Here is a 55,694-nt window from a genome sequence, read left to right as displayed (position 1 = left end):
GATCCTTGATCTGCGCCTGGGCCATGGGGTACTGCTGCACGCTTGGCTGGACACCGGGCGCAAGGCGCAGGGGCAAGCCTCGAACTTTGCTCAGGCCCTGCATCTGGCGACCCTCGATGGCGCAGCCGGCGAAGCGTTGCCCCAGGCCACCGACGAGTTGATCGGCAAGCGCGTGCTGAACATCTACAGTCAGCAGACGGCGGTGGAACATGTCTACCTCAACAGCCGTTGGTACGCCTATCACATCCATGGCGGAGTGCGGCACGGTGATTGCGATTGCGATGAGGCCAGCTACTTCAAGCTGCGGGACCAGTTGTACCTGGTGACCTTTCGCGAGAAAGCGGTGGATGTAGCGATCATCTTTGTCCTCGACACCCAGGCTTGGCGCAATACCGGCATCGCCATTGGCGAAGTGGATGCCGCCAGCGGCTGGTTCAGCGTGCCCATTGGCGCGCGCGTGCAACTGCTCAGCGAAACCCGTTATCCACAAGGATTTATCCCTCTCTAGGGGAGGGTCACTAGAACAGGAACTGCCTGCGATAACGCAGTGGCGACAACCCTGTCCAGCGTTTGAAGGCCTTGGAAAAGGCTGCGCTGTCGGCGTAGCCCAGGCTGTCGGCGAGGTTGTCGATGCGGGTTCCGGGTTGGCGCATGCGCTCCAGCGCCAGGGCGTGCCGGACCTGCTCCAGGAGGTCGGAAAACACTACCTGTTCTTGCGCCAGCCTGCGTTGCACGCTACGTGGTGACAGGTACAGGCGGCTGGCCACCAACTCCAGGGAAGGCGCTTGCTCGCCCATGTGCTGTTCCAGCAGACGCCGGACCTTGTCATGGAAGCTGCTGGCACCCTGGTCCGTGCAGAGTGCATGGATGTGCTCGCGGAAAAAGCTCAGCACATCTTCGCTGCAGCCCTGCAGGGCACAGGCATGGCTCAGCCAATGAGCGGCAAAGACAATGCAGTTGCTTTCAGCAGCGTCCACCAGCGGGCTGTCCAGCAGCCGGGCCAGGGCCAGGCGGTCGGTTTCGTCCAGGGCGTGGCACAGGCGGATTTCCTGCGGACGCCAGTGCTCGCCCAGGCGCAATTGCAGTATCCGGATCAGCATGCACAGGCTGAACTCCACGTCCTGGCGGTTATCCGTGCCAGGGCAGCGTGGTAGCTGGTAGGAGATGTACACCCGGTCGTGGTCGATGCGCAGTTGGGTTTGGGTCCCTCCTTGCAGGGCGCTGGTGCTGCGGTTGAGCTCCAGTAGTGCGTCATGCAGTGTCTGGCCGCTGAGAAACAGCTCGCGCAACGGCGAGAGCAGCGACGAACGACTGTTCAGGCCAAGCCGCGCACCCAGCTGCGGATCTCCCAGCTCGGCGGCGACGTCTTCAAAGAATGCCAGGTAGTGGCCCAGGGTAATGCTCTCGTTCGGTTTGAGCCGTTGCCAATCGGCATGCCGTACTTGGCAGCGCAGGGGCAACATTGCCTGGCGGTCCTGCAGGTGCTCGAGCAAGGGTCCGAGTTTGAGGCGGCGTACATAGGCGCCGGCGAGGCTTGATGCAGAGAGGGCCGTCATGGATTTCTTATTATTTTTCAAGGTAAGTGCCCCATTTACAGCCACTGTCCGCCGACCATACTAGACGAGCGGAAAACCTCCAGCAATGCACGTTATTAATATGTTATCGATCGTCTGCAAGCCTAGGTTTTACGCCATGCCTGCCTCCCTGCGCAGCTCGGTAACAGGCGGTGCGGTCGGTATCGCTCAGCCACCTGTTCAGTCGCGCTCGACGGTCGTCGCGAGTGGCTGGCTGGCGATCTTTCGGGGGCTCGGCAACGCCACCATGGCCAACAAACTGGTCCCAGTAACATCGCCAGACCAAAACCATTGCTCATGGCGGCACTGTAAAGCTCGCCGAACAACGGGTTGTCCAGAGGCAGGCGTTGATCACCCACTGCAGGCCGGCGAGGTCAGTGTCCAGCGCCTGTTGCAGGGTCGGCATGGCGACATTGACGATGCTGATCTCCAGTGACGCTAGGAAGTCCTCAGGTAGGCAGCGGCCACCAGGGCCGGACGGCGATAAGGTTGCATCAAGCGACTCCCTCGCAAGGTTGGAAAAGCAGTAGGCAGCGTCAGGTAAATATTTCGACTGACCATCGGTCAATTGAGGTGGGCAAGGATTCTCAACTCTCTTTTTCCGGACAATTTCCCTAGAATGGCGGCCTTTGTCGATCAGCCGGATTGGTTCTTGAGCGTGAAACCCTCCCAGGCCCCGAAGCGCGTAGCAGGCCAGCCGCGACCGCGGAGCAAGCCCGCCGAAGTGCGCCTGGAAGAGTTGATGGCCGCCGCGCAAAGCCTGTTTCTCAGCCAGGGCGTGGAGGCCACCACTATCAGTGAAATCGTCTCCCGCGCCGAGGTGGCCAAGGGCCTTTCTATCACTACTTCGACTCCAGGAACGACATGCTGGTGGCCCTCGGCGAGCGCTATACCCGGCACTTCCTCGAACGCCTGGAGCAGGCAGTGAACGCCTGCGCCGAGGAGGACTGGGTGGCATGGATCAGCAACTGGATCCGCACCAGCGTGCAGGCCTACCTCGACACCTATCGCCTGCACGACATCGTCTACCCCAGCCACCATCACCATGACCGCGGCAACCCGGAGAAGAGCGCGGTCCTTCAGCAATTGCAGGGCATCCTCGAAGGCGGCCGGCAGGCGGGCGTCTGGTCCCTGGCCCAGCCGGGTGTTATCGCCTCGCTGATCTATGCCGGGGTGCATGGCGCCACCGACGATGTGATCGCCGCCGGTGAACAAGATCGCCAGCCCCTGGCCGAAGCAATTGTCCAGGCCTGCCTGCGCAGGCTGGATGTGCCGCACCCCTGAAGCTCCCCCTACGGATAAAAGGAAAGATCCCCCGATGAAAACCACCAAGCGCATTCTCGGCGCCGCACTGGCCGTGTTCCTGGTGTACCAGGGTCATGCCTGGTTCTACTACGGCACGCCCTACGAGGAGCGCAACTACAGCCCCAACCAGGCCTTCTACTACCAGAAGTATCGGATGTTCAGCTGGCGCGCCTGGATTCCGACCATGACCATGCCCGGTGATGGTGACAGTTCACGCTATGCCATCGGTGGCTACCTGCGGGTATTCAACGCCGACGGCACGCTGCAGGGGCAGTCCTATGACCGCTGCATTGCGGTGGTTGATGTGTTCTGGAGCGTTGACGGGGTGGTGGGTTTTGGTTGCACCGACCACCTGATTGCAGTGTCCGGGAGAACCAAGCAGGACTAATCCGCTGCAGCCCCTGGCTAGATCCCTGCGCGGGTGTAGCCAAGGGGCTGGCGCTTCAGGTGCTACTGTCCGGACGGGCCGGCGGTCGCCCGGGGCCGCGGCTCAAAAACCGTTGGCCTTGGCGAAATCCAGTTTGGGATCACGCACGTTGGTGAGGTTGACCGCAGCCCCTGACCAGCCACCCTCCATGTCGTCGCTGATGTGGTACTTGAGCAAGTTGTACTGGATGGCCGTGCCCCCCAGTTGCTGGTAGCCGATCCGTGAGGTGACGGTTTCCAGCAGGCTGGAAATCAGGTACTGCAAGGGTGCCTCGAAGGCCTTGATGGCGATCCCGTAGTCGAAGCCCGCTGCAGGGCTGTCGCGGAAATAGCTGAAGAAATCATGCTTGTTCAGCTCCCGGCCCATGGTGCTGTTGTAGGCCTGGCGGCAGGCTTCGAGGTCGTCGCCGGCGGCCCGTGGCAACTTGAGAAAGTTGTTGAGGTTCTTCAGGGTCACGCAGCCCTGGGTGGCGATCACTTCCGGCATCAGGGTGACGTCCAGTTCGCCGGCACTGTTGGGAATGTTATGCCAGGCGTTGAGGCTGGCCCGCAGTTGCTCGACGCTGTTGCCGGTATAGCCGCGGTAGCTGTAGATGTAGGCCGGAGGCAGCACCAGGCCCATGATCGAGTTCATCTGCGGCACGCTGAGTTGCTGGAAAGGGTGCTCATAGATCCGGCTGCTGTATTCATCGAGGGAGGCCTTGAGCAGGGAGGGGCGCAGGTTGCGCACCGACTTGCCGTTCTCCAGGGCCTCGAACAACTGCACCTCGTTGAGCTGCGACTTGACCTCCACCGTGGCGACTACCCCCTCGATCAGGTACACGTCGGCCGAGCCGAAGGTGCGCAGGGTGGGGAAGTCGTTGCGGTAGATGATCAAGTCGATCTGCTTGGAAATCCCGCCTTCGCTGTCGATGATCTGCCCCGAGCCGATGCTGATGTTGGTCGGCAGGAAACGCTTGAGAACGTCACGGATGAAACTCTCCCGGGCATCGCCGAGCACCGTCGAATGGCTGGCGATGCTGCTGCTGACGCTGCTTTCCAGGACCTTGGCGATGGACTTCGCCCACTTGCTGATGATTGCCACGGGAGTTTCCTTAAATAGGGGCAGGCTTGTTGGGTGGACGGGCGCGGCGCGGGCGCCCGGTGTTCAGGGCAGCAACAGATCGAAATGACTGCTGGCCAGGCGCTCGCCGTTGACCAGCAGGTGCACGGCGTGACGTCCCGGGTAATGCCGGCGGGTGGTGAATTCGCGGATCGGCTGCTGGCGTGCCAGGGTTTGCCGGCCATGCCCCGGCAGGGTGAAGGTCTTGAGCTTGAACACCTTGCTTGCCGTGGCGCCCGAGGCCTTGACGTAGTCGATGGCGTAATCCACCACCAGGCGCTGGGGCTCGGGGTGGGTGGAGAGCAACTGCAGCGACAGGCTCAGGGTCTGGCCGAGATGCAGCGCGCTCGGGGCCACGGCGAAGCCATGGACCTCGACCTCGGCCCGGGCACCGGCGCCGATCAACGTCAGGGCCTGCCGGTCGCCCTGCTTGATCAGGCTGCGCAAGGCATGGCGGGCGATCCAGGCACTGTGGGGCTGCTCCAGCGGCCAGCCCTGCAGGCGCTCCAGCACCCACTGCGGGTGATCCTTGGTGATGTCGTTGAGGTGGTTGGCCACCGATTTGCGCACATACAGGCTGGGGTCGTTCTTCAGCCGTTCGAGGATCGGTGCTGCCAGTTGCGGATCGGCTTGCAACTGTTCCAGGCGGAATGACCAGGGCAGGCGCGGGCGGCTGCCTTCGCTGGCCAGGCGGCGCACATGTTCGTCCGGGTCCAGGGCCCAGTCCTGCATATGCTCCAGGGTCGCGTGCTGATGGCTGACGAGGAACGGGCGCACGGCAAACTCCGAGGAGCCGAAGCCGGTAAAGAACTTCAGTGCGGCCATGGAACGGGCAAAGTCATGGGCGCCGTGGCTGGCGACGAAATGTGGCAGGAAGATGCACACAAAGCGGCTGTTCAGCCGTGGAGCCAGGGCGTAGAGCAGCTCCAGGCTGTGCTCGTAGGAGCCCGGCAATACCTGGTGCAGGCTGTCGCTGACCTGGGCCAGGCGCTGCATCAGCGAGCGTTCTGCAAGGTGGTGACTGGCGCGTTGCAGGAAGCCTCGGTGGTCGAAGGCCGGGTACACCGCGAGCATGGCGTCGGCGATATGGGCCAGGCGTTCGGCGTTGAAGATTTCCTTGAGGGCAGGGGCGGCGTCGGTCATCGGCGGTTCCGGTCGGGAAGAAGGAGCCGCCCAATCTAGATCAGGCGGCTGACAGAATCTGTCAGTAGGCTGCGACCTCAGCGCATCGGCGGCAACGGGCTCTCGGTCTGTTCATCCAGCTCATCGGCTTCGAACAGCCGGGCCAGTTCGGCGCGGGCTTCCTGGGCGGTCTGCAGGACCTTGGCCGCATCGTCGTACACCGCGTGCTGGGCCACCAGCAACTGTTCGTCATGCTGTGTGAAGCGCTGGATGCGCGAGTCGGCCTGGGCCTGGCTGAGCCCCAGGCCGACCAGGGTCCGGCGGCCCATTTCCAGGCTCGAGTAGTAGGTTTCGCGGATCGCCTGGGCGTCCAGGTCCACCAGCCGGTGCACGTGTTGGCGGTTGCGCGCCCGGGCGATGATCTTCAGGTGCGGGTAGAGCTTGCGCACCTGCTCGGCGGTCTTGATGTTGGTCTCCGGGTCATCGGTGGCGATGACGAAGTACTCCGCCTGGCCGACCTTGGCCGCCTTGAGGATCTCCGGGCGCATCGGGTCGCCATAGAACACCGGCATGCCGCCGAAGCTGCGGATCAGCTCGATGGTGTCCACCGAGGTGTCCAGGGCCACGAAGGGGATCTTCTGCGCCCGCAGGATCCGCGCCACGATCTGGCCCATGCGGCCCATCCCGGCAATCACCACCCGTGGGCTGTCGGCGTCGATCTGGCGGTACTCGGGGGGCATTTCCAGCGGCTTGGCCTTGGGCTTGAGCAGCCGCGAGCAGGCCAGCAACAGCAGCGGGGTCAGGGCCATGGACAGGGTGATGGTAAGCACCAGCAAGTCATGCAGGCCGGCTTCGAACAGGCCCTGGTCGCGGCCGATCTTGAACACCACGAAGGCGAACTCACCGCCCGCCGCCAGCACCACGCCCAGGCGCAACGCACTCTCGCGATTCAAACTGCCGGCCAGGCGCCCGACCACGTACAGCAGCGGCAGCTTGAGGCCAATCAGCAGCAGGGTCAGCCCCAGCACCGCCACCGGCATGCTGAACAGCAGGCCGATATTGGCGCCCATGCCGACGCTGATGAAGAACAGCCCCAGCAGCAGGCCCTTGAACGGTTCGATCTGCGCTTCCAGTTCATGCCGGTATTCGGAATCTGCCAGCAGCAGCCCGGCGAGGAAGGCCCCCAGGGCCATGGACACCCCGGCCAGGTCCATCAGCCAGGCGGTGCCGATCACCACCAGCAGGGCGGTGGCGGTGGACACTTCCGGCAGCCGGGTCTTGGCCACGATGCGAAACACCGGGCGCAGCAGGTAGCGTCCACCGACCACCACCACCGCGATGCTGCCCAGCACCTGCAGGCCATGGCTCAAATCCTGGGCGGTACTGGTGTCGTGGTTGCCACCGGCGAGCACTGGCACCATGGCGATCAGCGGGATCGCCGCGATGTCCTGGAACAGCAGGATGGCGAAGGCCAGGCGTCCGTGGGGGCTGTTCAGCTCCTTGCGTTCGGCCAGGCTCTGCAAGCCGAAGGCGGTGGACGACAGCGCCAGCCCAAGGCCGAGGACGATGGCGCTGTTGAGGCGCTGACCGAACAGGAACAGGGCCACGGTGCCGATCACCATGCCGGTCAGCAGTACCTGGGCCAGGCCGACGCCGAACACCGCTTTGCGCATGACCCATAGACGCCGGGGCGAGAGCTCCAGGCCGATGATGAACAGCAACAGCACCACCCCCAGCTCGGAGATATGGCTGACGCTCTGCGGGTTGCCGATCAGCCCCAGCACCGACGGGCCGATCAGTACCCCGGCCAGCAGGTAGCCGAGCACAGCCCCCAGTTGCAGGCGCTTGGCCAGGGGCACGATCAGCACCGCGGCACAGAGAAACACGACGGCGGCTTGTAGCAGGTTGCCTTCATGGGGCATGGGCAGGACTCCAGGTAAAACGCAGTGCGGATTGCTCGATGGCTGATGATAGACAGCCATCGGTGAAGCTTTCACCGTCGGCCAATCGCCGCGGTGCATAGCGCAATAATGAATGCAGGATAAATCGTGTAGCCGGGTTTACGGTCCTTCAGCGCAGGTCACGCCAAAGGCTGTGGGCCCCCTTGATGCTCGGCGGCAACTGGTTGAACAGGGCAACGGCCTCATCGCCCTGATTGTAGAAAACCACAAAGTCGCCGCTGTCGAAGCAGATCCGAAAACCGCAGAGAAAGGTTCTGCCCAGCTCTTGCCAGTCATCGAACAGACCCTGCACCTGGACAATCATCGCGCCGCGCAGGTGGCTGGCCGCCAAGCGCTGCAGCAGGTCTCGAGCCTCCCACGCGCAGCGCACACCGGCCTCAAGCTCGAATCCTGCGGGCAGGTGCATGGGCATTTGCGCGGCGCCGACGCTTTCCCCGTCAGCGAGCAGGAACAGGCTGACCTGGCTGCCGTCCTGGCCATCGAATTGCAGATCGCCGCACTCATCGGTCAGCACCTGTCCGTTGTACAGGTACTGGGCGTGGGTCAGTGCCTGCAGGCGCTGGCCCCGCAAGCTGGCGGCGGCCCGGAGGTGTTCGGGTTGTGCGGCCGGAGTCGGGCGCTGAGCGTCGGGCATGGGGTACTCCTATAGAACGGCAAAGCGTCCATCCCACTGTGGGTCCAGGCGCTGTATGCGCGTGGCCAGCAGGCGACCCAGGCGCCGCTTCAGCCCCTGGTGGAAGAACATATGGCTGTATTGCGTGGCGCTGAAGACCTCCAGGCGTGAGCCTGCGCTGCAGCCGCCGATCTTTTTCAAGGCGCCGCTGATGCCCAGTGGGGTGCGGGTGAACTGCACCGCCGAGGCATCGGCGAGGAACTCCCGCTGGCGGCAGATCGCCGCCTTGATCAGGTTGCCCAGCAGGGTGCCGAGCGAGCCGAGGATCAGCAGGGCCAGGCCCAGCAACGCGAAGACGATCTGCCAGATGAAGCGATTGCGATCGCTGGACAGGTGCTGCTGCTCGGCCTGGCGCAGCAGCGCCATGCCCGCCAGGCTGAACACCAGTAGCCCGTGGATCACCGACAGCAGTCGGGTATTGAGGCGCATGTCGCCGTTGTGAATGTGGCTGAACTCATGGGCGATCATGCCCTGCAACTCTTCGCGATTGAGGTGGGTGATGGCGCCGCGGGTGACCCCGAGCACTGCATGCTCGGGGTCGAGGCCGGCGGCGAAGGCATTGATCGAGGCGTCCGGCAGCACGTATACCCCGGGCATCACGGAGCCTGAGGCCAGGGCCATTTCCTCGACGATATTCAACAGCCGCTGTTCATCGTGGTCCCTGGGGGCTGCGTTGATCAGGCGCCCGCCGAAGAACTCGGCGATCACCTTGCCGCCGGCCCTGAGCCGCCAGGTCTTGTAGCCACTGCCCAGCAGCACCACCAGCAGCATGAGCAGCGCCACGACCGCGACTATGGTCCAGCTGAGCTCCTTGGGCTGGCTGGATTCATGGAGCAGCTCGCGCAACAGCAGGCCGATGCCCAGGCTGCTGACGCTGATCAGGCAGCTTACGGCCAGGGCCATCAGCAGCAGTAGTTTGAGGGTGCGATGCTTGGCGCGGGCCTGGTGCTGGAAAAACTTCATGCAGGTTTCCGAGGTTAGAGCGAATTGTCGGGAGCGGTGTCATGGGGCAGGTTTACTGAAAAGGACACCTTGGATGGGGTGTGAATCACGGCGCTGGCCGAAGAGCCCGGTGAGCCGTGGTGTCGTCAACGCTCGACGGCAGCGCTGTTGCGGATGGTCGCCTCCTTGGGCTGGGGCATCGAATCGCCGCCAAGCAGCGGAGGCATCGGGCAGTCCAGCAGGTCAGCGACCGCGCGCATCAGCTCTGCCTCGGCCACCGTGACGTGGCCGTCATAGGTGATGCACCGGGCCATTGTACTGAGCAGGGTGTGACGCTCTTGCGGGAGTAACTGGCGCAGAAGAGCGATGGCGCTGTCCAGCTGTTCGAGAGTTCCCTCGACGGCCGCTGGTTGCGCAAAGGGCAGCCCGCTCCAGGCGTGATTCCTCGCGCTGGCGCTTTGTTGCGGGGTTGAATGGCCCGCGTTCGCCAGGGCGCTCAGCAGGACCGCCACTTCGTTACTGCGCTGGGCCAGGGTGTACTTGGCGTAGGTCGCGGGCTGGCTGCGGATGTTGCGTTCGATGATGCGCAGCAGCGTCCACTCCATCAACTCTACCTGCTGGTCCGCATTCACCAACTGATTGAGGTTATCGATGAAATCTCGCGCGCTGGTTATAGGCAGTTGCTTGAGTGCGGCAAGGCTCAAGTCGATCAACGGCAGGCGCAGGTCCGGGCTCAAGGCGCGCAACAGGTTCTGCAAGGCCAGCAGGTGCTTGAAGGTGCGGGTTTCGAGGTTGTTGCGTAACAGTTCGAGCTGACGGGCAAGTACCTGGGCATCGGACGACAGCAGCAGGCCATAGATCAGTGCCTGTGCCTGGTCACTGTTACGGGCGCTGTCGAGAAGCAGCTTTGGCAGTCGTCGCAGAATGCTTCGGGCCTGTTGCAGGTGACCCTCCTGCGGTGCTCCGATGCTGTCGATCGAGTGCCGGATGGTGCCCAGGTCAAACCGCGCTTCGACACTTACAGGGGCTTCTGAACTGGGTGTGAACAGCTCGAGTGCGCGGGTGGACATATTGCCGGGCTTCGCTGCTGTCAGGGCTGTTTCTGAGGCTGGTTCATACCGGCCACCGAAACCTGCGGGCTGGGGTGATGACGGGGTCAGTTGCGGTGCAACGGAGCTGAACTGGCCATCCCACTCAGACTCAAGGCGGCGGATACGCTCAGGCAGCGGAGGGTGGGTGGCAAACAGGCCAAATAATGAAAACCCACCGCTGTTGCCAAAAAACATGTGGCGGTATTGCGCCGCATTGTCCGCGCTGATGTGCGAACCGACCGCGCTTTCGGCAATTTTTTTCAGCGCATTGGCAATGCCTTTGGGGTTGCGAGTGAACTGTACGGCGGATGCGTCGGCGAGAAACTCTCGCTGGCGACTGACCGCCGACTGGATCAGCCAGCCAAACAAAGTGCCAATCGAGCCGAGGACTACCAGTACCACCCCGAGAAACATCAGGATCATTGCCAGGCCAAAGGAGAAGCGGCTGTTGCCCTTGATCTTGGTCAGCGCATACAAGAACCCGACGCCCAGAATGCTCAGCATCATGATGCCGAAAACAGCGGAGACCAATCGGGTATTCAGTCGCATGTCGCCGTTGTGGATGTGGCTGAACTCGTGAGCGATCACCCCTTGCAACTCGTCGCGATTGAGCGCCTGCAAGGCGCCCCTGGTGACGCCGATGGCCGCATCCTGAGGCGTCAGGCCCGCTGCGAAGGCGTTGATGCCCTCTTCTGGTAGCACATAGATCGCCGGTGCCGCACAACCCGAAGCCAAGGCGATTTCCTCGACGATGTTCAGCAGGCGATGCTCCTGGGCATCCATTTGCGTGGTGTCGATGGCCAGGCCACCGAGTTCCTGCGCGACCACTTTTCCGCCGGTACTGAGTTTCAGGCTTTCCCACAGGCTACCGAGCACTATCACCAGCAGGGTGATACCGGCCACGATCAGCATCAGTTTCCAATCCAGTGCCGCAGACGCTCCTGCAGTGCCATGGGAATCCTTCATGAGCAGGCCCGCGCCCAGCCCGGCCAAGGAAACCAGGCCAGTGATCGCCAATGTCATCAGCAGCACCAGGGTGCTGGTACGGCGCTTGGCGCGCTCCTGGTGTTGAAAGAAATTCATGCTGCCTTCCATGGACGCTGGACAGTGGAGGGGCTGGGCCAGCCCCGGCCATTAAGTGAACGATACGACTGGGGCGTCCTGGGTCGCGGCGCTGTTGGCGAACTGCAGCAGGGTGGCGTCGCTGCTGTGGCCGAACCATTTGACCAGCATCAGCGCTGGAAAACTCTGCTTGTAGGAGTTGTAGGCGGTCACTGCATCGTTGAAGGCCTGGCGGGCGAAGGACACTTTATTTTCAGTGCTGGTGATCTCTTCCGTCAGTTGGATCATGGCGTGCGAGGCTTTGAGATCAGGGTAGGCCTCGACGATGACCTTCATCCGTTCCATGGCGCTGGCCAGTACGCCTTCGGCCTCGCCCAATTGTGCGATGGTCCGAGCGTTGCCTGGCTGTGCAACAGCGGCTTGCAAGCTGACCTGGGCCGAGTTGCGGGCATTGATCACGGCTTCGAGAGTGTCTCGCTCATGCTTGAGGTAACCCCGGGCGGTTTCCACCAGGTTGGGGATGAGGTCGTAGCGGCGTTGCAGCTGGACTTCGATTTGCGCAAACGCATTCTGGAAGGCGTTTCGCAGCCTGACCAATGTGTTGTAGATACCGATGATGAATAGCACCAGCAGGGCGATAACAACCAGGGTAATGATGTCGGGGGTTGTCACGGGATGTCCTTATCAGCCGGTTTGAGAGGGCGGCAATGGTAACTGAATATCCTCAGGCATCAACCAGCGTGGCCAGCGTTGTTGCCACTCTTGTGCTGCCGGCTTGCTCTAGCCGCGTCGATCAACTCCCTGGGGCTGCGGTCAGGCGACAGTGGAGGATTGCCAAATCCCGGCAATTCTGCGAAAAAGCGCTCCGCGTTGCGCGGCCCGAATCGTGGCCGGGAACAGGTTTTTGCAGCTCCAGGGACAGGTAATGGACAAGATCATACTCAGGTTGTCGGTCGTCGACGACTACCCGCCGGCAGCCACTGAAGGGGTCTGGGCCGAGCGCCAGCCTTCGGGTTTCTACCGTATCGCCAATATTCCGTTCTACTCCCAGGACGTCTGCCTGGACGACGAAGTAGAGGTGCGAGTCGAGGCTGACGGTCTGAAGTGGTTTCAGCAGGTCGGCATAAGCAGTGGCAATAGCACTTTGCGCCTGGTGTTCATGACCTCGGAGGACCAGCGGGTGCCCGAGGTGCTGGAGCGGATCAACGCTCTGGGGTGCAGTTGGGAAGGGTTCAGCTCACGCTTCTACTCGGTGAATGTGCCCGCCACGGTGCTGCTCGACAGCGTGCTGGAGTACTTGCAGGAACGCTTCGAGCAGGGCTGGCTGGACTACGAGTCCGGGCTGCTGCGGCAGTGACGGCGCTAGCCGCCAGGCGAGCGTTCCCGGGCGCAATGGGCCATAACAGGAGTAAGCCTTGATGCGTTGGACCTTTGATGCAACGACCTACAGCGCCTATGTCGAGGACGAGGTGCGGTTCTTCGGGTTGGCCGATGACCCGGTCGAGCCCGAGCACTACCTGCTGTTGCAGCGCGCCGAAGCCTTTGATGAGCAGGACCGGGCGCTGGGTATGGCGACCTACTACGTTGAACTGGCTGGGCCAGGTGCGGCCGGCTACGGCGGTATTGAACGGGTGCAACTGGCAGAGGGGCAATTGACCCTGCATTTTTCGCCGGCGCTGTCCTGGTGCCAGGCCCTGCCCAGCCTGCAGGTGCGCTGGAATGCCGAACTGGCGACTCTCGCGCAGGTTGAGATGGCACTTGAGGGGATCTTCATCGATACGGACACCCTGATCCAGACGCCGAGCCGATGATTGCCAAATACCGGCAATTCTGCGAAAAAGCGCCCCGCAGTCCCGAGACGGGGCGATGCTTGAGCGAGAGTGAATGATGAACGACGAGTTACAGGTGATCGATATCCAGTTGGGCGAGGGCAAGGCGGTGGTCAAGGGCGCCCTGATCACCACCCAGTACCGGGGTTTCCTGGAGGACGGCACAAGCTTCGATTCCTCCTACGATCGCGGCAAGCCGTTCCAGTGCGTGATCGGCAGCGGGCGGGTGATCAAGGGTTGGGACCAGGGCCTGATGGGCATGCAGGTTGGCGGCAAGCGCAAGCTGCTGGTGCCGGCGCACCTGGGTTATGGCGAGCGCTGCGTGGGCGCAATCCCGCCTAATTCCAACCTGACGTTCGAGATCGAGTTGCTCGAAGTCCTGACCCGCGACGACTGAGGCAGCCCCCCGTAGTGACTTTGAAAAGGCAAACCGATGCTGGCCAATAAAGCGTGCCCGGTGGTTCTGCGTCGCCAGGGCGCACTGGAAATCCTCGCGTTCCGACACCCCTTGGCGGGGCTGCAACTGGTCAAGGGCACACTGGAGCCAGGCGAGGCTACGTCTGTCGCGGCTGTCCGTGAACTGGCGGAGGAGGCGGGCATCCAGGGGCAGGCGCTCCGCCCACTGGGGATCTGGCAGTGCGCGGTGAGCGGCCAGGTCTGGGCCTTCCATGAGTGTTCCGTGGCCGCCGCGCTGCCGCAGGCCTGGAGTCATTTCTGCGAGGATGACGGAGGGCACGAGTTCCGGTTTTTCTGGCATCCCCTGGCCTGTGAGCCCTCGGATCAATGGCACCCGTTGTTCCAGGGCGCCCTGGCCTTTTTGCGCGAGCGGCTGCTCGCAGCGGCCAGTGACACCTGAGTCCGGCTCAGGCTGGCCAGGGCCTTATTGCCCCAATCGGTACTGGTTGTTGCCACTGCGCTTGGCCTCATACATCGCCAGGTCGGCAACGTGCAGTAGTTGGTCCATGTGCCCGGCGTGATCGGGAAACATCGCCACGCCCAGGCTGCTGCCGATGCTGTGCCGGTGGCTGTCGACTTCCACCGGCGGTGATAGCAGGCTGAAAATCTGCTCGCCGATGCGCCGGGCCTCCTCCGCCAGGTCGAGCCCTGGGGCCAGGCCCTCGAGAATCACCACGAATTCATCGCCGCCAATGCGCGCCACCGTGTCGCTGGCCCGCAGGATGCCTTGCAGGCGCTGGGCGGTGGCACTGAGTACGCGGTCTCCGGCGGCATGGCCGAACTGATCGTTGATCGCCTTGAAGCCATTCAGGTCGACGAACACCAGGGCCACCCGGGTCTGTTCGTGACGCGCCTGCTCCAGGGCCCGGGACAGGCGCTGCTCGAGCATCAAGCGGTTGGGCAGGCCGGTCAGCGGGTCGAAATGCGCCAGTTGCTGCAGGTGGTGGGTGGAGACCTTTTCATCGGTGATGTCACGCACCACGCCCATCATCTTCAGGGTGGTGCCATGCACATTCTTCACCACGTTGCCGGTTTCCCGCAGCCAGTGGATGCTGCCGTCGGGCCACACCACGCGGTATTCCTCATCATGGTTCTCGCCGGTTTCCAGGCAACGCAACTCGCCAGCGCGGATCCGCGCCCGATCCTCCGGGTGCACGCAGGAACAGAAGAGCTCGTAGGACGGCAGCACTTCGCCGACCTTGAACCCGAACATGCCGTAGATCGCTTCCGACCAGTACAGGCGCTGGGTGTCGACCTCCCAATCCCAGGTGCCGATTTGCGCGAAGTACTGGCTGCGCTTGAAGCGCTCGGCGTCGTCGGGCAAGCCTTCGGCGAGTTCTCGATAGACCTTCAGCAGCGCCTGGGCACGGCGTTCGCGGCGCAGCAGCCACAACGCCAGTGCGGCCAGCAGCAAGGTCAGGCAGAGCAGGGACCAGACAGCAATCATAGGATTCTGGACAACATGGAAAGAGAGGGGATGGGCGCGGATGGCCCTTGGCTATGTTAATCCACGACGTGGGCCGGGCAGCAGTTTTTTCTGCAGCGCGGTGTTGCTCATCGACGGTGCGAGTGGCAGCCCCGTTCGTGGGATTTTTTGTTCGCCGGGTGGCTTGCGCAGGATGGGCCACGGGAGCATGATGCTTCGCACATAGGTATAGGGGGTATGGGTATGTCGCACACACACGCACAGAAGGATGAGCTGCTCAAGCGGGTCCGGCGCATTCTCGGCCAGGTCCAGGCCGTGGAGCGGGCGCTGGAGACCGGTGCCGACTGTGGCAAGACCCTGCATCTGGTGGCGGCTACCCGTGGCGCCATCAGCGGGCTGATGGGCGAGATCATTGAAGCCCATGCCCTGGAACACGTGGCCAACCCCGAGCTCAGCGACGCCGAGCGGGCCCAGGGCGTTGACGAGTTGCTGCAAGCCATTCGCCGTTATTCCAAGTAGGAGCATCCCGATGAATCTGTCTCAGCGCGCTGCCCACTTGGCCCACGACCACCAGTTTCTCGGGGCCGACCACGATGACAATGCCCGGCGCACCCTGTGGGTGGTGGTGTTGACGGTGGTGATGATGACGGTGGAAATCGTCGCCGGTTATCTCACCGGTTCCATGGCCCTGCTGGCTGATGGGTTGCACATGGCCACCCACGCCGGGGCCCTGGGCATCGCCGCGGCGGCCTATGGTTTTGCTCGGCGCAATGCTGGCAATACACGCTTCAGTTTCGGTACCGGCAAGGTTGGCGACCTGGCGGGTTTCGCCTCGGCGATCATCCTCGGCCTGGTGGCCCTGGGAATTGCCGGCGAATCCCTGGTGCGACTGTTGCAACCTACCCGCGTGGCCTTTGGCGAGGCCACGCTGATCGCCGTGGTGGGGCTGCTGGTGAATATCCTCAGCGCCTGGCTGCTGGGCGGCGGTCACGGGCATCACGCCCACGCCCACGGGCATCCTCATGATCACGAGCATCACGAGCATCACGAGCATCACGGGCATCATCAGGCGCACGGCGACAACAACCTGCGTTCGGCCTATGTGCATGTGCTGGCCGATGCCCTGACTTCAGTGCTGGCCATTGCCGCGCTGCTCGCCGGGCGCTATCTGGGCTGGGTCTGGCTCGACCCGGTGATGGGCATCGTCGGCGCGCTGGTGATCGCTCGTTGGTCCTATGCGCTGATCAAGTCCAGTGCCGCAGTGCTGCTGGACGCCAGTGACGAGCGGGTCGCGGCGCAGATCCGCGCTTCGGTGGAAGGACCGGGGGACGCCAGCATCGTCGACCTGCATGTGTGGCAAGTAGGGCCTGACGCGCGTGCGGCGATTGTCAGCGTGGTGGCCCAGGCTTCCCTCAGCGTCGAGGCGCTGCGTGGGCGCCTGGCAGTGCTGCCCGGTTTGTCACACCTGACTCTGGAACTGCGCAGCGTTTGAACGCTGCCGGCCGGGCGCTTCACATGGCGCCCGGGCGGCACAGTTCAAGCACCGAGTAGGTCATCCCCACCAGCGCCACCGCCAGCAGTACCAGGCTTGAAACTGCGGTCACCAGGCGTTTGTACTTCAGCGAGAAACCCTGGCGAGCCACCAGGATATAAGCCCCCAGTACGGCAAAGTCGATCAGGACCCAGACCAGCGTCAGCAGCAGCGCGCTGTGCTGCAGGGAGCGGCTGACCTGGATGAACTGGGGAAAGAACGAGACAAAGAAGATGATGTCTTTGGGGTTGCCGATTCCCACCAGGAACCCAGTCAGCAGCCCTTGGCCACGACGTCGTTCAGCTCCTGCGACAGGTTCCCCGGTTGCAGCGCCCAACACCTCCCGCAACCCCTGCAGCGCCAGCCAGGCAATGAAGCCGCAGCCCAGCAGGCTCACCCAACTGATCAGCCTCGGGTCCAGCGCCAGGCCGCTGGTCAGCATCAGCACCGCCAGCAATGCCAGCAGCAATGAGGCCGCATTGGTGCCCAGGGCGGTCAACAGGGCCTGGCGTGGTCCGGCGTTCATGCTGGTGTTGACGATCAGCGCCACCACCGGCCCCGGGGTCGCCACCAGCATCAGCACACTGAGCATGTAGACCAACAATAACGACAGATTCAACTCCACGTAAAAACTCCTCGGCAATGGCACAAGGGGCCAGCTTGGGGGCTTTTAGCCGCGTTGAAAAACGTAAAAAGCTGTGACCTACTATGAGTATTAATCACAGTGAGTGCTTGTCGATGGTTGAGTCACTGCCACCGCTTTATGCCTTGCGGGCCTTCGAAGTGGCCGCCCGTTCCAGCTCCTTCACCCGGGCCGCCGAGGAACTGTCCCTGACCCAAAGCGCCATCAGCCGGCATATCCGTACCCTGGAAAGCCAGTTCGGTTGCCGCCTGTTCGAGCGCCACGGGCCGCGCCTGGTGCTGACTGACGCTGGGCAGCGCCTGGCCCGGGAACTCAAGGCCGGTTTCCGGATCATCGAGGATGCTTGTCTGCCGCTGCGCAGCGGCAGCGCTCAGTTGCGCCTGAAAGCACCTTCGACCCTGACCATGCGCTGGCTGCTGCGGGCCCTGGAAAAACTCAAGTGCGACAGCCCGGAGCTGGCGGTACAACTGGCCAGTGTGTGGATGGACTTCGACCACGTGGACTTCTACGCCGAGCCCTACGATTGCGCGATTCTCCTGGGCAACGGTCACTTCGGCGCCGGGGTCGAAGCCTGCAAGCTGTTCGATGAGTGGCTGATCCCGATTGGCCCGGCCGAAGCGGCGGACGCGCAGCCTTGGACCCTGGAGCGGCTCAGGGATGCGCCGCTGATCCACCCCTCGGCGGACCGTCGGGATTGGCGCCGCTGGCTGCAGGCCCACGGGGCGTTGGACCGGGTGCGGCTGGATCGGGGCACGGTCTTCGACACCCTGGACCAGGCAATCTCCGCAGCCGTGGCTGGGCATGGCCTGTCCATTGGCGACCTGCACCTGGTGGCCGAGGACATTCGCCGTGGCCAGGTCGGCTTGCCGTTCCCCAGCGCGGTAGCTTCAGGGGACGGCTATTACCTGGTATGGCTGCGGGACAGCCCGCGCCAGGAGCGCCTGGTCCGGCTGCGGGCATTTCTGTTGAGCCAGGTAACACCGATCGACGACCTCGACCTCGACTATCTTCAGGCCGGTGCCCCGGCGACACCGGCCTGAGTGGCGCTCAGGGGCGCAGCATGACCCAGTCGCGATGCAGGTCGGCGCCACAGTGAAAGGTGGTTTCACCGACGATGGCAAAGCCATTGCGCTGATAGAAACGGATGGCCCGGGCATTGGCTTCGTTGACTGTCAGGCGCAGCGGCCCGGGCTGTTGCGCCAGGGTATGGCTCAGCAGGTACTGGGCAGCGCCACTGCCATGGTGTTCGGCGTCCAGGTAGCAGCGGGTCAGTTCGGCGATGCCGTCCGCGGCGCTTACCCCGAGCGCTTCGGGCTGTTGGCTGATCAGGCTGTAGCCGATGACCTGCGGCCCCTGCAACAGCACCCGCAGCTGCTTGTCGGGTTGCTGCAGCAGTGCGGCAAAATGTTCCGGTAACAGGTGCTCTTCAATGAATGCCTCGATTTCCTTCGCCGGGGTATCTGGCGGGCAGGCGAGGGCGAAGGTCTGGCGGGCGATCTGGCTCAGGCGCCGGCTGTCCGTGGGCTGTCCGTGGGCTGTGCTGGGCGAACCTGCAAAGGCATCGATTTCTCTCCTTGAACGATCATTGGCTTGGGCTCGCCGAGCATACCGTTAACTTCCGGGCGCTGGCGTGCCGGCGAAGGGGCCGGCAGCCGGGTGCTAAAGCTCAGCCCAGGATGATGTAGTCGTTGTGCTGGACGATGCCGTTGTGCGGCCCTGGCACGAGGTGCACATAACGCCCTTGCAACAGATCGATCGGCAGGCAGTCGTCGACATCCAGCAACGCATCGGTGTGGGACTTGTGCCAGTGGGCGAGCATCTGCTGCTTGCCCTTGGCCTTGGCTTCGAGCTTGTCCCGGGCCACTGCCAGCAGGTAGCGGTGGGCCTCGCCGAAGGTCGCCGTCTCGTAGCCGCCCAGGTTCAGGAAATACAGGCGTGGAGCACCTGGGGCCGGGGCCAGGTTGCTCAGTTCGACTTTGTAGTCCTCGACCCCGTCGACCTTCATCCAGGAGTCGATATGCAGGCCTGTCGGGCTGCCGAACCAGACGTCACGCAGTTGCGGATGGGCCGCTTCAAGGCTCTCGGCGACCACGAACTGGACATCGTGGACTTCGATTTTCGCTCTGGGGTGTTTTCCTCCCAGCATCACCACGAACAACATGCTTGTTCCTTTTTTCGATAGGGGGTTGCGCAGCTGGCTGCAGGGTGCACGTTTTACCGCAAGCGTGGTGCTGATGCACTTGCTGGCTGTCCAGCGGCGCTTGCTGGCGCGCCTGCAAGCCGTAGTCGCGCAGCACGCTGGCGACTCGCAGGCGGTAGTCGGCGAACAGCGAGTCGCGCCCCAGGGCTTGGGCCTGGCGGTGGCATTCCAGATTGCGCCACTGGGCCACCGCCTGCTCATCGCGCCAGAACGACAGGGACAGCAGTTTGTCCGGTTGGTTGAGGCTCTGGAAACGCTCGATGGAGATGAAACCATCGATTTCACCGAGGCGCTCCCTCAGCTCGGCCGCCAGCGCCAGGTAGCGTTCGCGGTGCGCCGGGTGCGGTATCAGTTCAAAGATCAGCGCAATCATGGCCGGGCCTGCGCGCTGTCGCTGAACCGCGGGATGCGGCCGTTGACCGAGGCCTGGTACTGCCAGTCCAGTGACAGGCTGCTCAGGTCCGTTGACTGCAGCAAGCCGTGCAGCAGCGTCTGGACGATGTTCAGTGCCAGCTCGCGGCCGGGGCACTGGTGCGCCCCGGCGCCGAAACTGAAACCCTGGCGCGCTGGGTCGGTGCCAGTGACCGCGGCAATTGCCGGGTCATGATTGGCCGCTGCCAGCAGCACCAGCACCGCATCGCCAGCTTGCAGCGATACACCGTTGAGGGTGCAGTCCTGGATGACGAAGCGCCGAGTGTTTTGTACGGGCGGGTCCAGGCGCTGCTTTTCCAGCAGCCAGCCGCTGAGCTGGCTCGGGTCGTGCCGCAGGCGCTGGCACAAGGCCGGGTTGGCCAGGAGGGTGACCAGGCTGTTGCCGATGAGCCCGGCGCAGGCGTCGTGGGTCTGCGCCAGCAGGCCCACCAGGTTGGCCCGCAGGTCCTGTTGGTCGAGGTCGCCGCGCCGCTGCAGGATCGCCCGCAGCAATGGGCTGGGTTGCGGCGCGTCGAGCAGTGCCTGCATCTGCTGGCTGAGGTCGTGGGCCGCCAAATCGGCGGTATGTAAATGGGCTTGATCGCTCAGGGGCGAGAAGCAGGCGACGAACTCGCCGGTCCGCCGGGCCAGGTCCTCTCGTTGCTCGGCAGGCACCCCGAGCAAGGCCGCCACCAGCGCCACCGGCAGGCGCAATTGCCAGCGCTGCAGGTCGGCGGCGTCAACCGGCGCCGTAAGGGCCGGTTGCCACTGGTACAGGTAGGGTTGCAGATCGCAATCGGCCAGGGCTTGCAGGGCTGGCTCCAGGGTGGCCCGCGGGCAGCTGTGGCGCGGGCCGTCGTTCATCCGCAGCAGACGGCCGAACAGCGCACCGGCGGGGCTGCCGGCGATGGCTTTGGGTACTGCTTCATGGGGTGGCCGCACGTGGCAGGCGGGGTGGTTGAGCACTGCGGCCACGGCCGCCGCGCTGCTGGCGACCCACAGCCCAAGCCGGGATTCGTAGGTCAGGCCACCCCGGGCACGCAGGCGGGCATAGTAGAAGTCGTATGGGTCGAAATGGGTAGCAGCGCTGATCGGGTCCATGATTTATCTCTTTGTTCGGCAGATATCCAGGTTGCTACTATCCTGATCATTTCGAAGGCATGATTCGTCAGGGAGCGAAATATGAATGCAGTGCAAAACGACCTGGGGGTCTCCCAGGTAGCGGCCGCCATCGCCGAGCCGGCGCGTACCCGGATGCTCTGTGCGCTGATGGATGGCCACGCGCGTACCAGCACCGAGCTGGCAGCCATCGCCGAGGTCAGTGCCTCTACCGCCAGTGCCCATCTGGCCAAGCTCAAGGAGGCGGGATTGTTGCGGGTCCAGGTGCAAGGGCGGCACCGTTATTACTGCCTCGGTGATCCGCTGGTGGCCCAGGCACTGGAGGCGTTGATGGTGATCGGCCAGGGCAGTGCCCGCACGTTTGTCCCGCGCACCCCGGATCGCCTGCAATTCGCCCGCACCTGCTACGACCACCTGGCAGGCACCCTGGGGGTGCAGTTGCACGACCGGATGTTCGAGGCCGGCTGGTTGTTGGCGGCCGAGGAGGGTGAGGCCTACCGGGTCAGTGACAGCGGTATCGAGTTCTTCCGTGGTCTGGGTATCGAAGTCGCCGAGCTCAGTGTCTTGCGCCGACGCTTTGCCTGCCCATGCCTGGATTGGAGCATGCGTCGCCCGCACCTGGGAGGCGCCTTGGGGGCGGCGTTGTTGCGCACCCTGCTGGAGCGCAAATGGCTGACCCAGGACCTGGACAGCCGAGCCCTGACCCTGACGGCGACGGGTGGCCGCTATATCAGCAAGCGCTTCGGCATGGCCTTGATCCAGCCGTCCAGGCCGTTGTCGGCTTCGGCCCATCTCGAACTGCAGAGCCTGGGCAACTGAGACCCAAGGTGACTTGCGGCGCCCGGTCTTCGACCGCTGTGCGGCCGGGCGGGGCACACGCCTGGGTTGTGGCTCAGTCGTCGACGATGGACTCCAGCAAGTCACGGTCGAGCCTGACCATGGCCTGTTCCAGCCGCGTCAGTACCGCCTTGATCCGAGGGGCGTCCGCGCCCTCGCGACAGGCCTTTTCCAGGTAATCGCACTCCTCGATCAGCACCTGGGCCTTGATGATCCGCGCGGCACCGCAAATGCGGTGAGCCAGGTCGGCCACCCCCTGGATGCTGTCACTGGCCAGGTGTTCGCGGATCTGTTTCAGGTCCTGCTGGTTACTCTGATGCAAGCCCTTGAGCACCCGCTGGATGGTCTTGGGGTCGCCGCCGGTAAGATGGTCCAGTTGCTGGATGTCATAGCGCTCGCTGCTGGCCGGGAGCGGTCCCCGTGGCAGGGCAGGCAACTGGCGCAGGCGGCGGTCGAGTTCCTGCAGGGCGATGGGCTTGAAGATGCAGCCATTCATGCCGGCGTCCTGGCAGCGTTGTTCCTCTTCGGGTTGGACATTGGCGGTAAAGCCGAAAATCTGCATCGGGGGGCGTCCCTGGGATTGCTCGGCGGCACGGATCTGTCGGGTCAGTTCGTAGCCGTTCATCTGTGGCATGTTGCAGTCGGTGATCACTACGTCGAAGGTTTCCCGCTGCCAGACCTTGAGCGCCTCGACACCGTTGCGCGCCTGGCTCATCGAATAGTCGAGGAACCGCAACTGCTCGCAGAGCAGTTGGCGATTGGCCTGGCTGTCGTCCACCACCAGAATGTGCAGGGGCGACCGGGCGTTGACGGGCAGCACGAGCTGCGGTGCGCTTGGCGGGGTCTCCAGTAATGGCGCGAGGCGCCTCAGCTGCAGCTGTACCCGAGCCAGGGTGCCCTGGCCAGGCTCGCTCTCCAGGCTTAGCTGGCCGCCCATCATTTCACACAGGGTGCGACAGATCACCAGCCCCAGGCCGGTGCCCGAGCGCGCGTTCTGATGTTGCCCGGGCACCTGGCTGAAGGGTTGGAACAGGCGTTGCTGGTCGTCGTGCTCGATGCCGATGCCGCTGTCCTTGACGGTCAGCAGCAAGGGCAGAAGCTCTGGGTCGTCATGCTCGGCCAGCACACGGATCTGCACCCCGCCGTGGTCCGTGAACTTGATCGCATTGCTGACCAGGTTCGACAAGATCTGTTTGAAGCGCAGCGGGTCTACCAGCACATCGCCGTTGGCGCTGCTGTCCAGGTCCAGGTCCAGGCGCAGGCCTTTCTGCCGCGCCAGGCCATCGAATACGCGAAACACCGACTCCACCAGGTCCCGCAGGTTGGCGCGCTCGGGGCTCAGGCTCAAGCGCCCGCTCTCGATCCGGGCGATGTCGAGGATGTCCCCGATCAGCTCCAGCAAGCCCAGGGCCGAGCTGTAGGCGACTTCGATCGAGGGCCGGTCGAGCTGGCCCTGGTCGGCGCGCTTGAGGGCCAGTTCGAGCATGCCGATCACTGCACTCATGGGGGTGCGGATTTCATGACTCATGGTGGCCAGGAAGATGGTCTTGGCACGATTGGCCTTGTCGGCATCGTTCTTGGCCTGGGTGACTTCCTCCAGTAGTTGCTGGCGTTCGCTGATGTCCAGCCAACCGCCGATGATGCCGAGGATTTCGCCCTGGACATTTCGATAGGGCAGCATCCAGTGGTAGATCTGCAGGCGCTGGCCGCGGATATGCACTTCGCGGTCGATCAGCAAGGGTTGGCCGCTGGCGAGGATGGCCTGGAAGTCTTCGGCGAACTGCATGGCCTCAGGCACCGCCAGTTGCTCGAAGCGGGTGCCGAGCATGCTTTGGCGATCGATGCCCAGGGTCTTGAGGTAGCTGTCGTTGCAGATCACCAGGCGCCGCTCCAGGTCGCGCACGTAGATCGGGTTCGGTGTGCCGTTGATCAGTGCATCCATGAAGCGCATCTGGTCGTTGAGGGCTTGCTCGGCGCGCTCGCGCTGGCTGACCTGGCGCCGCATGGCATAGCCCCAGGCCAGGGCGATCAGCAGCAACAGCGCCGAGCCGGCGGCGGCCAGGTACAGGGTAGTGCGGTAGTCACGCCAGGAGGGCGGGGCGATCGCCGCCTTGGAGCGCCAGCGGTTGTTGAGCTCGGTGATGGCGTCAGGGGCAATGCTGCGCAGGGATTTGTCGATGATGCTGAACAGCTCCAACTGATCGCGACGGATGCCGAAGGACTCGTTGAGCAGGGGCAGGTTGAGCGCCGAATTGACCTTGAGCTGGTCTTCCTTGATTCGCGGCAGGTTGTAGCTGACGGAGATCTCCGCCTGCACGGCGCCGTCACCCTTGCGCTCGCGCAGCAGGGTCATGGCTTCGAAGTTGGTCTGCACTTCAGCAATCTTGATCTGCGGGTAGCGCTGGCGCAGCAGCGGCAGCAGGGCGTGGCCGCTGCCAATCAGCAGGGTCTTGCCGGCCATGTCTTCCAGGGTTTTCGGCGCTTCGGGTTCGTTGCGAGTGATCAGCATGTATGGCCCCACGAGGTAGGGGCGGGTGAAGTGCAGATAGGCTTCGCGGTCATGATTGCGAGCCAGGTCGGCAACCATTTGCACCCGGCCCTCGTGCGCCGCATCGCTGAGGTCCTCGAGGCTGGGCTGGGAGTCGATTTCGAAGGTCAGGCCGGTCTTGGTCTCCAGCATCGCCAGCAGGTCGGCGGTGATCCCCAGGTAATTGCCATCGGTGTCGAAATAGGACAGCGGCGGCAGGTAGCGGTGGATGCCGATGCGCACCACCGGGTTCTTTTCGATCCAGCGTTGCTCATCGGCGCTGAGGTTGGTTTTGTCCAGGCTCAGTAGCAGGCGGTCACCCCAACGATTGCGGATGCTGATGTCCTGTTCTTTATGGATGGCTTGCAAGGCGCTATCGAGCAAGTGTTGCAGTCGTTGATTGTCCGGGTTCACCGCGAAGGTGAACCCCGAGGCACTGGCCAGGCCGCTGTAGATGATCCGCAGATAGTCGCTGTAGTTGCGGGAGATCAGAAACTGCGCCGAGACCGCATCGCTGAGCAGCACATCGGCCTCGCCGAAAGCCACGGCGGCCATCGCTGCATCGGCCGTGGCGAAACTCTCGATCCGTGCCTTGGGGTACATGGCCTGGGCGACCTGGGAGGTGAGGGCATCCTGGGAGATGGCCAGGCTGCGGCCCTCGAGGCCGTTCTTCAACGGCGGCGAATCCCCCAGGCGGGCCACCAGGGTCGGGCGGTTGATGATGTAGCTCTGACTCTGCAGCAGATGATGCTGTTGCGCTTCGCTGGAGGTGACACTGCCCATGAAGTCGATTTCACCCCGGGCCAGGGCGGCGAAGACCTGCTCGCGGGTGTCATAGGCGCGGATACTGATCTTCACCCCCAGGGAGTCTGCCAGCAGGCCGATGTAGTCGGCGGTGAGGCCTTCGTACTCATTGGCCTCGTTAACCATTTCCAGCGGCGGCAGGTTGTGCTGCGAGGTGCCCAGCACCAGCTCGCGCTTGCTGCGCAGCCATTGCCAGTCGTCGTTGGTCAGCGTCAGTTCATGGTGATGGGGAGACTCATAGTTGAGCAGTTGCAAGGGGGTCGCGGTATCGCCCAAGGCCGGGAGGCATGCCAGCCACATCAATGCGGGCAGCAGGAAAAGACGAGGCATCGGGGCTCCTGATCGAATAACGGCACAAGGATGAATCGAGGGGGCAACAGGGCTGGCCGCATAAGCCGCCGTACAAGGTTGAGCCGCCAATGCTGGAGGTAAATATAGATCAAGGGCGTGGGCAAAAGTGGCTTATTTTTCCGGGCCGCAATGCCTCGGGCAAGCGCCCTGAGGCTGACGGACCGAAGGTCAGGTCGGTGCCTTGACCTGCTTCAGGTTAGCGATACGCTTGTTTTTATCCGCCCCCTCGCAATGGTTGTGCCGATGGCCGCCACTGGCGGCATGGCCACCGCCCATTGGGTGCATATCGGCAGTCGCCGCTCATCCTGGAGCCGCGCTTGAAGACCCTGAAGATACTGGTTCTGGAAGACCATCCGGTGCCGCAGATGCTGGCCCTGGAGCAGTTGCGGCGCCTGGGTGTGGTCGAGCCGCTGGCCGCCTCCGACGGGGTCAGTGCCCTGAGCCTGCTGCGCCAGCACGGTGGCGCGGACATCGTGCTCTGTGACCTGCAGATGCCCGGCATGGACGGCCTGGAGTTCCTGCGCCTGGCCAGTGCCGAGCGGCTGGTGCGGGCGGTGATTCTCTACAGCGTGATCGAGCCCGATCTGCGTCGCGCGGTCCTGCAGATGATCAGCCTGCTGGGGCTGATCGTCCTCGGGGATGTGGGCAAGCCGGCGCAGTTGACGGCCTTGCGCGAGATGCTCGATCGCTACCAGCAGCGCCATCAGCAGGTGCTTCCGGAGGTGCCCCGGCATTTCGCCAGGGCCAGTCGTGAGGAACTGCTGCGCGGCGTCGAGCAGGGTCAGTTCGTACCTTACTACCAGCCCAAGTTCGACCTGCTGCAGGCCACCTGCAGTGGCGCCGAGGTATTGATGCGCTGGTGCCATCCGGAGCGCGGGGTCCTGGCCCCGGCGGTGTTTCTCGACGAGCTGGACGCAGCGGGCCTGCTGGATCAGGTATTCCTCCAGCAGCTTGAGCAGGGCATGGCCCTGCAACGGCGCTTGCTCGACCTTGGAGAGAAACTGGAGCTGGCCTTCAACCTGTTGCCCCGGCAATTGGCGTGCAGCGACATCGTCGGGCACATCCGCCGGGCCAGCCAACGGCACCAGGTTCCGCCACGGCTGCTGACGTTCGAAATCACCGAGGTCGGCCTGGTACAAGCCCCCGCCATCAGCCTGGAAAACCTGGTGCGCCTGCGCATGATGGATTGCAACCTGGCCATCGACGACTTCGGCGCCGGATATTCCTCCTTGCAACGCCTGTGCGAATTGCCCTTCAACCAGATCAAGCTCGACGCTCACTTCGTCCGTGAACTGATGCACCAGCCGCGCTGCCGAGCGGTGGTCGGCGCCTCCCTGGCCCTGGCCCGCAACCTGGAAATGTGCCTGGTGGTAGAAGGCGTGGAAACCCAGTCGGAACGCCGCCTGCTGCTGGAAATGGGCTGCGAGCTGGCCCAGGGTTACTGGTACGCCCGCCCGATGCCGGAAGCTGCACTGTTGTCCTGGCCGCGTGCGCCCCCGGCGGCGTCCTAGGCATTGGCACTGCCTGGACAAGGCTGACAAGTGCTGGACGCGGGGCGTGATTGTGTCGAAGCTGGACGCCCATCGACCCAGGCAGGGACTTGCATGCTCATCGTTCTCAGCGGATTGCCAGGCACCGGCAAAACCACCATCGCCCGTACCCTGGTCCCGCACCTGGGGGCTACTTATCTGCGCATCGACAGTATCGAGCAGGGACTGCGCGACGGCGGGTTGGCCGAGGTCGGCAAGGCCGGCTACCAGATTGCCCTGCAATTGGCCGAGGCCAACCTGGCACTGGGCAACCGGGTGCTGGCCGATTGCGTCAATCCCGTGGCCGAAAGCCGTGAGGCCTGGCAGGCCCTGGCGCGCAAGCTGGGGGTGGGGTTGCTGGAGGTCGAGGTGGTCTGTTCCGACCGCGAAGAACATCGGCGCCGGGTCGAGACCCGACAGTTGGATGTACCGGGGCTGCAGGCGCCCAGTTGGCAGTCGGTGCTCGAGCATGACTACCAGCCCTGGGCGCGGCCGCCCTTGCGCCTCGACAGCGCACGCCTGTCACCGCAGCAAGCGACGCAACAGATCCTCGCGCGCTTGCCGGCAGAGTCTTTTCGACAGCGCCCTGAACCTGGCGCCTGAACCGCAATGGTGCGCCCCCGGCCAGGGATCGGCCGCCGTCGAGCGAGGCCGAACGCAACCGGTGATGGGGCGCTGGGTAGAAAACTCCCGATAACGGGGCAAAAAGCCCAAGGGCGTGGTTTTGTGCACCGATTCTGCCCGCACCCGCCGGACGCGCAAGGCTCCGGCAGCCTGGATACCCGCTCCAAGCCGGCATCTTTTGTCCTTGTCGTGTCACTTTGCTGAATCAAATTGTCGCTAAACGGTCATTTCTGTCGCGAACTGCTGCGCTGGCGGCGCGTCGTGCATTTGCGGCATAGCGATTGCTATCGCTCTAGCAGGGGGCGGCACGGGCCGTCCCGGCTCACGCGCTCAGGAGGTGCTCAGAGACACCGGGATCGATGATCCCCACCAAGGTTAAAGCCGGGTTCCGTACACAGGGTTCAAATAAAAAGCCGTTGACCGCACGGCAAGGAGTGGCTATGTCCCGCGCTTTTTTCGATGAAATGTATGCTGCCAGCGGCGCCTGCCGACCTCACTACGAAGCGTTCGCCCGTTGGCTGGCGGACACCCCCCTGGAGCTGCTGGACCAGCGCCGGCGCGAAGCCGACCTGTTGTTCCACCGCGCCGGCATCACCTTCACCCTGTATGGCGACGAGCAGGGCACCGAACGCCTGATTCCCTTCGACATCATTCCCCGCAGTATCAAGGCCAGCGAGTGGCGCACAGTGGAGCGCGGCTGCATCCAGCGGGTGCAGGCGCTGAACCTGTTTCTCGCCGACATCTATCACGACCGGCGAATTCTCAAGGAAGGCATCATCCCCGCCGAGCAGGTGCTGGCCAACGAGGGCTACCAGGTGGCCATGCAGGGCCTGGACTTGCACCGGGGCATTTATGCCCACATCGCCGGGGTCGACCTGGTACGCGATGGCGACGGCCGTTACTACGTGCTCGAAGACAACCTGCGCACCCCCAGCGGCGTCAGCTACATGCTCGAAGACCGCAAGATGATGATGCGCCTGTTTCCCGAGCTGTTTGCCGCCCAGCGGGTGGCGCCCATCGACCATTACCCGAATCTGTTGCTGGACACCCTGAAGAGCTCCAGCCCGCTGGATAACCCGACGGTGGTAGTGCTGACCCCGGGACGTTTCAACAGCGCCTATTTCGAACATGCGTTCCTCGCCCGGGAGATGGGCGTGGAGCTGGTGGAAGGCGCCGACCTGTTCGTCCGTGATGACCGGGTGTTCATGCGCACCACGGCCGGGGCCCAGGCGGTGGACGTGATTTATCGACGCCTGGACGATGCCTTCCTCGATCCGCTGTCGTTCAACCCCGACTCCATGCTTGGCGTACCGGGGCTGATCGCTGCCTACCGCTGCGGCAACGTGGTACTGGCCAATGCGGTGGGCACCGGGGTTGCCGACGACAAGTCGATCTATCCCTATGTGGACGAGATGATCCGCTTCTACCTGAGCGAGGAGCCGATCCTCAATAACGTACCGACCTGGCAGTGTCGCAAGCCTGCCGAACTGTCCCATGTGCTGGCCAACCTGCCGGACCTGGTGGTCAAGGAAACCCAAGGCTCCGGTGGCTACGGCATGCTGGTGGGGCCGGCGGCCACCGCGGCGGAGATCGAGGAATTCCGTGCCCGCCTCAAGGCCCGCCCCGAGGCCTATATCGCCCAACCGACGCTGTCGCTGTCCACGTGCCCGACCTTTGTCGAAAGTGGCATCGCGCCACGGCATATCGACTTGCGGCCGTTCGTGCTGTCTGGCCGGGAAACCCGCCTGGTGCCCGGCGGTCTGACCCGCGTGGCCCTGCGTGAAGGCTCGCTGGTGGTGAACTCATCCCAGGGCGGCGGCACCAAAGACACCTGGGTAGTGGAGGACTGAACCATGCTCTCAAGAACCGCTGCGGACCTGTACTGGATGTCCCGCTACCTGGAGCGCGCCGAGAACCTGGCGCGCATGCTCGAAGTCAGTTATTCGCTGTCGCTGATGCCCCAGGCCGGGCGCGGTGATGGCCATGCCGAGCTGGCCATGTCGCTGTTGGCGGCCGGTACCCTGGATGACTACAACCAGCGCTACGGTGAACTCAACACCGAGCGCATGCTGCATTTCTTCGCTCTCGACGACACCAACCCGGGGAGCATCTACTGCTGCCTGAGAGCGGCCCGCAGCAACGCCCATGCGGTGCGCGGACGGATCACCGCGGACATGTGGGAGAACATCAACGCCACTTGGCTGGAAATGCGCAACATTGCCAGGAACGGCCTGGGGCGCTATGGCATCAGCCAGTTCTGCGAGTGGGTCAAGGAGCGCTCGCACCTGTTCCGGGGTGCCACCGCTGGCACCATCATGCGCAACGACGCCTATCGCTTCATCCGCCTGGGGACCTTTATCGAGCGTGCTGACAACACCCTGCGCCTGCTGGATGCGCGCTATGAAATGTTCGGCGAGGAGTCCGAGGAAGTCAGCGACGACTCGGCCCGCGGCTACTACCAGTGGAGCGCCTTGCTCCGCGCGTTGTCGTCCTTCGAGGCGTTCAACGAGATCTACCGCAATGCACCGGGGGCCGAGCAGGTTTCCGAGATGCTGCTGTTGCGCGCCGACGTGCCGCGGTCGCTGCACGCCTGTGTCGAGGAACTGGACCAGATCCTCGCCAGCCTGCCAGGGGACAATGGCCGTGCCGCCCAGCGCCTGGCCGCCGAACTGAATGCACGCCTGCGCTACACCGGGATCAACGAGATTCTCGACTCCGGGCTGCACCTGTGGTTGACCGATTGCATTGGCCAGATCCGCCACCTGGGGCAGACCGTGCACGAATCCTATCTGGAGGTGGTATGAAACTGTCCATCCGTCACGACACGACCTATAGCTATGCCGACGAAGTCTGCACCAGCATCCAGTTCCTGCGCCTGACCCCGCAGAACAGCCTGCGTCAGCAGATCCTTGAATGGCACCTGGAACTGCCGCGCCGAGTGCGTGCGCAGCGCGACCCCTACGGCAACATCCTCCACGTCATGACCCTCGACGAGCCCCACGGCGCCATTGTCCTCACGGCCTTTGGCCAAGTGCAGATCGATACCCGCCGCGAGGTGGAGGGCGATAGCCTGTCGCCACTGCCGTTCCTGCGCTGCAGCCGGCTGAGCCAGGCGGACTCGGCATTGAGCGATTTTGCCCGGCGCCACTGCGGCGAACGCCGAGACCGCGCCGCGTTGATCGACCTGATGCAGGCCCTGGCCGAGCGCATGCCCTACAGCCCAGGCGCCACCGGGGTCGGCAGTACGGCTGCCGAGGCCTTTGCCGGTGGTGCCGGGGTCTGCCAAGACCACACCCATGCCTTCCTGGCTTGCGCGCGCAGCCTGGGAATCCCCGCGCGCTACGTTTCCGGCTACCTGTGTACCGAGGATGAAAGCCACCTGGCCAGCCACGCCTGGGCCGAAGCCTGGCTCGACGATGGCTGGTACAGCTTCGACGTGACCAACCGCCTGGCCCGGCCCGAACGCCATTTGAAACTGGCGGTGGGCCTGGACTACCTGGATGCCTGCCCGGTGCGCGGCATGCGCCGCGGTGGCGGGGCCGAGCAGATGCAGGCGCGGGTGCAAGTGGCGTCGATGGTCCAGGTCCAGCATCAATAAGCGTTGCGCCAGCCGGGCGGAGGTTAGCCCCGGCCCCTGCACTGTTTGCGCTATGGGGCCGGCGTCAGAGCCATAGCGGCCGGTATTTCTTTGCGCCTCAGGACTGGGCGGCCTTGATGGCTGCGCGAATGTCCTCCTGCAACTGCCGGGCACCGCTGCAGGCCGGATCGTCGATGCCAAACTTGCAGGACTTCTCCAGCACCTTCAGGGCCTGCTTGACGTCGGCCTGCACGCCGATCCCGCGGCTCAGATGGAAACCGTACATGGTGCAGGCCCAGGGATCGTCGAGGTCGCAGGCCTGAGCGAAGGACTGCACGGCACACTGGCGAGTCGCTTCGCTGTCGGGCTGCGCTTTCAGCAGGCCTGCGGCGTGGTTGGTGCAACCGGACACCAGCCCCAGGCTGCAGGCGCGCTGATACAGCGGTTCGTAAGTCGCGGCCGGGCCAGCGGCCTGTTGCAGGGTGGTGCCCAACCAGTAGCAGTCGTTGCCGTTTCCGGCTTCGCAGCGGCTCATGCAACTGTCCAGTTGTGCCGCGTTTTGGCAACGGTTGACCTGGGTGGTCTGGATCTTAGCGCGTTGTGGCATGACGGCAGTCGGGCATTGCTGCGCCTGGGCCTGCCAGGCTTTTTCAGCCTGGACCTTGGCCGCCAGCCTGGCGACCAGGGCCTGGCGATCTTCGCCGGCGTTGACCTGGAAGGCTGCGAGCATCAAGGCCAGGACTAGGCATAGACGAGACAGGGGACGCATGGTGATTCCTTTCATGGGGCAGGGCGGTATCGCTGCGGCGCATGGTAAGGGTTTTCCCCGGGGGCCTGTAGCCACCTCGACAGAGTTTTTTGCTGCGCCGCACAAGGATTGCTTGAACCTTGCCAGGCGGACTCTGTACTGTATATAAAAACAGTATCCAGGTGTGATCATGCAACTGATCGACAAGTTGAGCATTCTCGCCGATGCGGCCAAGTACGATGCCTCCTGCGCCAGCAGCGGCGCGCCCAAGCGCAGCTCCGAAGGCAAGAGCGGGCTGGGTTCGAGCAGCGGCATGGGCATCTGCCACAGCTACACCCCGGACGGACGCTGCGTTTCCTTGTTGAAGGTGCTGCTGACCAATTTCTGTCTCTACGACTGCCAGTACTGCGTCAACCGCCGTTCCAGCGATGTGCCCCGGGCGCGCTTCAGCCCCGAGGAAGTGGTGCTGCTCACCCTGGACTTCTATCGGCGCAATTGCGTCAGCGGGTTGTTCCTCAGTTCCGGGATCATCCGCTCGGCGGACTACACCATGGAGCAACTGGTGCGGGTTGCGCAGTTGCTGCGCGAGGAGCACGAATTTCGTGGCTACATTCACCTCAAGACCATTCCCGATGCCGACCCGGCGCTGATCGAGCAAGCCGGGCGCTATGCCGACCGCCTCAGCGTCAATGTCGAACTGCCCACCGACCAGAGCCTCAAGACCCTGGCCCCGGAAAAACAGCTGGGCTCGATCAAGCAGGCCATGCGCACCATCTACACCGGCGAGCAGACGGTGCTCAACGAGCCCCGGGCCCCGCGCTTCGCCCCGGCCGGGCAGAGCACGCAGATGATCGTTGGCGCCGATGACACCGACGACAGCACCATTTTGCACAGCGCCGAGTCCCTGTACGGCAACTTCCGTTTGCGCCGGGTCTATTACTCGGCCTTCAGCCCGATTCCCAACAGCCCGAAAAGCGTGCCCCTGGCCGCGCCACCGCTGATGCGCGAGCACCGCTTGTATCAGGCGGACTTCCTCCTGCGTGGCTACGGTTTCAGCGCCAACGAGCTGTTCAAGGGGCCGGGGCACCTGGCCTTGGACATCGACCCGAAGCTGGCCTGGGCGCTGGAGAATCGCAGCGTCTTCCCCCTCGATTTGAACCGCGCCGAACCGGCGTTGATCTCGCGAATCCCGGGGATCGGCCTGCGCACCACCCAGCGCCTGGTGGAGCTGCGCCGCGAGCGGCGGATTCGCTTCGAGGACCTGGCGCGCATGCGTTGCGTGCTAAGCAAGGCCAAGCCGTTCTTCATCACCAGCGACTACCACCCGCAGCAGGCGGAAAGCAGCAGCGCCTTGCTCTACCAGCAACTGCGGGACCGCCCGCAACCCCAGCAGATGGGGTTGTGGGGATGATCAGCCTGGACTGCGACGACCTGTTCGACACCTGGCGCCAGCAGGCACGCTGGCTGCTCAGCCACTCCATCGACCCGAGCCGAGTCAGTTGGTCCGGGGCTCGGGAAAATGACCTGTTTGCCAGCGACGAGGACTGCCCTGAGGCGTCGGGCCCGTTTCGCGCGCGGATTCCCCCGGCGTTGCTGCAGCTGTTGGAGCGGGCGGGCGCTTATCGCGGGGACCAGCGCTGGAGCCTGCTGTATGAGGTGCTGTGGCGGGTCAGCCACGGCGACCGCACGGCGATGCTCAGCGGTGATCAACTGGGCAGCGAGCTGCAACGGCGGATCAAGCAAGTGGACCGCGAGGCTCATCACCTGCACGCCTTTGTGCGGTTTGTCCGCCTGGCCGAAGGGCGTTCGAGCCTGGCGCAACAGCCGGAGTTCGTCGCCTGGCACGAGCCGGCCCACGACATCCTGGCCAGCGCCAGCCAGCACTTTATCGGGCGCATGGGGCGCCATCGCTGGATGATCGCTACCCCCCGGGACGGGGTGTATTTCGATGGCCGGGAGCTGCTCTATCAACGTCGGTGCCCGCTTGGTTGGCAGCAACTGGCGCAGCCAGCCGAAGACCCCGGCGGCGACTTGTGGCTGGCCTACTACAGCCACATCTTCAACCCGGCGCGGCTCAACCCCAAGGTCATGCAGGGGCACTTGCCGGCCCGCTTCTGGAAGCACCTGCCGGAGGGGCCGCTGATCCCGGCGCTGATCAGCGAAGCGCGCCATGGCAAGCAGCGTGATGGCCAGGCCAGCCCGGTGGCGGCGCGGCCAGGCAAGCGGATTGGTCAGGTACGCAGCGATGGTGCTGGGCAGGCGCCGGGGTCATGCCTGACAATGCGCGGCTTTGAGCAATGAGGCAGATCGCCAATGGATGATGGCAAGGGTATTACCGAGGAGTTCTGGTCGAAGACGGTAACTGACGACGCGAAGATGATGTGGCGAGTGGGCAGCCGTGGGGTGACCTTCCTGATGGCATTGCTGCTGCCCAAAACTGGATTCAACGCCGTGGATATCGGGGTCGGGGTGTTGACCATGTTGATTCCCTTGCTGGTGATCGAAACGCAAAGGGCCTATTCGAAGTTTTCCCCAGGGTTCCTCGCCTGGGTGATTCGCATCAGTGTCTTCGCCAGCGGTGTGGCCATGGCCAGCCTGGGGTTGGTGATCTACTTCGGGATAGTGGTGCCCGTGGTGTCGCTGGTAGGGGTTGTCTTTTTTCAACAGGCGGCCGGTTCAAATGGTCTCGGGCACAGTGTGCTGGAGCCTTTAGGGTACTGGTGGGTGGCGGCGGTCACGACGTTGGTGGTGATGTATTCACTGCTCGAGAACTTTCGCAAGATGAAGGTTCTACAACACACCTATCACTTGCCGCGAGAGCAAATGATGTGGCTCATGCAGGCCCGGCCAATGCGCGCCAGGAATTGGTCAACGTTTGCCGGTTTTGAAGTCTGCGTACTGGTCAGTAGTTTTTGCTACACCTTTCTGGCGTCCCTGGCCGTACTGCTAATGATGGATGGGTCGCGACAGGTACTGACACTATTCGGCATCGGTCTTTGAGGACTGAACCCGCCTTCGTCAGGTCAAGGCGGGTCGAGCAGCCGTTGCATGGCCTGCTCGGCAGGAGCAAGTCGACGAAGTAAATTGCCGGCATGAAAAAGCCCGCCCCTGGCAGGCAGGGGCGGGCTGGGTTGCAGCGGGGCGCGGATCAGACCTTGACGATCCAGCCCGCTGGCGCTTCCACGTCGCCGGTCTGCACACCGGTCAGCTCTTTGTAGAGCTTCTGGGTGACAGGGCCGACTTCTTTCTCGCTGTAGAACACGTGCAGCTTGTTCTGGTACTCGATGCCGCCGATCGGCGTGATCACCGCGGCGGTACCGCAGGCACCGGCTTCCTTGAAGTCCGCCAGCTTGTCGATGAACACGTCGCCTTCGATCACTTCCAGGCCCAGGCGGGTCTTGGCCAGTTCGATCAATGACAGGCGAGTGATACCCGGCAGTACCGATGGCGAGTTCGGGGTGACGAACTTGTCATCATGGGTAATACCGAAGAAGTTCGCCGAGCCGACTTCCTCGATCTTGCGGTGGGTCAGCGGGTCGAGGTAGATGCAGTCGGCAAAGTGCGCCTTCTTGGCCTCGGAGCCAGGCATCAGGCTGGCGGCGTAGTTGCCACCGACCTTGGCCGCGCCGGTGCCTTGCGGGGCTGCACGGTCGTAGCTGGAGATCAGGAAGTTGTGCGGGGTCAGGCCGCCCTTGAAGTAGGCGCCGACCGGGATGGCGAAGATCGAGAAGATGAACTCGGGTGCGGTACGCACGCCGATGTTGTCACCCACGCCGATCACGAACGGACGCAGGTACAGCGCGCCGCCGGTGCCGTAAGGCGGGATGAAACGTTCGTTGGCCTTGACCACCTGCTTGCAGGCTTCGATGAACTGTTCGGTGGGCACGTGCGGCATCAGCAGACGCGCGCAGCTGCGTTGCATGCGGGCGGCGTTCTGGTCCGGGCGGAACAGGTTGATCGAGCCGTCCTTGCAGCGGTAGGCCTTGAGGCCTTCGAAACATTGCTGGCCATAGTGCAGGGCAGTGGAGCCCTCGCTGATGTGCAGCACGTTGTCTTCGGTCAGGGTGCCCTTGTCCCACTCGCCGTTACGCCAGTGCGACAGATAGCGCTTGTCTGTCTTGATGTAGTCAAAACCCAGCTTGTCCCAATTGATGCTTTCGTTACCCATGACACCCTCTATCACTTAACAACCGCCGGAACGGCTCAAGGCTTCTGACGTTTTTTTGGATGGGCACAACAATACTGCATTCCGGGGGCGTACCGCATCCCGGACGATGGCAGGGGCGACAAAAAAACTGAACCTGCTCATGAAACGTCCCCCCTATAACAGCCCCCGTATCCCCGTAGGAGCGAGCTTGCTCGCGAAGGCCCCGGCGCGAACGCTTGGCTATCCCCGCCAGCCCTTTCGCGGGCAAGCCACGCTCCTACCTGGGCACAGTCCTGTGTGTCCCTTGGTTGGTTACAGATGCAAGGCGTGGCCCAATGCGCGCAACGCCGCTTCCTGGACCGCTTCGCCCAGGGTCGGATGCGCGTGGATGGTGCCGCCGATGTCTTCCAGCCGCGCACCCATTTCCAGGGATTGGCCGAACGCCGTGGACAACTCGGATACCCCGACGCCCACTGCCTGCCAGCCGACAATCAGGTGATTGTCACTTCGGGCCACCACCCGCACGAAACCGCTTTTCGATTCCAGGGTCATGGCCCGGCCATTGGCCGCGAACGGGAAGCTGCTGACGATGCAATCCAGGCCAGCGGCGCGGGCCTCGTCCGGGGTCTTGCCCACCACCACCAACTCCGGGTCGGTGAAGCACACTGCCGGGATCGCCGCCGGGTTGAACTCGCGGTGCTTGCCGGCAATCAGTTCGGCGACCATCTCGCCCTGGGCCATGGCCCGGTGCGCGAGCATCGGCTCGCCGCTCAAGTCGCCGATGGCCCAGACGTTGCGCATGCTGGTCTGGCAGCGGTTGTCGATCTTGATTGCTGCGCCGTTCATCTCCAGGTTCAGGCTTTCCAGGTTCCAACCCTGGGTGTTGGGCTTGCGACCCACTGCTACCAGTACCTGATCGGTTTCCAGGTTCAGGGTCTCACCGTTGGGTTCACGTACCTGCAGGCTGCTGGATGTCGCATCGAAGCCCAGCACGCTGTGCTTGAGGTAGAGCTTGATCCCCAACTGCTTCACCGAATCCAGCACCGGCTGGGTCAGTTCGCCATCGTAGGCCGGGAGAATGCGCTCCTGAGCCTCGACCACGCTGACCTCGACCCCCAGCTTGCGGTAGGCGATGCCCAGCTCCAGGCCGATGTAGCCGCCGCCGACCACGGTCAGGCGCTTGGGCAGGGTCTTAGGTGCCAGGGCCTCGGTGGAAGAGATGATCGGCCCGCCGATGGGCAGCATCGGCAGGTTGACGCTTTTCGAACCGGTGGCCAGCAGCAGGTGCTCGCACTGGATGCGGGTCTCGGCGCCTTCGATCTCCACGGTCTTGCCGTCGATCACCTTGGCCCAGCCCTGGATCACCTGGACCTTGTGCTTCTTCAGCAACGCGGCAACCCCGGTGGTCAGGCGGTCGACGATGCCGTCCTTCCATTCCACGCTCTTGCCGATGTTCAGGGTCGGCGCCGCCACTTCGATGCCCAAGGCCGAGCCCTGGCTGTGGTGGCGGGTCTGGTGGAACTGCTCGGCGACATGGATCAGCGCCTTGGACGGGATGCAGCCGATGTTCAGGCAGGTGCCACCCAGGGACTGGCCCTCCACCAGGATGGTCGAGATACCCAGCTGGCCGGCACGAATCGCCGCCACATAACCGCCAGGGCCGCCGCCGATGATCAGCAGTTGGGTAGTAAGAGTCTGTTGCATGCATGCTCCTCTGATCATCAGTCCACAAACAGCGTGGCGGGTTGTTCGAGCAGGCCGCGAATGGCCTGGATGAATTGCGCGGCGTCCATGCCGTCGACCACCCGGTGATCGAAGGAGCTGGAGAGGTTCATCATCTTGCGGATCACGATCTGGCCCTTGATCACCATCGGCCGCTCGACGATGCGGTTGACCCCGACAATCGCCACTTCCGGCAGGTTCAGCACCGGGGTGCTGACGATGCCGCCCAGGGCACCGAGGCTGGTGAGGGTGATGGTCGAACCGGACAGCTCATCGCGAGCGGCCTTGCCGCTGCGGGCGGCCTGGGCCAGGCGCGAGATTTCCTCGGCGTTGCCCCACAGGCTGCGGGCTTCGGCGTGACGTACCACGGGCACCATCAGGCCGATGTCGCTCTGGGTGGCGACCCCGACATGCACCGCGCCGAGGCGGGTGATGACCTGGGCTTCGTCGTCGTAGCGCGCGTTGATCTGCGGGAACTCGCGCAGGGCCACCACCATGGCCCGCACCAGGAACGGCAGCAGGGTCAGCTTGCCGCGGCTGGCGCCGTGTTTTTCATTGAGGTGCACGCGCAGCTCTTCCAGGGCGGTGACGTCCACTTCCTCGACATAGCTGAAGTGCGCGGCACGGTGCTTGGATTCCTGCATGCGCTGGGCGATCTTGCGGCGCATGCCGATCACCTGGATCTGCTCTTCGTCGTGGCGTTCGGCATAACCGGTGCCAGGGGCCGAGTAGCCGTGCAGCGGTTGGCTGTCCTGGGCCAGGTAGGCGTCCAGGTCCTCGTGGAGGATGCGCCCGGCCGGGCCGCTGCCTTGTACCAGGCGCAGTTGGATACCCTGGTCGAGGGCATGCTTGCGCACTGCCGGCGAAGCCAATGGGCGCTCGTCGGCTTCGCGGGCCACCGGTGCCTGCGGGGCAGGGCGGCTGCAGGCGGGTTGGCTGCGCACTGCCGGCTTGGCTTCAGCCTGGGGCGCTGCGGCCACCGCTGCTGGTGCCGGCTTATTAATAGCGGCCGGCTCTTTGTGGCTAGCGGCAGGCGCCTGGGCGGACTCCTTGAAGTTGCCCGCGCCTTCGACTTCGATGCTGATGAGGATGCTGCCCACCGCCATCACTTCACCGGGCTCGCCGCCCAGGGCGATGACCTTGCCGTGCACCGGCGAGGGGATATCGACCATGGCCTTGTCGGTCATGACATCCGCCAGTATCTGGTCTTCCACCACCAGGTCGCCGACTTTCACATGCCACTGCGCCAATTCCACTTCTGCGATGCCTTCGCCGATGTCCGGCATCTTGATAACGTGCGTGCCCATTCAGACCTCCATGACCCGTTGCAGCGCCGCGCCCACTCGGGACGGCCCTGGGAAATATGCCCACTCCTGCGCGTGGGGATACGGCGTATCCCAACCGGTGACGCGCTCGATCGGGGCTTCCAGGTGGTGGAAGCAGTGTTCCTGCACCAGCGACACCAGTTCGGCGCCGAAACCGCAGGTACGGGTGGCTTCGTGCACCACCACGCAACGGCCGGTCTTCTTCACCGACTTGACGATGGTGTCCAGGTCCAGCGGCCACAGGCTGCGCAGGTCGATGACCTCGGCGTCGATGCCGGTTTCCTCGGCCGCCACTTGCGAGACATAGACGGTGGTGCCGTAGGTGAGGATGGTCACATCCTTGCCAGGGCGGGTAATGGCCGCCACGTCCAGCGGCACTTTGTAGTAGCCGTCCGGCACCTGGGCCGACGGGTGTTTCGACCAGGGGGTTACCGGGCGGTCGTGGTGGCCATCGAACGGGCCGTTGTACAGGCGCTTGGGTTCCAGAAAGATCACCGGGTCATCGTTCTCGATGGAGGCGATCAACAGGCCCTTGGCGTCGTAGGGGTTGGAAGGCATCACGGTGCGCAGGCCGCAGACCTGGGTGAACATCGCCTCGATGCTCTGGCTGTGGGTCTGGCCGCCGTAGATGCCGCCGCCGCAGGGCATGCGCAGGGTCATCGGCGCGGTGAACTGGCCGGCGGAGCGATAGCGCAGGCGCGCGGCTTCGGAAATGATCTGGTCCGAGGCCGGGTAGACGTAGTCGGCGAACTGGATTTCCGCCACCGGGCGCAGGCCATAGGCGCCCATGCCGATGGCCGCGCCGACGATGCCGCTTTCCGAGATCGGCGCATCGAACACCCGCGAGGTGCCGTACTTGGCCTGCAGGCCCTCGGTGCAGCGGAACACGCCACCGAAGTAACCGACGTCCTGGCCGAACACCACCACGTTGTCGTCACGCTCAAGCATCACATCCATGGCCGAGCGCAGGGCCTGGATCATGGTCATGGTGGTGGTGGTCATGGCGGTGTCCAACTGGATATTGTTGTTGTGGTCGTTCATCTCAGATCCCCAGTTCCTGGCGTTGGCGTTTCAGGTGCTCGGGCATGTCCTTGTAGACATCCTCGAACATGGTCGCGGCGCTGGGGATCTGGCCGCCGGCGAGGGTGCCGAACTGCTCGGCCTCCTTCTGCGCGGCGATGACCTGGGCTTCAAGCTCGGCACTGACGGCGCTGTGTTCCTCTTCGGACCACTGGCCGATCTTGATCAGGTGCTGCTTGAGGCGGGTGATCGGGTCGCCGAGGGGGAAGTGGCTCCAGTCGTCGGCCGGGCGGTATTTCGACGGGTCGTCGGAGGTGGAGTGCGGGCCGGCGCGGTAGGTGACCCATTCGATCAGGGTCGGGCCGAGGTTGCGCCGGGCGCGTTCGGCGGCCCAGCGCGAGGCGGCGTAGACCGCGATGAAATCGTTGCCGTCGACCCGCAGCGAGGCGATGCCGCAGCCCACGCCGCGTCCGGCGAAGGTGGTGGCTTCACCGCCGGCGATGGCCTGGAAGGTGGAGATCGCCCACTGGTTGTTGACCACGTTGAGGATCACCGGCGCGCGGTACACGTGGGCGAAGGTCAGCGCGGTGTGGAAGTCCGACTCGGCGGTGGCGCCGTCGCCGATCCAGGCCGAGGCGATCTTGGTATCGCCCTTGATCGCCGAGGCCATGCCCCAGCCCACGCCCTGCACGAACTGGGTCGCCAGGTTGCCGGAGATGGTGAAGAACCCGGACTCTTTCACTGAGTACATGATCGGCAACTGGCGTCCCTTGAGCGGATCGCGCTCGTTGGACAGCAGTTGGCAGATCATCTCCACCAGCGGTACGTCGCGGGCCATCAGGATGCTTTGCTGGCGGTAGGTGGGGAAGCACATGTCGTCGATGTTCAAGGCCAGCGCCTGGGCGCTGCCGATGGCTTCCTCGCCGAGGCTCTGCATGTAGAACGACATTTTTTTCTGCCGTTGGGCGACCACCATGCGGTTGTCGAAGATCCGCGTCTTGAGCATGGCGCGCATGCCCTGGCGGAGGATCTCCACGGGCACGTCGCTGGCCCATTCGCCCAGGGCATTGCCCTGATCGTCGAGCACACGGATCAGCCCGCGGGCCAGGTCGGCGGTTTCCGCAGGTTCAATCTCGATAGGGGGTTTGCGAGCCAGGCCGGCGTCGTTCAGACGCAGGTAGGTGAAGTCGGTCTTGCAGCCGGGACGGCCCGAGGGTTCGGGAACGTGCAGGCGTAGCGGTGCATACGCTGTGGTCATGGCTTTCTACGCTCGATCTTGTGGATTTCTTGTAATTGGGCGCGCTAGCTGACAGTCATTTCCTGGGTAAGGAAAATCTTGTCCTACAAACATCATAGGCCGGGTGAAGGAGAATATTTATCTCTGTTTCATTGCGCTGGAGGTCATTTGCAGATAAAAAATCTGCATAAACATAAAAACAAGGTTGTTTTGTCTCATGCGCAAACTGGACCGTACCGACATCGGCATTCTCAACAGTCTTCAGGAGAATGCCCGCATCACCAACGCTGACCTGGCCCGCTCGGTGAACCTTTCACCGACCCCGTGCTTCAACCGGGTCAAGGCCATGGAGGAGCTGGGGCTGATCCGCGAGCAGGTGACCCTGCTGGACCCCGACCTGCTGGGGCTGCACGTCAACGTATTCATTCACGTCAGCCTGGAGAAGCAGGTGGAAGAGGCCTTGCAGCACTTCGAGGAGGCGATTGCCGACCGCCCGGAAGTCATGGAGTGCTACCTGATGGCCGGAGACCCGGACTACCTGATCCGGGTGCTGGTGCCGACTATCCAGGCGCTTGAGCGTTTCATGATGGACTTTCTGACCAAGGTTCCCGGGGTGGCCAATATCCGCTCCAGCTTCGCCCTCAAGCAGGTGCGCTACAAGACCGCGCTGCCGCTGCCGGCCAACGGCCTGACCCTGGGTCTCTGAGGCTCAGGCGGAGAGCCCGTTCCACAGCTGCTCCAGGTTCTTGAAGTCCCAGTCTTCCGGGGCTTCGCGCGCGATGATGCGATCCTGGCCCTGGACCTTGGCCAGATCGATCACGCTCTGCGCCAATGGCAGGTTGGAGCGGGTCGAGAAGAACACCTTGACTCTGGGCGTCAGCAGGGCGCTCGGATGCTGCTCCATCACCACCGCCAGGCGACCGCTTTCCAGGCGCACCAGCGAACCTACCGGGTAGATGCCCACGCTCTTGACGAAGGCCTGGAACACCCGCTGGTCGAAATGGCCTTTCCAGGTGGACATGCGCTGGATCGCCTCGGCCGGGTCCCAGCCACGGTTGTAGGGGCGATTGGAGGTCACTGCGTCATACACGTCACAGACCGCGCCCATTTGTGCAAACAGGCTGATCTGGCTGCCGGCCAGGCGGTGCGGATACCCGGAACCGTCGGCCTTTTCGTGATGGTGCAGGCACACGTCGAGCACCACGGCATCCACATCGCTGCTTTGGCGCAGGATTGCGCCACCGGCTTCCGGGTGGCGCTTGACCTGCTCGAACTCGCTGTCCGAGAGCTTTTGCGGTTTGTTCAGAATGCTGTCGGGGATGGTCAGCTTGCCCACGTCATGCAGCAGGCCGGCGATGCCCGCCAGGCGAATATAGTCCTCCGACAGCCCCAACTGACGCGCGGTGGCCAGCATCAGTGCACAGACTGCCACTGAATGCATATAGGTGTAGTCGTCGGCGTTCTTCAGTCGCGCCAGGCTGATCAGCGCATTGGGATGACGCAGCACCGACTGGGCGATCTGCACCACCAGTTCTTCGGCTTGTTGCATCTCCAGTGCCTGGCCCATGCGCACTTCCTGGAACATCGCCATCACCGCCTTGCGCGAGTGGGCGCAGAGCTTGAGGGCACGCTGGACTTCCTCATCCATGCTCGCCCGCGGCGTCGGCAACTCCACCGCAGGGGCCGTTGTTGGTGTCGGGGTCGGTGCCGGCGGGCTGGCCTCAGGCAGGTCGCAACCCTTGCTGGAGTCGATCCACAGGCTGCTCAGGTTGGAGCGTTGCAGGCGCTGCAGGTCGTCACGGCTGTCGAGGACAAAACCGGCTTTCCAGAATGAGTGGTCCAGCCAGGAACCACAGAACTGATGGATGTACATGCCCATTTGCAGCTGTTGGATCGAGATCAGTTTCAGCATGACCAGCACTCCCCTAGAGGGCGCTCGGCGATCACCGGCCAGCCGTCCCCTGCATGATCGGGATGATCTGTAGGAGGCGGCTGGCTGGCGAACAGCGTCCAGCACGAGCGTTTTTTCTACCTGGCTTCTCAGCGGGCCTTGGCCCGTCTCACAGGGAGAAGCGTGCCACCAGTTTGTTCAGACTCACCGCCAGGGACGACAGTTCACTGCTGGCGATCGAGGTCTGGCTGGCCGCGGACGAGCTTTGCAGCGACAGGTCGCGGATGCTCATCAGATTCTGGTCCACCGAGCGTGCGACCTGGGCCTGCTCCTCCGAGGCGGTGGCGATCATCAGGTTGCGTTCGTTGATCTCGCTGATGGCCTGGGTGATGTGGCTGATGGCAGCACCGGCCTCGTGGGCGATGGCCAGGGTCTGGCTGGCGTCCTCGCTGCTTTGCTGCATGGACACCATGGCCTTGCTCGAACCGCTCTGGATGCCCTGGATCATCTGCTCGATTTCCTGGGTCGAGAGTTGGGTGCGGTGGGCCAGGGCCCGCACTTCGTCAGCCACCACGGCAAAACCTCGACCCTGTTCACCCGCCCGGGCGGCCTCGATGGCGGCGTTCAGGGCCAGCAGGTTGGTCTGTTCGGCAATCGCCCGGATCACGTCCAGGACCTTGGTGATGTCCTGGGCCTGTTGGGCCAGGCCAGCCATTTCCACCCGGGTGTTCTCCACGGTCCCGGTGAGTTTTTCGATGGAGTGGATGGTCTGTTCGACGCGCTCCTTGCCCAGCCCTGCGGAACGCTCCGAAGCCTGGGTCGACTGCGAGGCGGAGACCGCATTGCGTGCCACTTCCTCGACGGCGGCGGTCATTTCGTTGACTGCCGTGGCGGCCTGGTCGGTCTCCATGCTCTGTTGCTGGATACCGGCGTTGGACTCACGGGTGATGGCGCTCATTTCCTCGGCGGCGGAGGCCAACTGAGTGGAAGAGTCGGCAATGTGGCGGATGGTCGACTTCAAGCTGTCGAGCATCGCCTGGGTGGATTTCTGCAGGTCGGTCAGTTCGTCCTGGCCGTTGACTTCGACCTCGGCACGCAGGTCGCCCTCGGCGATTTTCTGCGTGGTGCTCAGCAGTGATTGCACCGGGCGGATGATACTGCGGGTGAACAGCACCGCGATGAGCATGGTCAGGATGATCGCCAGGACGATGATCAGCGAGGTCAGGGTCAGGCCGCTGTCGAACTGCTCGCCGGCCTGGGTCGCCGAGTGTGCGGCACCTTTTTCGTTGAGACTGATCAGCGCTTCGATGGCGCTCTGCAACGTGTTGGCCAGGGGCACGGTGACCTGGTTGATGTAGTCACTGCTCTGTTGCGCGGTATTGGTCTTGCTGGCATCGATCACCACGGCCAGCTTGTCCAGGTAGTCCTGGGCGTTACGCTTGACCTGATCGTAGAGGGTTTTTTCCTCGGCACTGGAGACCAGCGGCTCGTAGTCCTTGATCACCTGGGCCAGGGTGGTTTTCAGCGAGCCCAGCTTGTCCAGGGACGCGCCTTTCTGGCTGTCGGTTTCAGTGGCGTAGTGCAGCGCCTCCAGGCGCACACGCAACGCGCTGGATTCGATTTTCGTGGCTTGTCTGACGCTGGGCAGCCAGTTGGACTGAAGGTCCAGTGCCGCGTCGTGAATCTGTCCCATTTTCCACAGTGCCAGTCCCCCCAGACCGATCAACAACATACAGATGGCGCCAAAACTCAGCAGCGCCCTGGAAGTCAGTTTCAAGTTTCTTATCACCATAAAGGCACCTTGCAAGTTGGAGTGATACAACCAATAACAGTTCGACTCCTTGTCTCCTTGGTAGCACTCTGATCTCAAACATGTGAAAAATCTGCATAGATGTAAAAATATATTTCCAATTGTTATTTTTTGTTCAGCCCGGGGACAGCTGGTGGGGAGTACAGGGTCTGGCCAGGGGTATTTCAGGCCTCGCGGGTACAGGAATGAGGGGGGCACACCCCCTTGGACTTGACCCTTATCAAGGCAGTTTTGGCAGTTTTGAGGCATCCTTGACGTCTCCCCAACGAAAAGGAAAAGGCCCATGACAACGCCTGTGACAACGGCGCCCGCGACCAAGGCCGTATTCCCGATTGGATTGCTGATCGGCGTGCTGGCGTTGGTCGGGGTACTGCTTCTGCCTCTGCCCGCCGACCTGCCGGTGGCAGGGCACCGGATGCTGGCGATCCTCGCGTTCGCCGTGGTGGTGTGGATCAGCGAAGCCGTGTCCTATGAGGCCAGCGCGATCATGATCACTGCGCTGATGGCCTTCCTTATCGGCACCGCGCCGACCCTGCAGGACCCGACCCAGATCTACGGCAGTTCGGCGGCCATCAGCATGGCCCTGACCGGCTTCTCCAACTCGGCCCTGGCCCTGGTGACCGGCGCCTTGTTCATCGCCGCGGCGATGACCCACACCGGCCTCGACCGACGCATTGCCCTGGTGACCCTGACCCGGGTCGGTACCAGCACCCGGGGCATCCTGGTCGGGGCCATCGCGGTGACCATCCTCCTCAGCTTGTTGGTGCCCAGCGCTACAGCGCGCAGCGCCTGCGTGGTGCCGATCATGATGGGTGTGATCGCCGCCTTTGGGGTCGACAAACGCTCGAACATCGCCGCCGGGTTGATGATCGTGGTGGCCCAGGGCACCAGCATCTGGAACGTCGGCATCCAGACCGCCGCCGCACAGAACCTGCTGACCGTGGGTTTCATGGACAAGATGCTTGGCCAGCGCGTGGCCTGGCTCGATTGGTTGATCGCCGGGGCGCCCTGGGCGGTGATCATGTCCCTGGTACTGCTGTGGCTGGTGCTCAAACTGCTGCCGCCGGAAACCGACAGCATCCCCGGTGGCAAGGAAGCCGTGGCCCAGTCCCTGGTGGATATCGGGCCCATGACCGGGCCGCAGAAACGCCTGCTGGCGGTATCGCTGTTGCTGCTGCTGGCCTGGTCCACCGAGGGCAAGCTGCACCCCTTCGACACCACGACCACCACCTACGCCGGCCTGGTGATCCTGTTGTTGCCACGGATCGGCATCATGACCTGGAAGGACGTGCAGGCACGGATTCCCTGGGGCACGGTGATTGTCTTCGGTGTCGGCATCAGCCTGGGCACGGCGCTGCTCAGCACCCAGGCCGGGCAGTGGCTGGGGACTCAGGTGGTGGCCCATACCGGGCTCGACCATCTCGGCCCGCTGGCGGTGTTCGCGATCCTCGGCGCCTTCCTGATCCTGATTCACCTGGGATTTGCCAGCGCCACCGCGCTGACTTCGGCCTTGCTGCCGATCCTGATTGCAGTGCTGCAGACCTTGCCGGGCGAGATCAATCGCTTGGGCATGACCATGCTCCTGGGGTTTGTCGTCAGCTACGGTTTTATCCTGCCGATCAACGCGCCGCAGAACATGGTCTGCCTGGGCACCGAAACCTTCAATGCGCGGCAGTTCGCCAAGGTCGGGTTGCTGGTGACGCTGGTGGGTTACCTGCTGATGCTGGTGTTCGCCATGACCTGGTGGAAGTGGCTGGGCTGGATCTAGGCCGCGTTGCCCGGGCGCCCGGTTTTTGCCGGCGCCACGGTGTCATAGCGAGCCGTGAAACACCCGGGTCACGGTACCGGCCAGGCGCACCGTGCCCTGGCCGTCCCAGCTGACGGTCACCGGGCCGCCATCGCATAGCACCTTGACTGGGCTGTCCAGCAAACCACGGCGGATGCCATTGACCGCGGCCCCGCAGGAGCAGGAGCCTGAGCCCAGGGGAATCGCGCCGTTGCGTTCCCAGATCCTCAGGCGAAGGGTCTGGCGGTCGATGATCTGGATGAAATGCACGTTGGTCTTTTGTGGAAACAGCGGGTCGGCCTCGATTAGCGGGCCGATACTGGCGATATCGAGGCGCTCCAGGTGCTCGACGAAAAAGCTGCAATGGGGGTTGCCCATGCTGCATGCCGTCGGCGTTCCCGGCAGTGGCAAGGTCAAAGTGTCCAGGGGCCGGGCCAGGGGAATCGCCTGCCAGGCGAACTGTGGCTCGCCCATTTCCACCGAAATCGACTGATCGTCCAGGCGCTGGCAGTGCTGGATACCGCGCTCGGTCTTCACCTGCACCGAACGCTCGCCGCTTTCGCCCAGCAGCAGCTCGGCAGCGCCGCGGGTGGCACTGCCGCAGGTGCTCAGGCTGGAACCATCGGCGTTCCAGAAGGTCAGTTGCGCCGCCGTCTCGGGGCAATCGCTGAGCACCACTAGTTGATTGAAACCGATGCCGCGCTGCCGATCGCCCAGGGCCCTGGCACGTTCGCGGGTGATCGGGTAGTCGCGACCACGGGCGTCGATCAGCACGAAATCATCACCATTGGCGTGCATTTTTATAAAGGGCAGGGGCATTTGAGTTCCGGATAATGACGGCCAAGGTCGGGTGGCGTTGAGACTCGGCGCCTGCTGAAGGATTTCGAAAAAACAGCGCCGACGCCAGCGTCTTCAAATAAAATTCATCCACGCCGTTGCCGGTTCGCCTGCCCTCGGGGTTTTCCGGCACACTGGCGGACCATGAGAAATATCGCCAACGGCTGCGTTGCAGCCTGGCACTGCACAAGGTCACTGCATGGATCACTACGCCCCGCGCAACTGGCAGCCCCACGAAAAGCCCAGCTTGCCCGGTTCCCCCTCGACACCGCTGCACCCCACCCACAAGCGCCTGGCCTATGCCCTGGTGGGCTTGCTGGTGGCCATCACTGGCGGCCTGGGCAATTCGCTGGTGATCGCCAACCTGCCGTATCTGCAGGGCGCACTGGGCGCGACCACGGCGGAAATGGCCTGGCTGCCGGCGGCCTACGTGATGACCAACGTGTCGATGAACCTGCTGCTGGTGAAGTTTCGCCAGCAGTTCGGCCTGCGGGCCTTCACCGAGGTGTTCCTGGTGCTGTATGCCCTGGTGACCTTCGGCCACCTGTTCGTCAACGACCTGAGTTCGGCGATCGCCGTGCGTGCGGCCCACGGCATGGTTGGTGCCGCCCTGAGTTCCCTGGGCCTGTACTACATGGTCCAGGCCTTCCCGGCGAAGTGGCGACTCAAGGCCCTGGTGCTGGGGTTGGGCACCTCGCAACTGGCCTTGCCCCTGGCGCGGCTGTTTTCCGAGGATCTGCTGCAGATTGCCGAATGGCGCGGCCTGTATCTGTTCGAACTGGGCCTGGCACTGACTTCCCTGGGCTGCGTGTTCATGCTCAAGCTGCCGCCGGGGGATCGCTTTCGCACCTTCGAGAAACTCGACTTCCTGACCTTCGCCTTGCTTGCCAGCGGCGTGGCGCTGCTGTGCGCGGTGCTGTCCCTGGGGCGGATCGACTGGTGGCTGGAGGCGCCGTGGATCGGCTATGCCAGCGCGGGCTCGATCGTGCTGATCATGGCGGGGTTGTGCATCGAACATAACCGCAGCAACCCGATGCTGATGACCCGCTGGCTTGGCAGTGGGGCGATGATCCGCCTGGCCCTGGCGGTGATCCTGATCCGCATGGTGTTGTCCGAGCAGTCCACCGGCGCAGTGGGTTTCCTCCAGGCCTTGAACATGAGCAGCGAGCAGATGCGCATGCTCTACGGGGTAATGCTGCTGGGCAGTATCGCCGGGCTGGCCACCAGCGCCTTGACCATCAACCCGGCGCACCTGCTGAGGCCGCTGATCATCTCCCTGGCGCTGATGGCGCTGGGTTCGGTGATGGACAGCTTCTCCAGCAACCTCACGCGCCCGGCCAACATGTACCTCAGCCAGTTCCTGCTGGCCTTTGGCGGAACCTTCTTCCTCGGCCCGACCATGGTCCTGGGGACCCGCAACGTGCTGACCAATCCGCGCAACCTGGTGAGCTTCTCGGTGTTGTTCGGCATCTGCCAGAACCTCGGCGGGCTGATCGGCTCGGCGTTGCTCGGGACCTTCCAGATCGTTCGTGAGAAATACCATTCCAGTCATATCGTCGAGCAGCTGACCTTGCTCGATCCCCAGGTGCTGGCCCGGGTGCAGAGTGGCGCAGCGGCTTATGGCAAGATCATCGCCGACCCCGACCTGCGCACCCTGCAAGGCATGCGCAGCCTGGCCACGGCGGCCACCCGCGAGGCTAATGTGCTGGCCTATAACGATGTCTTCATGCTGATTGCGGTGATTGCCGTACTGACCATGGTCTGGATCTTCATTCGCAGCCTGTGGCTGATGAGCACGACCCGCGCGGTCGTGCCTGCGGCCCCGGCTTCCGTTCAACCCAGTGGTGCCCCTTCTTCATGAGCGAATCCATCCATCCCACCACCAATGCCATTGCCGCATCCGCCGAGCCCAACGGACCGCCGACCCTTCCCGGTACCGAACCACGGCCGCTGGCGGTGCGCATCATTTCGTCCCTGGGATTTGCCGCCATCGCCATCGTCGGTGTGCTGATCGTGCTTTACGCCTGGCAGCTGCCGCCGTTTTCCAGCGCCGTGGAAAGCACCGAGAATGCCCTGGTGCGCGGGCAGGTAACCATCATCGGGCCGCAGCTCAGCGGCTATGTGTTCGAGGTTCCGGTGCAGGACTTCCAGCAGGTCAAGGCCGGCGACCTGCTGGTGCGCCTCGACGACCGCATCTACCAGCAGCGCCTGGATCAGTCCCAGGCGCAACTGGCGGTGCAGAAAGCGGCCCTGGCCAATGCCCTGCAACAACGTAATAGCGCCGAGGCCACCATCAAGCTGCGCCAGGCGGCGTTGGCCGACAGCCAGGCCCAGGCGCGCAAGAGCGTGGCGGACCTGCAACGCAACGAAGCGCTGATCGCCGACGGTTCGGTGTCCCGGCGTGAGCTGGACGTGACCCGTGCCGCCAATGCCCAGACCGTGGCGGCAGTGGCCCAGGCCCAGGCACAACTGGAAATCGCCCGGCAGGATCTGCAGACGGTGATCGTCAATCGCGGTTCGCTGGAGGCCGCGGTGAGCAGTGCCGAGGCGGCGGTGGAACTGGCACGGATCGATTTGTCCAACACCCGAGTGCTGGCGCCACGGGATGGGCAACTGGGGCAGATCGGCGTGCGCCTGGGGGCTTACGTCAATTCCGGTGCGCAGTTGATGGCCCTGGTGCCCAACCAGCTGTGGGTGATTGCCAACCTGAAGGAAACCCAGATGGACAATGTGCGTGTGGGGCAGCCGGTGAGCTTTAGCGTGGATGCGCTGAGCCACCGCAAATTCAGCGGCAAGGTGCAACGGATTTCCCCGGCCACCGGTTCCGAATTCGCCTTGTTGCAGGCCGACAACGCCACTGGCAACTTCGTCAAGATTGCCCAGCGCGTGCCGGTGCGGATCAGCGTCGACCCGGATCAACCGGAGCTTGAACGCCTGCGTCCCGGACTGTCGGTGGTGGTCAGCATCGACACCTCCCGCTAACCGACACACCGCCGCACTGTAGGAGCCGGCTTGCCGGCGAAGGCGGTCTTGCGGGCCCCTTCGCTGGCAAGCCAGCTCCTACGGCTGGTAGAGATATCGCGGGAGGTCCTGTAGGAGCCGGCTTGCCGGCGAAGGTGGTCTTGCGGGCCTCTTCGCTGGCAAGCCAGCTCCTACCGGGGGGATCGTTCAGACCGCTTGCATTGGCGGCAAGGTGCCCAGCAGCGAGACTGCGGCCACTGCGGCCACACCCAGCAGCCATTCCACCTGCACGCTGTTGCGCAGGCTCGACAGGCGCCGGTCGCAGCCGCGGATTCGCAGGCGGTTGAACAGCGCCAGCCCGAGCATGCCCGCCACCAGCAACACCTTGATCAGCAGGATCAGGGCAAAACCATTGAACAATGGCGTCGGCCACCATTGCCCGGTGAGCACCCGCACGTTGATCAGGCCGGTTATCAGCAAGCCGGTTACCAGCCCATAACCCACGCCGCTGAAGCGCTTTAACAAGGGCTCGACAGACAGGCCCGCGGGTTGCCGCAACACCAGCAACAACACCAGCAAGCCTCCCAGCCAGATGCCGACACAGCTCAAGTGCACGATCTGGTTGAGGATCAACAACTGCCCCTGCAGGCCATCGAGCATGGCCCCGTGACCCACCGGTGCCAGGGTGGCCAACAGCAGCGCGCCGAGCCCCAGTTGCACCGACAGGCGCCGGCCCAGCGGGGTCAGCAGCAGGCCGAGCAACAGCAGGTTGAGCAGCAGGTGCCAAGTCCAGACCTGGCCGAAAAAGGTCTTGCCCAGCACCAACTGCACGGTCGCCGGGTCCAGCGCCGCCGACCAGGCGCCGGCCATGCTGGCGGTGATCAGCAGCAGCCAGCACAGGCCGCTGCCCAGGCCAACCAGCGCCAGCCAGCGGCTGAGTCGCTCCAGTCGGTGCTCAACGGCTTGATGCGTGCCGGGCTGCGGATCGAGCCCCAGCAACAGCGGGCGAAACACCCAGGCACCAACCAGGGTCAAGATCACCGCGAAGTGCACGAAGCGGCACAGCACCAGCCATGACGCCATGGGTTACTGGCTCACCTTGAAGCTGTAGCTGCCTTCGCTCTTGTGGGTATCCACCGACACGGCGTGCCATTGCACCTTGTACTCGCCGGCACGCAGCGGCGTGGCGGCCGGGGTGACGATCAGGACTTTCTTGTCGCTGCCTTCGCTGGCGAGGCTTTTGACTTCCACCGGGGTGCCGTCCTTGCTCAGCTTGACCTGGGTGAAGGCCGCTTCCACGCCTTCGGTGAAGACCAGGCGCAGCGCAGTGGGCGCGGTGACGCTGCTGTCGGCGGCCGGGGTCGAGCTTTTCAGATGGGCATGGGCGAACACCGAGGTGGTGGCCAGCAGGGAGGCGAGCAGGGCGGTGGTGGTGAACAGGTTTTTCAGGGACATGACAGGGTTACCTTTAAAGAGAGTGGGGCTCAACGATCTTGCAACTGCATATGAATGATCGGAAACGGCCGGCCTTCACCGTCGGTTTCCGAGCGGCCGCAGTCGACGAAACCATAGTGACGGTAGAAACCATGGGCCTTGGGGTTCTGTTCATTGACGTCGACCTTCAGGCCAGGGCGACGCACCTGATCCAGCAGCGTGCGGCCGATGCCCTGGCCGCGCAGGGCCGGCTCGATAAACAGCATCTGCACGGTGTCGTCGCTGGTGGCGATAAAACCTGCGGGGCTGGCGTCGGGGTTTTCCCAGACCAGCACTTCGAGGGCCGGCAGGTAGCTGTCGCGTACCAGCGGGTACAGGCGCTGGATATCGTCTTCAGCGATAAAGTCATGGGTGGCGCGTACCGAGCGCTCCCAGAGCGCGGTCAGCAGGGCGTCGTCCGCAGCGACGCGAGGGCGAATCTTCATGGGCATGTTCCATCGGTAACAGGACAGATGGCCGGCGATGGGGCAGGGCCGGCATTCGGGCAGAGACCTGTATGCCCGTGTCGCGAATTAACGCCTGGACGGAGCACCGCAGTGGCTGCTGCAAATGAGCGGGATGCCGATCCTACCCAATACGGCCTGGCGGCGAAAGACCGGCGTCGGCCCGCAATGTCTCAGGCCTGACGGCTCCCCGCAGTACGCGGGTGGATGCTAGTCTTGCCCCAGGCTGTTTTCAGGGAGCCCTCATGGGCAATCACAAGATTGAGATCCGTCGCAGCAACGTGGAAAAAATCCTCCTGGGTGCCGAGAAAGTTTTTGCTGAAAAGGGCTATGCCGGCACCGCCATGGCGGATATCGCCGAGCAAGTGCAACTGCCGCGCTCCAACCTGCATTACTACTTCAGCACCAAGAGCGAGTTGTACAGCGCGGTGCTGCTGGGCCTGCTGGAGGTGTGGAAGCAGGACGCCCTGTGCTTTGAAATGTTCGACGACCCACGAGTGGTACTGAGCAGTTACATCCGCGCCAAGATGCAGCATTCACGCAGCCGGCCCTATGGTTCCAAGGTCTGGGCCAACGAGATCATCCATGGCGCGCCGACGCTGGGCGAAGCCCTGGATGCCAGCCTCTACGACTGGGCGAAGATGAAGGAAGCGAAGATTCGCCAGTGGGTCGAGGATGGGCGGATTCTGCCGGTGGAGCCGTCGAGCCTGCTGTACATGATCTGGGCCTCGACCCAGCATTACGCCGACTTCGACCATCAGGTGATGATCCTCAACGAGCACCAGCCGCTGTCGGACCTGCAGTTCGAGCGGGCGGTGCAGACCGTCACCAGCGTGATTCTTCGAGGTATTGGCCTGGAGCCCTGAGCCTGCATCGCCGCCTACCGTAGGAGCTGGCTTGCCAGCGAAGGGGCCCGCCAGACCGCCTTCGCCGGCAAGCCGGCTCCTACAGATCCCCCGCGATATCTCTGCCAGCCGTAGGAGCTGGCTTGCCAGCGAAAGGGCCCGCAAGACCGCCTTCGCCGGCAAGCCGGCTCCTACAGATCCCCCGCGATATTCCTGCCAGCCGTAGGAGCTGGCTTGCCAGCGAAGAGGCCCGCCAGACCGCCTTCGCCGGCAAGCCGGCTCCTACAGATCCCCCGCGATATCTCTGCCAGCCGTAGGAGCTGGCTTGCCAGCGAAAGGGCCCGCAAGACCACCTTCGCCGGCAAGCCGGCTCCTACAGATCCCCCCGCGATATCCTGCCAGCCGTAGGAGCTGGCTTGCCAGCGAAAGGGCCCGCAAGACCACCTTCGCCGGCAAGCCGGCTCCTACAGATCCCCCCGCGATATACCTGTCTACCGTAGGAGCTGGCTTGCCAGCGAAGAGGCCCGCAAGACCACCTTCGCCGGCAAGAGCAGGCCTCTCTCTCAAACAGCTTCGTGGTAGGGATTGCGCGGATCGTGCTGCCAGTCGAGGAATGGCTTGCCGGTTTCCTGAGGCACCATGTCGATGCAATCCTGCACCGGGCAGGTGATCTGGCACAGGTTGCAACCCACGCATTCGTCGTCGATCACCTCATATTTATGGGTGCCGTCCGCTTGCCTGAGGCTGGCAATCGCCTGGTGCGAAGTGTCTTCGCAGGCAATGTGGCAGCGTCCGCAACCGATGCACGCCTCCTGGTCAATTTTCGCGATCACCTGGTAGTTGATATCCAGGTACTTCCAGTCGGTGGTGTTGCCCACGGCGCGCCCACTGAAGTCTTGCAGGCTGTGGTAGCCCTGGCTGTCCATCCATCGCGATAGACCGTCCTTCATCTCTTCGACGATGCGAAAGCCGTGAAGCATGGCGGCGGTGCACACCTGCACCGCACCGCAGCCCAGGGCGACGAACTCGGCGGCATCGCGCCAGTTGCCGATGCCGCCTATGCCGCAGATCGGCAGGCCTTGGGTCTGTGGGTCGCGGGCGATCTCGGCCACCATGTTCAGGGCAATCGGCTTGACCGCCGAGCCGCAATAACCGCCATGAGTGCTCTGGCTGCCGACCATCGGGTGGGCGACCATGCGCTCCAGGTCGACGCTGGTGATGGAGTTGATGGTGTTGATCAGCGACACCGCGTCAGCCCCACCGCGGTGGGCGGCGCGGGCGGCCATGCGGATGTCGGTGATGTTCGGCGTCAGCTTGACGATCACCGGCAGCGAACAGTAGGTCTTGCACCAGCGGGTCACCTGCTCGACGTATTCCGGCACCTGGCCCACAGCTGCGCCCATGCCCCGTTCCGGCATGCCGTGGGGGCAGCCGAAGTTCAGTTCGATGCCATCGGCGCCGGTGGCTTCCACCAGGGGCAGGATGGCTTTCCACGACGCTTCCTCGCAGGGCACCATCAGCGAAACGATCAGCGCGCGGTCCGGCCAGTCCTTCTTCACCTGGGTGATTTCTCGCAGGTTGATCTCCAGGGAACGGTCGGTGATCAGCTCGATATTGTTGATGCCCATGACCTCGCGGTTAGGCCCGAAGTGCGCCGAGTAGCGCGACGACACGTTGACCGCCGCCGGGTCCTCGCCGAGGGTTTTCCAGACCACGCCGCCCCAGCCGGCCTCGAAGGCGCGGACCACGTTGTAGGCCTTGTCGGTGGGGGGCGCGGAGGCCAGCCAGAACGGGTTGGGGGCTTTGATACCGGCAAAGACAATCGACAGATCGGCCATTTACGCAGCCTCCTGGTTGAGCATCAGTCGGGCATGCATGGCTTCTGCGGCCAGCTTGCCGTGTTGTACCGCCTGCACCGTGAGGTCTTGGCCGAGGCTGACGCAGTCGCCGCCGGCATAGACCCCGGGGATGCTGGTGCGCAGGTGTTCGTCCACCTGGATGCGCTCGCCGCTGCGTTGCAGTTCCCGGGCCAGCGGGTCGCTCAGGGCGGCGCCGTCGAAGCCCTGGCCGATGGCCTTGAAGATCGCATCGGCGGTCAGTTCAAAAGTCTCGCCGGTGGTTTGCAGGCGGCCGTCCAGTAGCTGGGTGCGGGCGAAGCGCATGCCGCGCACCTGTCCTTGATCATTGAGCAGCACCTCCTGGGGCGCGGCCCAGGTCAGCAGGCGCACCTGGTTGGCTTTGGCGATTTCCTGCTCGTGGTGGGTGGCGCCCATGTCCTCGATGCCGCGGCGGTACACCAGGTTGAC

The 55,694-nt window shown here is 63.7% G+C and carries 53 protein-coding genes and 2 pseudogenes (2 of these 55 cut by a window edge); 25 read left to right on the top strand and 30 right to left on the bottom strand.

Features of this window, described 5'->3' with window-relative positions; genetic code table 11:
- On the top strand, nt 1-508 hold the 3' portion of the coding sequence (locus GV818_RS10855; RefSeq protein ID WP_161776541.1) for a MoaF C-terminal domain-containing protein. 290 nt of this gene lie to the left of the window's left edge; the window shows 508 of its 798 coding nt (coding positions 291-798); its start codon lies off the left edge, out of view; the stop codon is at nt 506-508.
- 10 nt (nt 509-518) lie between these two features.
- Here the strand turns inward: GV818_RS10855 and GV818_RS10850 are convergent, their stop codons facing one another.
- Nucleotides 519-1,556 carry an AraC family transcriptional regulator gene (locus tag GV818_RS10850; RefSeq protein ID WP_161776540.1) on the bottom strand — a complete coding sequence of 346 codons (1,038 nt, stop codon included), beginning with the start codon at nt 1,554-1,556 and terminating at the stop codon, nt 519-521.
- A gap of 361 nt (nt 1,557-1,917) precedes the next feature.
- Nucleotides 1,918-2,069: pseudogene (locus GV818_RS34405) on the bottom strand (MFS transporter); the annotation flags it as partial.
- 124 nt (nt 2,070-2,193) lie between these two features.
- On the opposite strand from GV818_RS34405, the gene GV818_RS35000 reads away from it, so the two are divergent.
- Genes GV818_RS35000 through GV818_RS10835 form a run of 3 tightly spaced genes read left to right on the top strand, consistent with a single transcriptional unit; the run spans nt 2,194 to nt 3,267 of the window.
- Nucleotides 2,194-2,502, top strand: coding sequence for a TetR/AcrR family transcriptional regulator (locus GV818_RS35000; protein WP_372242088.1), 309 nt, complete (start codon nt 2,194-2,196; stop codon nt 2,500-2,502).
- The gene (locus GV818_RS10840) at nt 2,439-2,858 is read left to right on the top strand and encodes a hypothetical protein (RefSeq protein ID WP_256679453.1); all 420 of its coding nucleotides are present in this window, start codon (nt 2,439-2,441) and stop codon (nt 2,856-2,858) included. The genes GV818_RS35000 and GV818_RS10840 overlap by 64 nt, the downstream gene beginning before the upstream one ends.
- A gap of 34 nt (nt 2,859-2,892) precedes the next feature.
- On the top strand, nt 2,893-3,267 hold the full coding sequence (locus tag GV818_RS10835; protein WP_161776539.1) for a hypothetical protein: 375 nt from the start codon (nt 2,893-2,895) through the stop codon (nt 3,265-3,267).
- A gap of 102 nt (nt 3,268-3,369) precedes the next feature.
- On the opposite strand, the gene GV818_RS10830 is transcribed toward GV818_RS10835, so the two are convergent.
- The 7 genes from GV818_RS10830 to GV818_RS10800 form a co-directional block, all read right to left on the bottom strand.
- Nucleotides 3,370-4,389 (bottom strand): DUF6602 domain-containing protein, encoded by a 1,020-nt coding sequence (locus GV818_RS10830; protein ID WP_161776538.1) that lies wholly within the window; start codon nt 4,387-4,389, stop codon nt 3,370-3,372.
- Nucleotides 4,390-4,452: 63 nt separating this feature from the next.
- Nucleotides 4,453-5,550: a DNA alkylation repair protein gene (locus GV818_RS10825; protein ID WP_161758108.1), complete on the bottom strand. Its 1,098-nt coding sequence runs from the start codon at nt 5,548-5,550 to the stop codon at nt 4,453-4,455.
- Nucleotides 5,551-5,627: 77 nt separating this feature from the next.
- On the bottom strand, nt 5,628-7,451 hold the full coding sequence (locus GV818_RS10820) for a monovalent cation:proton antiporter-2 (CPA2) family protein (protein WP_161758109.1): 1,824 nt from the start codon (nt 7,449-7,451) through the stop codon (nt 5,628-5,630).
- A gap of 148 nt (nt 7,452-7,599) precedes the next feature.
- Nucleotides 7,600-8,124: a hypothetical protein gene (locus tag GV818_RS10815; RefSeq protein ID WP_161776537.1), complete on the bottom strand. Its 525-nt coding sequence runs from the start codon at nt 8,122-8,124 to the stop codon at nt 7,600-7,602.
- 9 nt (nt 8,125-8,133) lie between these two features.
- Nucleotides 8,134-9,126, bottom strand: a complete 993-nt coding sequence (locus tag GV818_RS10810) for a M48 family metalloprotease (protein ID WP_161776536.1) — start codon at nt 9,124-9,126, stop codon at nt 8,134-8,136.
- Nucleotides 9,127-9,251: 125 nt separating this feature from the next.
- The gene (locus tag GV818_RS10805; RefSeq protein WP_161776535.1) at nt 9,252-11,279 is read right to left on the bottom strand and encodes a M48 family metallopeptidase; all 2,028 of its coding nucleotides are present in this window, start codon (nt 11,277-11,279) and stop codon (nt 9,252-9,254) included.
- 51 nt (nt 11,280-11,330) lie between these two features.
- Nucleotides 11,331-11,930, bottom strand: a complete 600-nt coding sequence (locus GV818_RS10800; protein ID WP_161758113.1) for a LemA family protein — start codon at nt 11,928-11,930, stop codon at nt 11,331-11,333.
- 253 nt (nt 11,931-12,183) lie between these two features.
- Here GV818_RS10800 and GV818_RS10795 point away from each other — a divergent pair, with 253 nt between their 5' ends.
- From GV818_RS10795 to GV818_RS10780, 4 genes are all read left to right on the top strand, one after another.
- Nucleotides 12,184-12,615 (top strand): DUF4265 domain-containing protein, encoded by a 432-nt coding sequence (locus tag GV818_RS10795; RefSeq protein WP_161758114.1) that lies wholly within the window; start codon nt 12,184-12,186, stop codon nt 12,613-12,615.
- A 61-nt stretch (nt 12,616-12,676) separates the two neighbouring features.
- Nucleotides 12,677-13,069: an Imm10 family immunity protein gene (locus GV818_RS10790; protein WP_161776534.1), complete on the top strand. Its 393-nt coding sequence runs from the start codon at nt 12,677-12,679 to the stop codon at nt 13,067-13,069.
- 76 nt (nt 13,070-13,145) lie between these two features.
- Nucleotides 13,146-13,484, top strand: a complete 339-nt coding sequence (locus GV818_RS10785) for an FKBP-type peptidyl-prolyl cis-trans isomerase (protein WP_161776533.1) — start codon at nt 13,146-13,148, stop codon at nt 13,482-13,484.
- A gap of 36 nt (nt 13,485-13,520) precedes the next feature.
- Nucleotides 13,521-13,943 carry an NUDIX hydrolase gene (locus GV818_RS10780; protein WP_161758117.1) on the top strand — a complete coding sequence of 141 codons (423 nt, stop codon included), beginning with the start codon at nt 13,521-13,523 and terminating at the stop codon, nt 13,941-13,943.
- Nucleotides 13,944-13,967: 24 nt separating this feature from the next.
- Here GV818_RS10780 and GV818_RS10775 read toward each other — a convergent pair whose 3' ends face one another.
- A complete protein-coding gene (locus GV818_RS10775) occupies nt 13,968-14,990 on the bottom strand; it encodes a sensor domain-containing diguanylate cyclase (RefSeq protein ID WP_161758118.1) in 1,023 nt (340 codons plus the stop codon).
- Nucleotides 14,991-15,212: 222 nt separating this feature from the next.
- On the opposite strand from GV818_RS10775, the gene GV818_RS10770 reads away from it, so the two are divergent.
- The gene (locus GV818_RS10770; RefSeq protein WP_161758119.1) at nt 15,213-15,488 is read left to right on the top strand and encodes a metal/formaldehyde-sensitive transcriptional repressor; all 276 of its coding nucleotides are present in this window, start codon (nt 15,213-15,215) and stop codon (nt 15,486-15,488) included.
- Nucleotides 15,489-15,498: 10 nt separating this feature from the next.
- A complete protein-coding gene (dmeF, locus tag GV818_RS10765) occupies nt 15,499-16,461 on the top strand; it encodes a CDF family Co(II)/Ni(II) efflux transporter DmeF (protein WP_161776532.1) in 963 nt (320 codons plus the stop codon).
- Between the two features lie 19 nt (nt 16,462-16,480).
- Here dmeF and GV818_RS10760 read toward each other — a convergent pair whose 3' ends face one another.
- Nucleotides 16,481-17,119, bottom strand: a complete 639-nt coding sequence (locus tag GV818_RS10760; protein ID WP_178124857.1) for a LysE family translocator — start codon at nt 17,117-17,119, stop codon at nt 16,481-16,483.
- Between the two features lie 119 nt (nt 17,120-17,238).
- Here GV818_RS10760 and GV818_RS10755 point away from each other — a divergent pair, with 119 nt between their 5' ends.
- A complete protein-coding gene (locus tag GV818_RS10755; protein WP_161776530.1) occupies nt 17,239-18,183 on the top strand; it encodes a LysR substrate-binding domain-containing protein in 945 nt (314 codons plus the stop codon).
- Nucleotides 18,184-18,190: 7 nt separating this feature from the next.
- Here GV818_RS10755 and GV818_RS10750 read toward each other — a convergent pair whose 3' ends face one another.
- The 4 genes and pseudogenes from GV818_RS10750 to GV818_RS10735 all read right to left on the bottom strand — a co-directional run bounded on the left by GV818_RS10750 (nt 18,191) and on the right by GV818_RS10735 (nt 20,855).
- Nucleotides 18,191-18,562, bottom strand: coding sequence for a GNAT family N-acetyltransferase (locus tag GV818_RS10750; RefSeq protein ID WP_256679457.1), 372 nt, complete (start codon nt 18,560-18,562; stop codon nt 18,191-18,193).
- 247 nt (nt 18,563-18,809) lie between these two features.
- A complete protein-coding gene (locus GV818_RS10745; RefSeq protein ID WP_161776529.1) occupies nt 18,810-19,304 on the bottom strand; it encodes a DUF1543 domain-containing protein in 495 nt (164 codons plus the stop codon).
- Nucleotides 19,305-19,377: 73 nt separating this feature from the next.
- Nucleotides 19,378-19,716, bottom strand: a pseudogene (locus tag GV818_RS10740) (antibiotic biosynthesis monooxygenase family protein); the annotation flags it as partial.
- A complete protein-coding gene (locus GV818_RS10735) occupies nt 19,713-20,855 on the bottom strand; it encodes a cytochrome P450 (protein WP_161776528.1) in 1,143 nt (380 codons plus the stop codon). The gene GV818_RS10735 and the pseudogene GV818_RS10740, both read right to left, overlap by 4 nt.
- Before the next feature lie 81 nt (nt 20,856-20,936).
- Here GV818_RS10735 and GV818_RS10730 point away from each other — a divergent pair, with 81 nt between their 5' ends.
- A complete protein-coding gene (locus GV818_RS10730; protein ID WP_161758127.1) occupies nt 20,937-21,692 on the top strand; it encodes an ArsR/SmtB family transcription factor in 756 nt (251 codons plus the stop codon).
- Between the two features lie 73 nt (nt 21,693-21,765).
- Here the strand turns inward: GV818_RS10730 and GV818_RS10725 are convergent, their stop codons facing one another.
- The gene (locus GV818_RS10725; RefSeq protein WP_161776527.1) at nt 21,766-25,371 is read right to left on the bottom strand and encodes a transporter substrate-binding domain-containing protein; all 3,606 of its coding nucleotides are present in this window, start codon (nt 25,369-25,371) and stop codon (nt 21,766-21,768) included.
- 338 nt (nt 25,372-25,709) lie between these two features.
- On the opposite strand from GV818_RS10725, the gene GV818_RS10720 reads away from it, so the two are divergent.
- From GV818_RS10720 to GV818_RS10700, 5 genes are all read left to right on the top strand, one after another.
- A complete protein-coding gene (locus GV818_RS10720; RefSeq protein WP_161776526.1) occupies nt 25,710-26,903 on the top strand; it encodes an EAL domain-containing response regulator in 1,194 nt (397 codons plus the stop codon).
- Between the two features lie 93 nt (nt 26,904-26,996).
- Entirely contained in the window at nt 26,997-27,524 is a 528-nt protein-coding gene (locus tag GV818_RS10715) for an AAA family ATPase (RefSeq protein ID WP_161758130.1), read from the top strand.
- Nucleotides 27,525-27,985: 461 nt separating this feature from the next.
- On the top strand, nt 27,986-29,395 hold the full coding sequence (locus tag GV818_RS10710) for a circularly permuted type 2 ATP-grasp protein (RefSeq protein WP_161776525.1): 1,410 nt from the start codon (nt 27,986-27,988) through the stop codon (nt 29,393-29,395).
- Nucleotides 29,396-29,398: 3 nt separating this feature from the next.
- Entirely contained in the window at nt 29,399-30,349 is a 951-nt protein-coding gene (locus GV818_RS10705; RefSeq protein ID WP_161758132.1) for an alpha-E domain-containing protein, read from the top strand.
- Nucleotides 30,346-31,143: a transglutaminase family protein gene (locus GV818_RS10700; protein ID WP_161758133.1), complete on the top strand. Its 798-nt coding sequence runs from the start codon at nt 30,346-30,348 to the stop codon at nt 31,141-31,143. The genes GV818_RS10705 and GV818_RS10700 overlap by 4 nt, the downstream gene beginning before the upstream one ends.
- Before the next feature lie 97 nt (nt 31,144-31,240).
- On the opposite strand, the gene GV818_RS10695 is transcribed toward GV818_RS10700, so the two are convergent.
- Complete coding sequence (locus tag GV818_RS10695; protein WP_161776524.1) at nt 31,241-31,891, bottom strand: sel1 repeat family protein; 651 nt, start codon at nt 31,889-31,891, stop codon at nt 31,241-31,243.
- 169 nt (nt 31,892-32,060) lie between these two features.
- On the opposite strand from GV818_RS10695, the gene GV818_RS10690 reads away from it, so the two are divergent.
- Genes GV818_RS10690 through GV818_RS10680 form a run of 3 tightly spaced genes read left to right on the top strand, consistent with a single transcriptional unit; the run spans nt 32,061 to nt 34,870 of the window.
- Entirely contained in the window at nt 32,061-33,281 is a 1,221-nt protein-coding gene (locus GV818_RS10690; RefSeq protein ID WP_161758135.1) for a putative DNA modification/repair radical SAM protein, read from the top strand.
- Entirely contained in the window at nt 33,278-34,171 is an 894-nt protein-coding gene (locus GV818_RS10685) for a TIGR03915 family putative DNA repair protein (protein ID WP_161776523.1), read from the top strand. Before GV818_RS10690 ends, GV818_RS10685 begins: the two co-directional genes overlap by 4 nt.
- A gap of 12 nt (nt 34,172-34,183) precedes the next feature.
- Nucleotides 34,184-34,870: a hypothetical protein gene (locus GV818_RS10680; RefSeq protein WP_161776522.1), complete on the top strand. Its 687-nt coding sequence runs from the start codon at nt 34,184-34,186 to the stop codon at nt 34,868-34,870.
- A 148-nt stretch (nt 34,871-35,018) separates the two neighbouring features.
- Here the strand turns inward: GV818_RS10680 and GV818_RS10675 are convergent, their stop codons facing one another.
- From GV818_RS10675 to GV818_RS10655, 5 genes are all read right to left on the bottom strand, one after another.
- Entirely contained in the window at nt 35,019-36,038 is a 1,020-nt protein-coding gene (locus GV818_RS10675; RefSeq protein WP_161758138.1) for a branched-chain amino acid aminotransferase, read from the bottom strand.
- A 291-nt stretch (nt 36,039-36,329) separates the two neighbouring features.
- Nucleotides 36,330-37,721: a dihydrolipoyl dehydrogenase gene (gene lpdA, locus GV818_RS10670; protein ID WP_161776521.1), complete on the bottom strand. Its 1,392-nt coding sequence runs from the start codon at nt 37,719-37,721 to the stop codon at nt 36,330-36,332.
- Between the two features lie 17 nt (nt 37,722-37,738).
- Nucleotides 37,739-39,046, bottom strand: coding sequence for a dihydrolipoamide acetyltransferase family protein (locus GV818_RS10665; protein ID WP_161776520.1), 1,308 nt, complete (start codon nt 39,044-39,046; stop codon nt 37,739-37,741).
- Complete coding sequence (locus GV818_RS10660) at nt 39,047-40,105, bottom strand: alpha-ketoacid dehydrogenase subunit beta (protein ID WP_161758141.1); 1,059 nt, start codon at nt 40,103-40,105, stop codon at nt 39,047-39,049.
- Between the two features lies 1 nt (nt 40,106).
- Nucleotides 40,107-41,342 carry a 3-methyl-2-oxobutanoate dehydrogenase (2-methylpropanoyl-transferring) subunit alpha gene (locus GV818_RS10655; protein ID WP_161758142.1) on the bottom strand — a complete coding sequence of 412 codons (1,236 nt, stop codon included), beginning with the start codon at nt 41,340-41,342 and terminating at the stop codon, nt 40,107-40,109.
- Nucleotides 41,343-41,538: 196 nt separating this feature from the next.
- Here GV818_RS10655 and bkdR point away from each other — a divergent pair, with 196 nt between their 5' ends.
- A complete protein-coding gene (gene bkdR / locus GV818_RS10650) occupies nt 41,539-42,027 on the top strand; it encodes a Bkd operon transcriptional regulator BkdR (RefSeq protein WP_161758143.1) in 489 nt (162 codons plus the stop codon).
- 3 nt (nt 42,028-42,030) lie between these two features.
- On the opposite strand, the gene GV818_RS10645 is transcribed toward bkdR, so the two are convergent.
- Together GV818_RS10645 and GV818_RS10640 are read right to left on the bottom strand one after the other, a co-directional pair.
- Nucleotides 42,031-43,233: an HD-GYP domain-containing protein gene (locus GV818_RS10645; RefSeq protein WP_161776519.1), complete on the bottom strand. Its 1,203-nt coding sequence runs from the start codon at nt 43,231-43,233 to the stop codon at nt 42,031-42,033.
- Nucleotides 43,234-43,381: 148 nt separating this feature from the next.
- Nucleotides 43,382-45,004, bottom strand: coding sequence for a methyl-accepting chemotaxis protein (locus tag GV818_RS10640; protein ID WP_161758145.1), 1,623 nt, complete (start codon nt 45,002-45,004; stop codon nt 43,382-43,384).
- A 301-nt stretch (nt 45,005-45,305) separates the two neighbouring features.
- Between GV818_RS10640 and GV818_RS10635 the strand changes: the two genes are divergently transcribed.
- Nucleotides 45,306-46,790 (top strand): DASS family sodium-coupled anion symporter, encoded by a 1,485-nt coding sequence (locus tag GV818_RS10635; protein WP_161758146.1) that lies wholly within the window; start codon nt 45,306-45,308, stop codon nt 46,788-46,790.
- A 42-nt stretch (nt 46,791-46,832) separates the two neighbouring features.
- Here the strand turns inward: GV818_RS10635 and dapF are convergent, their stop codons facing one another.
- Nucleotides 46,833-47,627: a diaminopimelate epimerase gene (gene dapF / locus GV818_RS10630; protein ID WP_161776518.1), complete on the bottom strand. Its 795-nt coding sequence runs from the start codon at nt 47,625-47,627 to the stop codon at nt 46,833-46,835.
- A 217-nt stretch (nt 47,628-47,844) separates the two neighbouring features.
- Between dapF and GV818_RS10625 the strand changes: the two genes are divergently transcribed.
- Both GV818_RS10625 and GV818_RS10620 read left to right on the top strand, forming a co-directional pair.
- Complete coding sequence (locus tag GV818_RS10625) at nt 47,845-49,506, top strand: MFS transporter (protein WP_161776517.1); 1,662 nt, start codon at nt 47,845-47,847, stop codon at nt 49,504-49,506.
- The gene (locus tag GV818_RS10620) at nt 49,503-50,627 is read left to right on the top strand and encodes an HlyD family secretion protein (protein WP_161776516.1); all 1,125 of its coding nucleotides are present in this window, start codon (nt 49,503-49,505) and stop codon (nt 50,625-50,627) included. Before GV818_RS10625 ends, GV818_RS10620 begins: the two co-directional genes overlap by 4 nt.
- A 186-nt stretch (nt 50,628-50,813) precedes the next feature.
- On the opposite strand, the gene copD is transcribed toward GV818_RS10620, so the two are convergent.
- From copD to GV818_RS10605, 3 genes are read right to left on the bottom strand one after another with little or no spacing between them, the layout of a single operon-like run.
- On the bottom strand, nt 50,814-51,689 hold the full coding sequence (gene copD / locus GV818_RS10615; protein ID WP_161776515.1) for a copper homeostasis membrane protein CopD: 876 nt from the start codon (nt 51,687-51,689) through the stop codon (nt 50,814-50,816).
- Between the two features lie 3 nt (nt 51,690-51,692).
- A complete protein-coding gene (gene copC / locus GV818_RS10610; protein WP_161758151.1) occupies nt 51,693-52,061 on the bottom strand; it encodes a copper homeostasis periplasmic binding protein CopC in 369 nt (122 codons plus the stop codon).
- A 29-nt stretch (nt 52,062-52,090) separates the two neighbouring features.
- Complete coding sequence (locus GV818_RS10605) at nt 52,091-52,525, bottom strand: GNAT family N-acetyltransferase (RefSeq protein ID WP_161776514.1); 435 nt, start codon at nt 52,523-52,525, stop codon at nt 52,091-52,093.
- Between the two features lie 263 nt (nt 52,526-52,788).
- Here GV818_RS10605 and GV818_RS10600 point away from each other — a divergent pair, with 263 nt between their 5' ends.
- Entirely contained in the window at nt 52,789-53,409 is a 621-nt protein-coding gene (locus GV818_RS10600; RefSeq protein ID WP_161758153.1) for a TetR/AcrR family transcriptional regulator, read from the top strand.
- A 542-nt stretch (nt 53,410-53,951) separates the two neighbouring features.
- On the opposite strand, the gene preA is transcribed toward GV818_RS10600, so the two are convergent.
- On the bottom strand, nt 53,952-55,226 hold the full coding sequence (gene preA, locus GV818_RS10595) for an NAD-dependent dihydropyrimidine dehydrogenase subunit PreA (RefSeq protein ID WP_161776513.1): 1,275 nt from the start codon (nt 55,224-55,226) through the stop codon (nt 53,952-53,954).
- Nucleotides 55,227-55,694 carry the 3' end of an NAD(P)-dependent oxidoreductase gene (locus tag GV818_RS10590; RefSeq protein ID WP_372242087.1) on the bottom strand. Its footprint extends 900 nt past the window's final position, so the window shows 468 of its 1,368 coding nt (coding positions 901-1,368); the start codon falls outside the window, past its right edge; it ends in the stop codon at nt 55,227-55,229.

Origin of the sequence: Pseudomonas sp. Fl4BN1 (assembly GCF_009908285.1) — a bacterium.
In the GTDB taxonomy this organism is placed as follows: Bacteria; Pseudomonadota; Gammaproteobacteria; order Pseudomonadales; family Pseudomonadaceae; genus Aquipseudomonas.
The sequence above is the reverse complement of the archived record's forward strand: the minus strand, read 5'-3'. Positions and strand labels throughout refer to the sequence as shown.

Excerpts from the sequence above, each read along its gene's own strand:
- GV818_RS10850 (WP_161776540.1), bottom strand. The coding sequence starts at position 1,556 with ATGACGGCCCTCTCTGCATCAAGCCTCGCCGGCGCCTATGTACGCCGC.
- GV818_RS35000 (WP_372242088.1), top strand. The coding sequence starts at position 2,194 with ATGGCGGCCTTTGTCGATCAGCCGGATTGGTTCTTGAGCGTGAAACCC.
- GV818_RS10840 (WP_256679453.1), top strand. The coding sequence starts at position 2,439 with ATGCTGGTGGCCCTCGGCGAGCGCTATACCCGGCACTTCCTCGAACGC.
- GV818_RS10835 (WP_161776539.1), top strand. The coding sequence starts at position 2,893 with ATGAAAACCACCAAGCGCATTCTCGGCGCCGCACTGGCCGTGTTCCTG.
- GV818_RS10825 (WP_161758108.1), bottom strand. The coding sequence starts at position 5,550 with ATGACCGACGCCGCCCCTGCCCTCAAGGAAATCTTCAACGCCGAACGC.
- GV818_RS10820 (WP_161758109.1), bottom strand. The coding sequence starts at position 7,451 with ATGCCCCATGAAGGCAACCTGCTACAAGCCGCCGTCGTGTTTCTCTGT.
- GV818_RS10815 (WP_161776537.1), bottom strand. The coding sequence starts at position 8,124 with ATGCCCGACGCTCAGCGCCCGACTCCGGCCGCACAACCCGAACACCTC.
- GV818_RS10810 (WP_161776536.1), bottom strand. The coding sequence starts at position 9,126 with ATGAAGTTTTTCCAGCACCAGGCCCGCGCCAAGCATCGCACCCTCAAA.
- GV818_RS10805 (WP_161776535.1), bottom strand. The coding sequence starts at position 11,279 with ATGAATTTCTTTCAACACCAGGAGCGCGCCAAGCGCCGTACCAGCACC.
- GV818_RS10795 (WP_161758114.1), top strand. The coding sequence starts at position 12,184 with ATGGACAAGATCATACTCAGGTTGTCGGTCGTCGACGACTACCCGCCG.
- GV818_RS10790 (WP_161776534.1), top strand. The coding sequence starts at position 12,677 with ATGCGTTGGACCTTTGATGCAACGACCTACAGCGCCTATGTCGAGGAC.
- GV818_RS10785 (WP_161776533.1), top strand. The coding sequence starts at position 13,146 with ATGAACGACGAGTTACAGGTGATCGATATCCAGTTGGGCGAGGGCAAG.
- GV818_RS10780 (WP_161758117.1), top strand. The coding sequence starts at position 13,521 with ATGCTGGCCAATAAAGCGTGCCCGGTGGTTCTGCGTCGCCAGGGCGCA.
- GV818_RS10775 (WP_161758118.1), bottom strand. The coding sequence starts at position 14,990 with ATGATTGCTGTCTGGTCCCTGCTCTGCCTGACCTTGCTGCTGGCCGCA.
- GV818_RS10770 (WP_161758119.1), top strand. The coding sequence starts at position 15,213 with ATGTCGCACACACACGCACAGAAGGATGAGCTGCTCAAGCGGGTCCGG.
- dmeF (WP_161776532.1), top strand. The coding sequence starts at position 15,499 with ATGAATCTGTCTCAGCGCGCTGCCCACTTGGCCCACGACCACCAGTTT.
- GV818_RS10755 (WP_161776530.1), top strand. The coding sequence starts at position 17,239 with ATGGTTGAGTCACTGCCACCGCTTTATGCCTTGCGGGCCTTCGAAGTG.
- GV818_RS10745 (WP_161776529.1), bottom strand. The coding sequence starts at position 19,304 with ATGTTGTTCGTGGTGATGCTGGGAGGAAAACACCCCAGAGCGAAAATC.
- GV818_RS10735 (WP_161776528.1), bottom strand. The coding sequence starts at position 20,855 with ATGGACCCGATCAGCGCTGCTACCCATTTCGACCCATACGACTTCTAC.
- GV818_RS10730 (WP_161758127.1), top strand. The coding sequence starts at position 20,937 with ATGAATGCAGTGCAAAACGACCTGGGGGTCTCCCAGGTAGCGGCCGCC.
- GV818_RS10725 (WP_161776527.1), bottom strand. The coding sequence starts at position 25,371 with ATGCCTCGTCTTTTCCTGCTGCCCGCATTGATGTGGCTGGCATGCCTC.
- GV818_RS10715 (WP_161758130.1), top strand. The coding sequence starts at position 26,997 with ATGCTCATCGTTCTCAGCGGATTGCCAGGCACCGGCAAAACCACCATC.
- GV818_RS10710 (WP_161776525.1), top strand. The coding sequence starts at position 27,986 with ATGTCCCGCGCTTTTTTCGATGAAATGTATGCTGCCAGCGGCGCCTGC.
- GV818_RS10705 (WP_161758132.1), top strand. The coding sequence starts at position 29,399 with ATGCTCTCAAGAACCGCTGCGGACCTGTACTGGATGTCCCGCTACCTG.
- GV818_RS10700 (WP_161758133.1), top strand. The coding sequence starts at position 30,346 with ATGAAACTGTCCATCCGTCACGACACGACCTATAGCTATGCCGACGAA.
- GV818_RS10695 (WP_161776524.1), bottom strand. The coding sequence starts at position 31,891 with ATGCGTCCCCTGTCTCGTCTATGCCTAGTCCTGGCCTTGATGCTCGCA.
- GV818_RS10690 (WP_161758135.1), top strand. The coding sequence starts at position 32,061 with ATGCAACTGATCGACAAGTTGAGCATTCTCGCCGATGCGGCCAAGTAC.
- GV818_RS10685 (WP_161776523.1), top strand. The coding sequence starts at position 33,278 with ATGATCAGCCTGGACTGCGACGACCTGTTCGACACCTGGCGCCAGCAG.
- GV818_RS10680 (WP_161776522.1), top strand. The coding sequence starts at position 34,184 with ATGGATGATGGCAAGGGTATTACCGAGGAGTTCTGGTCGAAGACGGTA.
- GV818_RS10675 (WP_161758138.1), bottom strand. The coding sequence starts at position 36,038 with ATGGGTAACGAAAGCATCAATTGGGACAAGCTGGGTTTTGACTACATC.
- lpdA (WP_161776521.1), bottom strand. The coding sequence starts at position 37,721 with ATGCAACAGACTCTTACTACCCAACTGCTGATCATCGGCGGCGGCCCT.
- GV818_RS10665 (WP_161776520.1), bottom strand. The coding sequence starts at position 39,046 with ATGGGCACGCACGTTATCAAGATGCCGGACATCGGCGAAGGCATCGCA.
- GV818_RS10660 (WP_161758141.1), bottom strand. The coding sequence starts at position 40,105 with ATGAACGACCACAACAACAATATCCAGTTGGACACCGCCATGACCACC.
- GV818_RS10655 (WP_161758142.1), bottom strand. The coding sequence starts at position 41,342 with ATGACCACAGCGTATGCACCGCTACGCCTGCACGTTCCCGAACCCTCG.
- bkdR (WP_161758143.1), top strand. The coding sequence starts at position 41,539 with ATGCGCAAACTGGACCGTACCGACATCGGCATTCTCAACAGTCTTCAG.
- GV818_RS10645 (WP_161776519.1), bottom strand. The coding sequence starts at position 43,233 with ATGCTGAAACTGATCTCGATCCAACAGCTGCAAATGGGCATGTACATC.
- GV818_RS10640 (WP_161758145.1), bottom strand. The coding sequence starts at position 45,004 with ATGGTGATAAGAAACTTGAAACTGACTTCCAGGGCGCTGCTGAGTTTT.
- GV818_RS10635 (WP_161758146.1), top strand. The coding sequence starts at position 45,306 with ATGACAACGCCTGTGACAACGGCGCCCGCGACCAAGGCCGTATTCCCG.
- dapF (WP_161776518.1), bottom strand. The coding sequence starts at position 47,627 with ATGCCCCTGCCCTTTATAAAAATGCACGCCAATGGTGATGATTTCGTG.
- GV818_RS10625 (WP_161776517.1), top strand. The coding sequence starts at position 47,845 with ATGGATCACTACGCCCCGCGCAACTGGCAGCCCCACGAAAAGCCCAGC.
- GV818_RS10620 (WP_161776516.1), top strand. The coding sequence starts at position 49,503 with ATGAGCGAATCCATCCATCCCACCACCAATGCCATTGCCGCATCCGCC.
- copD (WP_161776515.1), bottom strand. The coding sequence starts at position 51,689 with ATGGCGTCATGGCTGGTGCTGTGCCGCTTCGTGCACTTCGCGGTGATC.
- copC (WP_161758151.1), bottom strand. The coding sequence starts at position 52,061 with ATGTCCCTGAAAAACCTGTTCACCACCACCGCCCTGCTCGCCTCCCTG.
- GV818_RS10605 (WP_161776514.1), bottom strand. The coding sequence starts at position 52,525 with ATGAAGATTCGCCCTCGCGTCGCTGCGGACGACGCCCTGCTGACCGCG.
- GV818_RS10600 (WP_161758153.1), top strand. The coding sequence starts at position 52,789 with ATGGGCAATCACAAGATTGAGATCCGTCGCAGCAACGTGGAAAAAATC.
- preA (WP_161776513.1), bottom strand. The coding sequence starts at position 55,226 with ATGGCCGATCTGTCGATTGTCTTTGCCGGTATCAAAGCCCCCAACCCG.